This window comes from Achromobacter sp. Marseille-Q0513 (genome assembly GCF_018195695.1).
Classification (GTDB): domain Bacteria; phylum Pseudomonadota; class Gammaproteobacteria; order Burkholderiales; family Burkholderiaceae_B; genus Achromobacter.
Genome location: NZ_JAGTJY010000023.1, coordinates 1 through 53125, shown reverse-complemented (window position 1 = coordinate 53125; position 53125 = coordinate 1). Strand labels below are relative to the sequence as shown.

Below are 53125 nucleotides of genomic sequence, written 5' to 3'. Positions count from 1 at the left end.
GAATTCGTGCTGGCGGGCCCCTCCGCATGGTTCGACGGTGAACCTGGTCAGGTCGGGAACGAAGCAGCCATAGTCGTTTAGGGTCAGTGCCGGAGTCAGGCTCGCCAACCGGTTTTCGCAAAGGGGACGGGGTTATTTTCCACGGGGGATTCCCCGGAAGATGATTCCGTCCCCTTTGCATTTCGCGGGGGTAGGCAACGGCTCTTGCAAAGGCTCTACAATCCAGCCATGACTTATCTGGTACTGGCCCGCAAGTGGCGGCCGCGATCGTTCGATACCCTCGTGGGACAGGATCACGTGGTGCGCGCGCTCACGCACGCGCTGGACACCCAGCGACTGCATCACGCCTGGCTGTTCACCGGCACCCGCGGCGTGGGCAAGACCACGCTGTCGCGCATCCTGGCCAAGTCGCTCAACTGCGAAACCGGCATCACCTCCAAGCCCTGCGGCGTCTGTCGCGCCTGCACCGAGATCGATTCCGGCCGTTTCGTCGACTACCTCGAACTGGACGCGGCCTCGAACCGCGGCGTCGAGGAAATGACCCAGCTGCTCGAGCAGGCCGTCTACGCGCCGGGCGCGGGCCGCTTCAAGGTCTACATGATCGACGAAGTCCACATGCTGACCGGGCATGCGTTCAACGCCATGCTCAAGACGCTGGAAGAGCCGCCGCCGCACGTCAAATTCATCCTCGCGACCACCGATCCGCAGAAGATCCCGGTGACCGTGCTGTCGCGCTGCCTCCAGTTCAACCTGAAGCAGATGCCGGCCGACTCCATCGTCGGCCATCTGCAGGCCGTGCTGGGCCAGGAACAGGTCGGCTTCGAGATTCCCGCGCTGCGCCTGATCGGCCAGGCGGCCTCCGGCTCCATGCGCGATGCCCTGTCGCTGACCGACCAGGCCATCGCCTACAGCGCCGGCAACCTGACCGAAGAAGCCGTGCGCGGCATGCTGGGCACGATCGACCAGCGTCATCTGGTGCGGTTGCTGGACGCGCTGGCCACGGGCGACGCCAAGGGCGTGCTGGCCGTGGCCGACGAGCTGGCCATCCGCGGCCTGTCCTATGCCGGCGCGCTGGCGGACCTGGCGGTGCTGCTCTCGCGCGTGGCGATCGAGCAGCGCGTGACCGGCGTCACGCCGGCGGAAGACCCGCTGGCCGCCGATATCTCGCGGCTGGCGCAGGCCCTGCATCCGGACGCCGTCCAGCTGTTCTATTCCGTCGCCGTGCACAGCCGCGGCGAGCTGACGCTGGCGCCCGACGAATACGCCGGCTTCATCATGGCCTGCCTGCGCATGCTGGCGCTGAACGGCGAGGCCGGCCCGCAGACCGCGCTGGAAGCGCCGGCCGCGCCGGCGCGCCAGACGGCCGAACCCGCCGTGGCAGCCGCCGCGCCGGTTTCTACGCCGGCGCCTGTGGCTGCGCCGCGCCCGCAAGCGGCACAGGTCGAAGCGCCGGCTGCGCCGGCCCCTGCTCCTGTCGCCGCGCCTGAATCCGTTGCGCCCGCGCAGCCGACGCAGGCCGCCGCGCCGCAAGCGGCCGCGTCCCAGGCCGTTGCCCCGCAATCCGGCATGCCTGCCGCGCCAGCCACGGAGGAACCCGCGAGCGTGGCGTCCGTGGCTCAGGCCGCGCCGGCCGAGCCTTCCGCCGCGCCGGAAGGCGTGCCGCCTTGGGAAGAGTTGCCCGATGCCGCGCCTGCCGCCGTACAAGCCAAGCCCGGCGCCGCCGCGCTGGCCGTGACGCCGGTGGTCTCCGCCGTCACGGCGCCCGCGCCGGCGCAGGATGAACCCGACGGTCCGCCGTCATGGGTCGACGAGGAAATTCCCTACGAAGCCGAAGGCGGCTTCGTGCCGGAAAGCGGCTTCACGTCCGATCCGGATGATGAATTCGAAACGCTGGCCAGCGCGCCTTCGTCGGCCGCGCCGGCCGCCGCCGCGCCGGTCCGCCGCGAAGCGCCGCCCGCGCGCAAGCGCCAGTCCCGCGCCCGCATCGCCGACATGACGCAGGCTTCCTGGCCCGAGCTGGCCGCGCGCCTGCCGGTCACCGGCCTGGCGGCCGAGCTGGCGCGCCAGAGCGAATGGGCAGGCGTGCACGGCGATGCCATCGTGTTGCGCGTGGCCGTGAAGACGCTGGCCGAAAGCGAAAGCCGCGTGCGCCTGCAGACCGTGCTGTGCGAACACTTCGGCCAGGGCATCCGGCTGGACGTGGACGTGGGCGCGGTCGGTGACGCCACCGCGCATGCCGTGGCCCAGGCCGAGCGCGCCGCGCGCCAGCAGGCCGCCGAGGACGCGGTCGCTGTCGATCCCTTCGTGCAGGCCCTGGTATCCGATTTCGGCGGCCAGGTGGTGGCCGGTTCGGTCCGCCACGTGGACGCCCCCGCCGCCCGCTAACGCGGCGGCACATTCCCGATCACACCCCTTAGTTCAAGGAACATCGCCATGATGAAAGGACAACTGGCCGGCCTGATGCGCCAGGCGCAGCAGATGCAGGAAAACATGAAGAAGGCGCAGGACGCGCTGGCCGAGATCCAGGTCGAGGGCGCCTCGGGCGGCGGCCTGGTCAAGGTCACCATGACCTGCCGCCACGACGTCAAGCGCGTCGCCATCGACCCGTCGCTGCTGGGCGACGACAAGGACATGCTGGAAGATCTGGTGGCCGCGGCGTTCAACGACGCGCTGCGCAAGGCCGAGGCGACCTCGCAGGAAAAGATGGCGTCGGTGACCGCCGGCATGCCCATGCCCCCGGGCATGAAGTTCCCCTTCTGATGTCGCGCGCCCGCGCCACGGACAACTGACTAGCCTGGTTGAGGCCGCCGCGTCATGGATCCCCAACTGCCTGAACCCGAACCACTGGTCTCGCTGATCGAGGCCCTGCGGCGCCTGCCTGGCGTGGGCGTGCGTTCGGCCCGGCGCATGGCCTACCACCTGATGCAGCACGATCTGCAGGGTGCGGACATGCTGGGCCGGGCGCTGGCCGGCGCGGTGCAGAACCTGCGTCACTGCGCGCGTTGCAACAGCTTCACCGAAGACGAGATCTGCTCCACCTGCGCCAATCCCAAGCGCGATCCCTCGCTGCTGTGCATCGTCGAGACGCCAGCGGACCAGAACATGATCGAGTCCAGCCACGGCTACCGTGGCCTGTACTACGTGCTGATGGGCCGGGTCGCGCCGCTGGAGGGCATCGGCCCGCGCGAGCTGGATTTCGACCGCGTCATCCGTCGCGCCACCGACGGCGTGGTGCAGGAAGTCATCCTGGCCACCAACTTCACCGCCGAGGGCGAGACCACCGCCCACTTCCTGGGCGAGGCCCTGTCCGAGCGCGGGCTGAAGGTCACGCGACTGGCGCGCGGCGTGCCGGCGGGCAGCGAGCTTGAATACGTGGACGCCGGCACCATCGCCTGGGCACTGATGGAGCGCAAGAGCACCTAGACCTATCGCGTCGCCCAGGCGACGCGGCGCACGGCCGCGGCAATGTACCGTGGCTGGCGTCATCCACCAGAGGAAGACAAACCATGTCGGCTTTGACAGGGCTGAAAGTCCTGGAACTTGGCACGCTCATCGCGGGCCCATTCGCGGCGCGCATCTTCGGCGAATTCGGCGCCGACGTCATCAAGGTGGAAACCCCGCACGGCCCGGACGGCTCGGGCGGCGGCGATCCCATACGCAGCTGGCGTCATCTGCACCAGGGCAACTCGCTGTGGTGGTCGGTGCAGGCGCGCAACAAGCGCTCCATCGCGCTCAACCTCAAGGATCCGCGCGCCCGCGACATCGCGCGCCAACTGGCGCTGGAGGCCGACGTGGTGGTCGAGAACTACCGCCCCGGCGTGCTGGAGAAGTGGGGCCTGGGCTACGAGCAGCTGCGCGCGTTGAATCCCGCGACCATCATGGTACGGCTGTCCGGTTACGGGCAGACCGGGCCGATGAAGGACCAGCCGGGTTTCGGCGCCATCGGCGAATCCATGGGCGGCCTGCGCTACGTGTCGGGCCATCCGGACCGGCCGCCCTTGCGGGTCGGCATTTCCATTGGCGATTCGATCGCCGCGCTGCATGGCGTGATCGGCGCGATGATGGCGCTGCGCCACCGCGACGCCACCGGCGGCCGCTGGAACGGCCAGGCCGGCGAGGCCTGCCGGGCGGGGCAGGGCCAGATGGTGGACGTGGCGCTGTACGAGGCCGTGTTCAACATGATGGAGAGCCTGGTGCCCGAGTACGACGTGGCCGGCGTGGTGCGCGAGCGCACCGGCGGCGCGCTGCCGGGCATCGTGCCCTCCAACACCTACACCACCCGCGACGGCCAGAACGTGGTCATCGCCGGCAACGGCGACGCCATCTTCCGCCGCCTGATGCAGGCCATCGGCCGCGAGGACCTGGCCGCCGATCCCGACCTGGCGCGCAACGACGGCCGCGCCCGCCGCGTCGAGGAGATCGACGGCGCCATCCAGCAATGGTGCGGCGGACGCGACATCGACGAGGCGCTGGGCACGCTCAAACGGGCCGATGTGCCCGTGGGCAAGATCTACAGCGTGGCCGACATGTTCGCCGATCCGCAGTTCCTGGCGCGCGGCATGATCGAGCAGCACCGCTTCACCGATGGCTCGCCGGTCAAGCTGCCGGCGGTGGTGCCGAAGCTGTCCGAAACCCCTGGCGGCACGCGCTGGATCGGGCCGGAATTAGGGGAACATACCGAGGAAGTCCTGAAATCGCTGGGGTATGATTCAGCGGCTATCGACGAGCTGGCGAAGACCGGCGCCATCGGTAGGCCCGAGAACCAGGAGACAAGCAATGACAGTCACTCGTCGTGATCTGCTCAAGATGGCCGGCGCCGCCGGCGTCATGGGCATGGCCCCCGCCATCGTGCGCGCGCAGAAGCTGGAAAAGACCAAGGTTCAGATCGCCGTCGGCGGCAAGCCGCTGATCTACTACCTGCCGCTATCCATCGCCGAAGCGCGGGGCTATTTCAAGGACGAAGGGCTGGACGTGAGCATCGCCGACTTCGCCGGCGGCTCCAAGGCCCTGCAGGCCGTGGTGGGCGGCAGCGCCGACGTGGTGTCGGGCGCCTTCGAGCACACGCTGGCCATGCAGTCCAAGGGCCAGTTCTACCGCGCTTTCGCGCTGCAGGGCCGCGCGCCCATGATCGGCGTGGGCGTGTCGAAGAAGGCCATGCCCGGCTACAAGGGCCCGGCGGACCTCAAGGGCAAGAAGATCGGCGTGACCGCGCCGGGCTCGTCCACCAACATGGTGGTCAACTTCTTCCTGGCCAAGCACGGCCTGAAGGCATCCGACGTGTCCATCATCGGCGTGGGCGCCGGCGCGGGCGCGGTGACCGCGCTGCGCAGCGGCCAGATCGACGCCATCTCGAATACCGACCCGGTGGTGTCCATGCTGGAGATGCCGGGCGAGATCCAGATCATCGTCGACACCCGCACGCTCAAGGACACGCAGGCGATCTTCGGCGGCAATATGCCGGCCGGCTGCCTGTACGCGCCGCAGGCCTTCATCGACGCCAATCCCAACACTACCCAGGCATTGGCCAACGCGCTGGTGCGCGCAGACAAGTGGATCCAGAAGGCCGGCCCCGATGAGATCGCCAAGGTCGTGCCCGAAAGCTATCTGCTGGGCGACCCGGCCGTGTACAAGACCGCCATCTCCAAGAGCCTGGAAGGCCTGTCGCCCGACGGGCTGATCCCGGAGGACGGCGCGGCCACCGCGCTCAAGGCGCTGGCCGCCTACCAGGCCGATTTCGACGCCGCCAAGATCGACGCCTCGAAGGTCTGGACCAACGATTTCGCGCGCCGCGCCAACGAGAAGTACCCCAATGGCTGAAGCCGCGCTCGCGCTGGAAAACATCAGCTGCACCTTTGTTTCCCGCGACGACCGCTCGCAACGCTACACCGCGGTCAGCGACACCTCCCTGGCCATCGCGCCAGGGGAGTTCGTGTCCGTGGTCGGCCCCACCGGCTGCGGCAAGTCCACCTTGCTGAACGTCGGCGCCGGCCTGCTGGCGCCGTCGTCGGGGCAGGTCAAGGTCTTCGGCCAGCCGCTGTCGGGCATCAATGCCCGCGCCGGCTACATGTTCCAGGGCGAGGCGCTGCTGCCGTGGCGCAGCGCGCTGGACAACGTGATGGCCGGCCTGGATTTCGCCGGCGTGCCGCGCCAGGAAGGCGAGGCGCGTGGCCGCGAATGGATGCGCCGCGTCGGCCTGGGCGGTTTCGAGGACCGCTATCCGCACCAGATGTCCGGCGGCATGCGCAAGCGCGTGATGCTGGCGCAGACGCTGATCCGCGATCCCGACATCATCCTGATGGACGAGCCGTTCTCGGCGCTGGACATCCAGACGCGCCAGCTGATGGAAAACGAGGTGCTGGACCTGTGGATGGCCAAGCGCAAGGCCGTGCTCTTCATCACCCATGACCTGGACGAGGCCATCGCCATGAGCGACCGCGTGGTGGTGCTGTCGGCCGGGCCCGGCACGCATCCGATCGGCGAGTTCGTCATCGACCTGCCGCGTCCGCGCGACGTGGCCGAGGTGCGCACGCATCCGCGTTTCGTCGAACTGCACGCCGCGATCTGGGGCGTGCTGCGCGAAGAGGTCCTGAAAGGCTATGCCCAGCAAAGGAAATGATCCCCCCCCCCGAAGCGCCTGCGGCGCCTCCCCTCAGGGGGCGCCGCGGGCGGCCCGGCAAAGCCGGCTCCGCGGCGGCCCCGCTTTGACGGCAGCCTGGCTTTGATGGCGGCCGTTACTCTGGTCGTGAGGCGTGTCTGTGGCAAAAGGGGGCGCAATTGCAGAACGGAAGATTGACATGTCGAAGTCTCTGATCAAGCCGGGTTCGGCCAGCCTGCGTTTCTGGCAGTTGCTGCTGCTGGTCGTGATCCTGGGCGTCTGGCACCTGGCCTCGCGCGATCCCAAGGTTGCGTTCTTCTTCGGCGAGCCGCTGAAGGTGTGGGGTCGCATCTGGGCGTGGTTCGTCACCAACGCCGACATCTACACGCACCTGTGGGTGACGCTGACCGAGACCGTGCTGGCGTTCTTCATCGGCACGGCGGCGGGCCTGGGGGCAGGGCTGTGGCTGGGGCTGTCGCCGCTGGCCAGCGCGATCCTGGATCCGTACATCAAGGCGGCCAACTCGATGCCGCGCGTGATCCTGGCGCCCATCTTCGGCATGTGGTTCGGCCTGGGCATCTGGTCCAAGGTGGCGCTGGCCGTGACCCTGGTGTTCTTCATCGTGTTCTTCAACGTCTACCAGGGTGTGCGCGAGGTCAGCCCCACGCTGCTGGACAACGCGCGCATGCTGGGCGCGCGCCGCCGCCAGCTGCTGCGCCACGTTTACCTGCCGTCCGCCACCAGCTGGGTGTTCTCCAGCCTGCATACCTCCGTCGGCCTGGCCTTCGTGGGCGCGGTGGTGGGCGAGTATCTGGGTTCGGCCAGCGGCGTGGGCTACCTGATCCTGCAGGCCGAGGGCACTTTCGACGTGAACACCGTGTTCGCCGGCATCGTGGTGCTGACGGCGTTCGCGCTGGCGCTGGATTACATCGTCGGCCTGGGCGAGAAGCGCCTGATGAAGTGGCAGCCCAAGTCGGGCGAAACCGAAAAGATCTGAACGGAGCCTGACCATGGCGCGCATACCCTACGCAGACCTGTCCCATCCCGAGGCCCAGCCGCTGGTCGAGCGCATCGTCGCCGAGCGCGGCAGCGTGCTGCATCTGTACCAGATGTTGCTGCACAGCCCGGCGGTGGCCGGCGGCTGGCTCAACTACCTGACCTCGATCCGCCAGCTCAGCACCTTGCCGGGCGACCTGCGCGAGCTGGTCATCATGCGCGTGGCGGTGCTGAACGGCGCGCCCTACGAAGCTGACCAGCACGCGCCGATCGCGCTGAAGGAAGGCGTGACGCAGGCGCAGCTGGATGCGCTGGACGGTTGGCAGGACTCGACGTTGTTCGACGCCCGCGAGCGCGCCGTGCTGGCCTATACCGACGCCATGACGCGTCAGGTGCAGGTGCCCGACGCCGTGTTCCAGGCCGCGCGCCAGGCCATGGGCAGCGACAAGCTGCTGGTTGAGCTGACGGCCACGGTGGCTGCCTACAACATGGTGTCGCGCTTCCTGGAGGCCTTGCAGGTCCATACGCACGACCACCGCTGATGGCGGGCATGGCCGCGCGGGCAGGACGAAAAAAAGGCCGGGCCTGGCGCCCGGCCTTTCTCTTGCGCGGGGGAACCTAGCCGCGCTGCGCTTCGATCAGCGCGTCCAGCTTGACCGCGTCCGCGACGAACAGCCGGATGCCTTCGGACAGTTTTTCCGTGGCCATGGCGTCCTCGTTGAGCAGGCCGCGGAAACTGATCTCGTCCGAGGCGATGCGGGCGATGTGGCCCGCGCCATCGCCGGCGCGCAGCTGCGCGGGCGCGTCGCCTTCGGTGGCCGCCAGCTTGTTCAGCAGCTCGGGGCTGATGGTGAGCAGGTCGCAGCCCGACAGCGCCAGGATCTGGCCCACGTTGCGGAAGCTGGCGCCCATGATCTCGGTGGCGATGCCGAACTGCTTGTAATAGCGGTAGATGCGGGTCACCGACAGCACGCCGGGATCGTTCGGGCCGGCGTTGGCGGCCTCGTCCCAGCCGGCGCCAGCGGCCTTCTTGTGCCAGTCGTAGATGCGGCCCACGAAGGGCGAGATCAGCTGCACGCCGGCGTCGGCGCAGGCGACAGCCTGCGGCAGCGAGAACAGCAGCGTCAGGTTGCAGCGGATGCCTTCGGCCTGCAGCGCGCGGGCCGCCTGGATGCCTTCCCAGGTGGAGGCGATCTTGATCAGCACGCGCTCGCGCGCGATGCCGGCCGCTTCATACAGCGCGATCAGGCTGCGGGCGCGCTCGACGGTGGCGCGGGTGTCGAAGGACAGGCGCGCGTCGACCTCGGTCGACACGCGGCCCGGCACGATGTTCAGGATGGCCTGGCCGAAGGCCACCAGCAGGCGGTCCATCAGCTCGGCGGTCGAGGCGCCGCGATGGTCGCGCGCGGTCCGTTCCAGCAGGGGGCGGTAGGCGTCCTGCTGCACGGCCTTGAGTATCAGGGACGGGTTGGTGGTGGCGTCGGTGGGGCGCAAGGCCTTCATTGCTTCGAAGTCCCCGGTGTCGGCGACCACGGTGGTGTGAAGGCGCAATGCGTCGAGTTGGCTGGACATGGGCGGTGCGGCTCGCTGCTAGGGGATTGCGGCCGCCGGCTGCCCTTGCCGGGCGCGGCGACCTGGAACAGGCCCTAGCGTATCACCGTCGTGATGGTCCGGGCTGGCGCGAGGCAGGGCGGCGATTGGCCCACGGGCGGGCCGGAATCACCCGTTTCGGCCTTATTTGGCGCGGTTTCCCGGGAATTAGGGCCGCTCAAGGTATAATCCGAAGGTTTAATTATAGATTCTGAAACCGGGGTTTACTGTGCTGCCGCAACTCTTTCCCGAGGGGCTCAACCGCTTCCCTCCTGCAATTCTGGCTCTGGCGGACGGTACCATTTTTCGAGGCGTATCGATCGGTGCGCCTGGCCATACGGTCGCCGAGGTGGTGTTCAACACCGCCATGACCGGGTACCAGGAAATTCTCACCGATCCCAGCTATAGCGGCCAGATCGTCACGCTGACCTATCCGCACATCGGCAACACCGGCGTCAACGCCGAGGACGTCGAGGCGAACCGCGTCTACGCCTCCGGCCTGGTGGTCCGCGACTGTCCGGCCCGCGTGTCGAATTTCCGTTCCACGCAATCGCTGCCCGAGTACCTTGCCGAGCAGGGCATCGTCGCCATTTCCGGCATCGACACCCGCAAGCTTACGCGCATCCTGCGCGAGAAGGGCGCCCAGGGCGCCTGCATCTTCGTCGGCGCCGACGCCGAGCGCGCCGTCGAGCTGGCGCGCGGCTTCCCCGGCATGGCCGGCCAGGACCTGGCCCGCGTCGTGTCCATCAAGGACCGCGCCGACTGGACCCAGGGCACCTGGGAACTGGGCGAAGGCTACACCTCGCCCGACCAGTCGCGCTTCCACGTCGTGGCCTACGACTTCGGCGTCAAGAGCAACATCCTGCGCCTGCTGGCCGATCGCGGCTGCCGCATCACGCTCGTGCCGGCCCAGACCACGGCCGACGAAGTCCTCAAGCTCAATCCCGACGGCGTGTTCCTGTCCAACGGCCCCGGCGACCCCGAGCCCTGCGACTACGCCATCGAAGCCACCCGCAAGTTCCTGGACCAGAAGCTGCCGGTGTTCGGCATCTGCCTGGGTCACCAGATCATGGGCCTGGCGGTGGGCGGCAAGACCGTCAAGATGAAGACCGGCCACCACGGCGCCAACCATCCGGTGCAGGACCTGGCGTCCAAGCGCGTGTTCATCACCAGCCAGAACCACGGTTTCGCGGTGGACGCGGCCAGCCTGCCCGCCAACGCGCGCACCACGCACGTCTCGCTGTTCGACGGCACGCTGCAGGGCTTCGAGCTCACCGACCGTCCGGCCTTCTGCTTCCAGGGCCACCCCGAGGCCAGCCCCGGCCCGCACGACATTGTCGTGCTGTTCGACAAGTTCATCAGCCTGATGGCCGGCCAAAAGTAAAGATCGCATCATGCCCAAGCGTACAGACATAAAAAGCATCCTCATCATCGGCGCCGGCCCCATCATCATCGGGCAGGCCTGCGAGTTCGACTATTCGGGCGCCCAGGCGTGCAAGGCGCTCAAGGCCGAGGGCTACCGCACCATCCTGGTGAACAGCAACCCGGCCACCATCATGACGGACCCGGAAACGGCCGACGTCACCTACATCGAGCCCATCACCTGGCAAGCGGTCGAGAAGATCATCGAGCGCGAGAAGCCCGATGCGCTGCTGCCCACCATGGGCGGCCAGACCGCGCTGAACTGCGCGCTGGACCTGGCCCACCACGGCGTGCTGAAGAAGCACAACGTCGAGCTGATCGGCGCCAACGAGCACGCTATCGAGAAGGCCGAGGACCGCCAGAAGTTCAAGCAGGCCATGACCGACATCGGCCTGGAATCGGCCAAGTCGGGCGTCGCCCACAGCATGGACGAGGCCTGGGAAGTGCAGCGCCGCATCGCCGCGGAAGTCGGCACCTCGGGCTTCCCCGCCGTGATCCGCCCCAGCTTCACCATGGGCGGCTCGGGCGGCGGCATCGCCTACAACGCCGAGGAATTCGAAACCATCTGCCGTCGCGGCCTGGAAGCCTCGCCCACCAACGAGCTGCTGATCGAGGAATCGCTGCTGGGCTGGAAGGAATTCGAGATGGAAGTGGTCCGCGACAAGGCGGACAACTGCATCATCGTCTGCTCCATCGAGAACCTGGATCCGATGGGCGTGCACACCGGCGACTCCATCACGGTGGCGCCGGCGCAGACGCTGACGGACAAGGAATACCAGATCATGCGCAACGCGTCGATCGCCGTGCTGCGCGAGATCGGCGTGGACACGGGCGGCTCAAACGTGCAGTTCGCGGTCAACCCGAAGAACGGCCGCATGATCGTCATCGAGATGAACCCGCGCGTGTCGCGTTCGTCGGCGCTGGCCTCCAAGGCCACCGGCTTCCCCATCGCCAAGGTCGCCGCGCGCCTGGCCGTGGGCTACACGCTCGATGAGCTGAAGAACGAAATCACTGGCGGCGCCACGCCCGCCTCGTTCGAGCCCTCGATCGACTACGTGGTCACCAAGGTGCCGCGTTTCGCGTTCGAGAAATTCCCCACCGCCGACGCGCGCCTGACCACCCAGATGAAGTCGGTCGGCGAAGTCATGGCCATCGGCCGCACCTTCCAGGAATCGTTCCAGAAGGCGCTGCGCGGGCTGGAAGTCGGCGTGGACGGCCTGAACCAGAAGACCACCGACCGCGAGAAGCTGCAGGTCGAGCTGGGCGAGCCCGGCCCCGAGCGCATCTGGTACGTGGGCGACGCCTTCGCCCAGGGCTTCACGCTGGACGAAGTGCACAACATCACGCACATCGACCCGTGGTTCCTGTCGCAGATCAAGGAAATCGTCGACATCGAGCTGGCGCTCGAGCAGAAGACGCTGTCCGACCTGGACTACGCCACCCTGTGGGAACTGAAGCGCCGCGGTTTCTCCGACCGCCGCCTGGCCTTCCTGCTGGATTCGTCCGAGTCCGAGGTGCGCAAGCTGCGCCACCAGCTCAACGTGCGTCCCGTGTACAAGCGCGTGGACACCTGCGCCGCCGAATTCGCCACCCGCACGGCCTACATGTACTCGACCTACGAGGAAGAGTGCGAAGCCGCGCCCACCGACCGCAAGAAGATCGTGGTGCTGGGCGGCGGTCCGAACCGCATCGGCCAGGGCATCGAGTTCGACTACTGCTGCGTGCATGCCGCGCTGGCGCTGCGCGACGACGGGTTCGAGACCATCATGGTCAACTGCAACCCGGAAACCGTGTCCACCGACTACGACACCTCCGACCGCCTGTACTTCGAGCCGCTGACGCTGGAAGACGTGCTGGAGATCGTGCACAAGGAAAACCCGGTCGGCATGATCGTCCAGTATGGCGGCCAGACCCCGCTGAAGCTGGCGCGCGCGCTGGAAGCCAACGGCGTGCCCATCATCGGCACCAGCCCCGAGTCCATCGACGTGGCCGAGGACCGCGAGCGCTTCCAGAAGCTGCTGCACAAGCTCGGCCTGCGCCAGCCGCCCAACCGCACGGCCCGCACCGAGAACGAAGCGCTGGCCCACGCCGCCGAAATCGGCTACCCGCTGGTGGTGCGCCCGAGCTACGTGCTGGGCGGCCGCGCGATGGAAATCGTGCACGAGCAGCAGGACCTGGAGCGCTACATGCGCGAAGCGGTCAAGGTCAGCAACGATTCTCCGGTGCTGCTGGACCGCTTCCTGAACAACGCCACCGAAGTCGACGTGGACTGCCTGTCCGATGGTGAGACCGTCTTCATCGGCGGCGTCATGGAACACATCGAGCAGGCCGGCGTGCACTCGGGCGACTCCGCCTGCAGCCTGCCGCCGTATTCGCTGTCGGCCGACGTGATCGCCGAGATCAAGCGCCAGACCGCGATGATGGCCAAGGCCCTGAACGTCAACGGCCTGATGAACGTGCAGTTCGCCATCCAGGGCGGCGACGTCTACGTGCTGGAAGTGAACCCGCGCGCCTCGCGCACGGTGCCCTACGTGTCCAAGGCCACCGGCCTGCAGCTGGCCAAGATCGCCGCGCGCGCCATGGCCGGCCGCAAGCTGGCCGACCAGGGCGTCACCAAGGAAGTCGTGCCGCCTTACTTCTCGGTCAAGGAAGCCGTGTTCCCGTTCGTCAAGTTCCCGGGCGTGGACACCATCCTGGGACCGGAAATGAAGTCGACCGGCGAAGTCATGGGCGTGGGCAACAGCTTCGGCGAAGCCTTCGTCAAGTCGCAGCTGGCCGCCGGCGTGCGCCTGCCGGAATCCGGCACGGTGTTCATCAGCGTGAAGAACCAGGACAAGCCCCGCGCCGTGGAAGTGGCGCGCGGCCTGCACGCCCTGGGCTTCAAGCTGGTCGCCACGCGCGGCACGGCCGCCGAGATCGAGGCCGCCGGCATTCCGGTGCAGCTGGTGAACAAGGTCACCGAAGGCCGTCCGCACATCGTCGACATGGTGAAGAACGGCGAGATCTCGCTGGTCATCAACACCGTTGAAGAGCGTCGCAACGCCATCGCCGACTCGCGCACCATCCGCACGCAGTCGCTGGCCGCGCGCGTGACGTTCTTCACGACCATCGCCGGCGCCCGCGCCGCCGTTGAGGGCATGCAGTACCTGCGCCAAGGCCTGGGCCTGCAGGTGTACCCGTTGCAGGAACTTCACGCGTCCCTGGCGGACAAATAAGGCTCTCGGGCGTGCGCGGCACGCCCGAAGTCATTCTGGAGGTGTAGGGATGAAGTGGTTCATTCTTGCGTTATTCATTGTTTGCGCCACGGTCGTGCATTTCCGTGGCCGGGTCAGGCACAAGTTCTCGCGCCAGGCGCTGGATCATTCCACGTTCACCGCGCCGCTGAACTGCTTCATGTACGCGTTTTCCAGCGTGCCGAATCAGCCGTACCTGGACCTGAAGGACTTTCCCGAGCTGAAGGTGCTGCTGGACCGTTGCGACGAGATCCGCGAAGAGGCCGTGCGCCTGTTCGGCGATGGTCATATCAAGGCGTCCGACAAATACAACGACGCCGGCTTCAATTCGTTCTTCAAGAGCGGCTGGAAGCGCTTCTACCTGAAGTGGTATGACGCCGACCATCCCTCGGCCAGCGCGCTGTGCCCGGTCACGACCGAGCTGCTCAAGGGCATCCCGAACATCAAGGCCGCCATGTTCGCCTCGCTGCCCCCGGGCAGCCGGCTGCCGCGCCACCGCGACCCCTACGCGGGCTCGCTGCGTTTCCACATGGGCCTGATCACGCCCAACAGCCCCGACTGCTACATCAACGTCGACGGCGAGACCTACTACTGGCGCGACGGCGAGGCCGTGGTCTTCGACGAGACCTTCATCCACTACGCCGAGAACAAGACCGATCAGAACCGGATCATCCTGTTCGCCGACGTCGAGCGTCCGATGCGCTTCCGCTGGGCCCAGGCCGTCAACCGCGTGGTGGGCGGCTTCCTGCTGCGCGCGGCGGCCGCGCCCAACCAGGAAGGCGACAAGACCGGCGGCATCAACCGCATCTTCGGCGCCGTGTACGCGGTGCGCCGGGTCGGCAAGGCCCTGAAGAAGCGCAGCCAGCCGCTGTACTACCTGACCAAGTGGCTGCTGGTGGGCGGCATCCTGGCCTGGATCTTCCTGTAGGACGGCCTGCGCGCAGCGTCCGTCCAGGCAGGTTCCGGGCGGGTTTGCTGTAGCATGAAGGCGGTGCTTTCCGGTGACGGGGCGCCGCCTTTTTTCTGCCCGCCGCCCGCCGGTCCCCATACCTTCCGATCTCTCCATCCGTCATGAACCGAGTCTTCATCACTGGCGCCAGCAGCGGCCTGGGCCGCGCGTTGGCGCAGCGCTACGCCGAGACCGGCGCGACCCTGGGCCTGCTGGGCCGTCGCGAGGCGGCCTTGCGGGAACTGGCCGCCAGCCTGCCCGGACAGCACCGCTGCTATGCGGTGGACGTGCGCGACCGTCAGGCCCTGCATGCGGCCGCCACGGATTTCATCGCCTTCTGCCAGGGACGGGTGGACGTGGTGATCGCCAGCGCCGGCATCAGCGCGGGCACCTTGACCGAGCATGGCGAGGACTATGACGTGTTCAAGGCCATCGTCGACACCAACCTGCTGGCCACCGTGGCGACCTTCGAGCCTTTCGTCGGCGCGATGCGCAACGCCGGCGGCGGGCGGCTGGTGGGGATTTCCAGCGTGGCCGGCGTGCGCGGGCTGCCGGGCGCGGGCGCCTACAGCGCGTCCAAGTCGGCGGTGACGACCTATTGCGAAAGCCTGAGGCTGGAACTGGCGGGAGACGGGATCCGGGTTGTGACCATTGCGCCGGGCTACATCAAGACCGCGATGACGGCGCACAACCCCTATTCGATGCCATTCCTGATGGAGGCCGGGGATTTCGCCCGGCGCGCCCATGCCGCCATCGAGCGCGGCGTGTCGTACCGGGTGATCCCGTGGCAGATGGGCGTGGCGGCGCGGCTGATGCGCCTGTTGCCCAATGCGGTCTATGACAGGCTGGCGCGCAACGCGCCGCGCAAGCCGCGCAAGGCGGGCTGATTCCGCCCGCCGGGGGTGTTTAGCGCACCACGTCGTTGCGCGTCTCGCCGCTCACGTGGCTGACGTCGCCCCAATCCAGTACCTGCCATTCGCGACCGCTCACGCCGACGCGGTTGATGCTGACGTTCAGCATCGACGCGTCGCGCGGGGCGTTGAGCGGCACGCCGCTAGCGTGGCGCCAGACGATGTCCAGCACGCCGCCGTGCGTGAACAGCATGATGCGCTCGCCGCCGTGGCGTCCGGCAATGTCGTCCACCGTGGAAATCACGCGCGACTGGAACTGGCCCAGCGTCTCGCCGCCATCCAGCGGGCGCAGCGGATCGCGGCTCTTCCAGGAGGCCGCCGCCGCCGGGGCCAGCGTGTCGATGTGTTCCAGGTCCAGCCCTTCCAGCACGCCGAAGCCGCGTTCGCGGATGCCGGGCTCGGTGCGGATGCGCAGGTCCAGCTGTTCGGCCACGGGCTGGGCGGTATCGCGGGCGCGCTGCAGGTCGCTGCTGTAGAGGGCGTCGAAGCGCGTCTGGACGGCCTCGTCGCGCATGCGCGCGGCCAGTTGCGCGGCCTGCTGCCGGCCGGCCTCGTTCAGCGGAATGTCTTGCCAGCCTTGCAGGCGGCGCTGGCGGTTCCCGTCGGGTTCGCCGTGGCGGGTGAACCAGATTTCAGTCATGCGGGGTACGTAGCGGTAGGGGAAGGGATCCCGGGAGCTTAACGCGACGCGCGGCGTCGCGCTAACCGGGGCTGCCGCTCGCGCACCCGTTGACCAAGCTCTGCGCCGGGCGCATGCGTCGCTCGGCGGTCTTCATCTGCTCGGCCTAGCCGGCCGCCTTGGCCGCCTTGGCCTTCGCAACCAGGACCTTCTGGATCTGGCCCATGATCTGCGTGGCCTGCGAGTTCAGGGACTGCAGCTGTTGCGACTTCTGTTCCGGCGACATGCTGCTGGCCTCGATCTTGCGGATCTGCTCCATGACCTTGCTCAGCTGGCGCAGCAACTGCTTGATCTGGCGGGTGTAGATGTCGTCGTCTTCCTTGGGCTCGAGGTCCGCGGCCTCTTCGGCCTTCTTGTTCGAGGCGGACAGGCCGCTTTGCTCGCCGTTCAGGCGCAGTTTGCCGTCCGCCGAGATGCTGACCGGATCCGAGCCGTCTGCGCTCTTTTCCTCCCTGTTCGCCCGGATTTTCTGGTTCCAGAGGTCGAACATGGCGTTATTCGAGGTGCTGCCGATAGGGTTGATGGCCATGATAGTCCCGCGTTGTTGGTGATTTTCTGGGGTAGGTCCTGACAAGTACGGCATTCTGGCGCTGAAATTAAGGCCCACCCCCGAGGCGCTTGCGCGCCTCCCCCTCAAGGGGGCACGCCTACGGACCGGCGGAGCCGGATCCGTGGCGTCCCGCTGGGTGCTCGCGTTACATGTCTTATGGCGGGACTTAAATATTGCAGGGGGTTCCTGCGGGCCTTTACACTGGCGCCCGCCCGCCGCTTGCCTCAACGGAGCGGGCGCAAGGCTAGCGGGCGCCGTCCGGGCCCATCGACCCGACAACATCCTGGGGAATCCATGTCCAAATCGTACTTTCCGCGCTGGCGCCTGGCGGACGACGCCGAGCCCGGCGTCATCATCGCGCCCGACGAAAGGCTGTCCTGGCCCAAGAACGTGGCCATGGGCGCGCAGCACGTGGTCGCCATGTTCGGCTCCACGGTGCTGGCGCCGCTGCTGATGGGGTTCGATCCGAACGTCGCCATCCTGATGTCGGGCATTGGCACGCTGATCTTCTTCCTGTTCGTGGGCGGCCGGGTGCCGAGCTACCTGGGATCCAGCTTCGCCTTCATCGGCGGCGTCATCGCCGTCACCGGCTACGCGGGCGGCGGCGCCAACGCCAATATTGGCGTGGCGCTGGGCGCCATCATCGCCTGCGGCCTGGCCTATACCCTGATCGGCCTGATCGTCTGGGCCGTCAATGCGCGCGCCGGCGGCGGGGCGGGCTGGATCGACACGCTGATGCCGCCTGTCGTGACCGGGGCCGTGGTGGCCGTGATCGGCCTGAACCTGGCGCCCATCGCGGCCAAGGGCGCGATGGGGCAGTCGGGCTTCGACACCGCCATGGCCATCGTCACCGTCCTGTGCGTGGGCGGCATCGCCGTGTATACGCGCGGCATGGTGCAGCGACTGCTGATCCTGGTGGGCCTGATCCTGGCCTGCGTGGTGTACGTGATCTGCGCCAATGTCCTGGGCCTGGGCAAGCCGGTCGACTTTGCGGGCGTGGCGGCGGCGGCCTGGTTCGGCCTGCCTCATTTCGCGGCGCCGGTGTTCAAGGCCGAGGCCATGGGCCTGATCGTGCCGGTCGCCATCATCCTGGTCGCCGAGAACCTGGGCCACGTCAAGGCGGTCAGCGCCATGACGGGCCAGGACCTGGACCGCTACCTGGGCCGCGCCTTCGTCGGCGACGGCGTGGCCACCATGGTGTCGGGCGCGGTGGGCGGCACCGGCGTCACCACCTATGCCGAGAACATCGGCGTGATGGCCGTGACCCGCATCTATTCCACCCTGGTCTTCGTGGTGGCGGCACTGATCGCCATCGTGCTGGGTTTCTCGCCCAAGTTCGGCGCCCTGATCCAGACCATCCCGGCGCCCGTGCTGGGCGGCATGTCGGTCGTGGTGTTCGGCCTGATCGCCGTGGCCGGCGCCCGCATCTGGGTGGTGAACCAGGTCGATTTCAGCGACAACCGCAACCTGATCGTGGCCGCGGTCACGCTGGTGCTGGGCGCGGGTGATTTCACCGTCAAGCTGGGTAATTTCACGCTGGGCGGCATCGGCACCGCCACCTTCGGCGCCATCATCCTTTACGCCTTGCTGCGCCGCAGGAAATAAGGCCCGCCGGGCCGGGCATGCGTCGCCCGGCCCGATCAGGCCCGCCCGGCTCAGGAGCGCGACAGGCGCGTTGCCCGGGCGCCATGGGCCAGCACGGCGGCCGGTTCGGCCTCGATCACCTGGCCCGACTGGGTCTTGAACACCGCCGTGGCCTCCGCCAGCTTGCGGGCCTGTTCCTCCATGGCCGAGGCGGCGGCCGAGGCCTCTTCCACCAGCGCGGCGTTCTGCTGCGTCACCTCGTCCATCTGCGATACCGCCAGGGTGATCTGGTCGATGCCGCCGGCCTGTTCGGCCGAGGCCGCCGAGATTTCGCCCATGATGTCGGCCACGCGCTGCACCGAGGTCACGATTTCCTGCATGGTCTGGCCGGCGGCCGTGACGTGCGCCGAGCCCGACGTCACGGTGTCCACCGAGGTTTCGATCAAGGTCTTGATTTCCTTGGCCGCCTGCGCCGCGCGCTGGGCCAGCGTGCGGACCTCGCCGGCGACGACCGCGAAACCCTTGCCCTGTTCGCCGGCGCGCGCGGCTTCCACGGCTGCGTTCAGGGCCAGGATATTGGTCTGGAAGGCGATGCCGTCGATGACCGAGACGATGTCGGCGATGCGTTTCGAGCTGTCCGAAATGCCCTGCATGGTCTGGACCACCTGGCCCACGGTCTGCCCGCCGCGCTGCGCCACTTCCATGCTGACGGCCGCGAGCTGGTTGGCCTGGGCGGCGTTCTCGGCGTTCTGCTTGACCGTGGCTGCCAACTGCTCCATGGTGGCGGCGGTCTGCTCCAGCGCGGCGGCCTGTTCTTCCGTGCGGCTGGACAGGTTGGCGTTGCCGGCGGCGATCTCGGCGGAGCCGATGTTGATCTCGTCCACGCCCTGGCGCACCGTGGAAACGGTGCGGGTCAGGCCTTCCTGCATGCGCTTGAGCGCTGCGAACAGGGCGCCGATTTCATTGTTGGAGCGGGTTTCCACCCGGCTGGTCAGGTCGCCGCCCGCGATGCGGTCGAAGTGCATGCCGGCTTCCCGCAGCGGCAGCAGCACGCCGCGACGGATGAAGGCCCAGCACAGTGCGGCCAGCAGCAGGGCCGTGGAGAGCAGGGCGACGGCCGAAATCCGGGCCGAGGCGTAGGTCCGCTGCGAGCTGTCGAGCACCGCATCGCTGCGTTCTGCCACCCGGCTCAGGAAGGCCTGCATGTCCTTCGTGAAACCTTCATCGATCTGACGCAGCTTGCCTTGCCCCGCCTGGTAGCGGGGAGCGGCGTTTTCCTTCAGCGCGGCATACTGCGCATCCAGGGCGGCGCTGTATTCGGTGAAGCGGGCCTGCAGCGTTTGCGCCAGCTGCTGCCCGCGCTCGCTCTTGGGCACGGCCATATACCGGGCGTAGCGTTCGCGCGCCATTTGCAATTGGCTGTTGGCGGCCTGGAGGAATGTCGCCGCTTGATCCGCGGAACCGGATTGCAGCTCGGATATGCCTGCATCCAGGGCCAGGCGGGTGCGCAGCAAGGCGCCGTTTGCTTCATATAACGGATCGACCTGATGCACGGCGACATTATTCAGGTCTTCTATTTCAACGACGCTGCGCTGGGCATTAATCCAGCCCAGGCCGCAAGCGAGCGCCAGGGCAATAACGAAGCAGGACAGCACCAGCAGCATTCCGGTACGGACTTTCAGTTTTTCCAGCATGAGAGAGCTCCTCGGTCTTGAACGCGACCCATCGCGCTCCGGGAAAGTCCCCCGCCCGGACAGCGCCATGGGAGGCGGATGTCGCGCCGAATGACTGCGATGCATCCGCCAGACTGCAACACGCACAATCGATCGTTCTCGCGGTGAGTTTTTGGGAGAAACTCCGCGACCCCCTTTTAGTAATAAAGAGAAGCGCCGGTTGAAATACCGGTTGTTTTTAATTGTTCATTAATAAGGCAACTTTCCGGTTATACCTTCTTTGGCCATTTTGACTACGATTTTTTACACACGCGCGGCTATCAAAAACCGTGTCGATATTGGGCAGTATCTTTTATGCAACGAACGATTTATGCGCAATAAACAGCGGGTGAAGACGCTGGGACTGCGCGGCCGCTCGAAAGCGGCGCGCAGGCGGGCGCCATCATCCTGAAATAACAGCCGGCGCCGAGCGCCGCATTGGGAGCGGGTGGGCGCAGGTGGAGCGGAAAACTCGCGCAAAGCCTGGAAAGATCTTGGCGGCCATCAGCATGGCGCAGCCCGCATCTGGCGGTTTCTTGCGTGGAAACGACGTTTTCTCGCGGGTTACGGCGGCGAAATGCGCGGAAAACGACGGTTTTCCCGGCGGCTTGCAATTCGTCCGAACTTTGACCACAATATGACCTTGATTGCCCCGGTTCCGACCCGAGCCGGGGTTTTGTTTTGGTCGCAGCCCGCCGCCTCGCCGGCCGGCCGATCAGAGCGGGCAAAGGGGAAACCGATCGGGTTCAGCCTTGCGCCTTCCCTGATCCCGCCGTCCCGCAACAGTCGCCACGCAGCAACGGCGGCGCGAGAGACAGGCCTACGGCCTTCACACCGAGAACGCTCCGTCGGGGGCGTTTTCTACTTTTGTTTGGGAAACGACATGTCTGCCATTCCTTTGACCGTGCGCGGGGCCGAGCGCTTGCAAGAAGAGCTCCAGCGGCTGAAAACCGTGGAACGTCCTGCCGTTATCAACGCCATCGCTGAAGCGCGTGCGCAAGGCGATCTGTCGGAAAATGCCGAATACGACGCCGCGCGCGAGCGTCAGGGCTTTATCGAGGGCCGCATTGCCGAGCTTGAAGGCACGCTGTCCAACGCCCACCTGATCGACCCGTCCTCGCTGGACGCGGAAGGCCGGGCGGTATTTGGCGCCACCGTCGATATCGAAGACCTGGATTCGGGCGACCGCCTGACCTACCAGATCGTCGGCGACGTGGAAGCCGACATCAAGTCGAATCTGATCTCCGTGTCGAGCCCCGTGGCCCGCGCGCTGATCGGCAAGAGCGAAGGCGACGTCGTCGAGGTCCTGGCCCCGGCCGGCGTGCGCGAGTATGAAGTCCTGGGCGTGCGTTACATCTGACGCAGCTGCCCATTTAGCTGTAGACCATCAAAACACCATAGGTTGAACTTCACGTTCATCGGCAATCCGCGATAACATGCGGACCGCTTATGGTGGATCGGGCGCGTAATGCGCCCGTTTTTGTTGCCGCGGGTTCCGCATCGGGCCAGATCCTGGTGATGGATGGCGCGGCGCCCCAGGGTCACTTCGTCGCGGGCCGGTCCCGAGACGAAAAAAAGCCCCCTTGCGGGGGCAGTCCTGGCGCGAACAGGCGCTGCGCCGGATGATTTTGCTTGTTCGGGACTCAGCGCTTGGACGACGAACGCCGGCTGGTGCCGCTGCGGGCTCCGGCGCGCAGGCTGAGCGCACTGCCGGCGCGGCGCGGAATCGCATGGGCGCTGCCAGAGGCCTTGCGATTGCTCGGGCGCATGGGCTTGCCGTTCTTGTTGAGCTCGCTGGCCGGGACGCGCGCCGGCTTGGCCGGGGCTTCGTCCGGGTCGGTCCGGCGCGACGGGCGCTTGGACAGCGTCTTGCCTTCGGCGGCGAGCTTCTTGGGCGTATGCGGCTCGGAGGCGCGGCGCTTGGCGGGGCGCTCGGGCTCCAGGGCTGCCAGCGCGGCGGGCTTGACGTTGCCCGGCAGCTGGCGGAACAGGATCAGCGTCTTGCCCAGGTGATGTACCGGGGCGCAGGACAGCTTGTCGCAGATTTCCGACAGCATGGCCTCGCGCGCCTCGCGATCGTCACCGCCGGCGCGGACCTTGATCAGGCCATGGGAAGTCAGGGCCCGGTCGATTTCCTTGAGCACGGCCTCGGTCAGGCCGTTGTCGCCGATCAGGACGACGGGGCGCAGGGGGTGAGCGGCGGACCGAAGGTCGCTGCGCTCGCGAGAGGTAAGTTCTAATATAGGCATGCGTGGAATTGTACGGTAATGGCCAAAAATAAATTCTCCAAAGACTGGATTCACCAGCACATCAACGATCCCTATGTGAAGCTGGCGCAACAGAAGGGCTATCGGGCCCGGGCGGCGTTCAAGCTCATAGAGATCCTGGACACCGAAAAGCTGATGCGCCGCGGCGACCTGGTGGTCGACCTGGGCTCGGCGCCCGGCAGCTGGTCCCAGGTTGCGCGCGAGCGCCTGGCGGGGCCGGGCGGGATCGTGGACGGGCGCATCATCGCCCTGGACATCCTGCCCATGGAACCCGTGGCGGGGGTGGAATTCATCCAGGGCGACTTCCGCGACGACGAAGTCCTGAAACAATTGGAGGAAATGGTGGGATCCCGCGCCGTGGATCTTGTTATTTCCGACATGGCCCCCAACTTGTCCGGGGTAGGCATCGCGGACGCCGCGCGCATCCAGCATGTCTGCGAGCTGGCGATGGAGTTTTCCTGCGCCCACCTCAAGCCCAACGGGGTGCTGATCGTCAAGGCTTTCCACGGCAGCGGCTTTTCGCAGATCGTGCAGTCCTTCAAGCAGCGCTTCAAGCGGGTGGTCGAGCGCAAGCCGAAGGCATCCCGGGACAAGTCCTCGGAAACCTTTCTGGTCGCCCGTGATCTGAAGTAGCCCTGCCGGAGCCTGGCGCTCCGGCGCCACAAAACCACGGCCAGCCCCTGGACTGGCCAGCGAGACAGCGACCGGAAAAACCTCGAATCAGACGTAACGCCACGGCTCCCAGGCCTCCCAGGACGCAACGCAGTCCGACAGGGTAGAATGGGCTATTGACATACTTGTGACTGTGCCATACGCGGGTGCGCAGTCGCCGGTCGGAATCGAAAGCAGGAGATCGACCTTGAACAACTCATTTTCGAAAGTCGCTGTCTGGATGGTGATAGCCCTTGTGCTGTTCACCGTCTTCAAGCAGTTTGACGGACGCGCCCAGACCCAGGACGGCGTGACCTACACGCAGTTCATGGACGACGCCAAGGCGGGACGCATCCGCAAGGTGGACGTGCAGGGCGGTCCTGGCGGCGACGTGCTGTACGTCACCCCGGACGCCGGCCGCGCCTACACGCTGACCTCGCCCGGCGACCTCTGGATGGTCTCCGACCTGCTGAAGTACGGCGTGCAGGTGTCGGGCAAGCCGCGCGAAGAGCAGTCGCTGCTGATGAGCATCTTCGTGTCCTGGTTCCCCATGCTGCTCCTGATCGGCGTCTGGGTGTTCTTCATGCGCCAGATGCAGGGCGGCGGTCGCGGCGGCGCGTTCAGCTTCGGCAAGTCGCGCGCCCGCATGCTCGACGAGAACACCAACCAGATCACCTTCGTGGACGTGGCCGGCTGCGATGAAGCCAAGGAAGACGTCCAGGAACTGGTCGACTTCCTGCGCGACCCGAGCAAGTTCCAGAAGCTGGGCGGTCGCATTCCGCGCGGCGTGCTGATGGTCGGCTCGCCCGGCACCGGCAAGACGCTGCTGGCCAAGGCCATCGCCGGCGAAGCCAAGGTGCCTTTCTTCAGCATCTCGGGTTCCGACTTCGTTGAAATGTTCGTCGGCGTGGGCGCGGCCCGCGTGCGCGACATGTTCGAGAACGCCAAGAAGCACGCGCCCTGCATCATCTTCATCGACGAAATCGATGCGGTCGGCCGCCAGCGTGGCGCCGGCCTGGGCGGCGGCAACGACGAACGCGAACAGACCCTGAACCAGATGCTGGTCGAGATGGACGGCTTCGAGTCGGGCCAGGGCGTCATCGTGATCGCCGCGACCAACCGTCCCGACGTGCTCGACCCGGCGCTGCTGCGTCCGGGCCGCTTCGACCGCCAGGTCGTGGTGCCGCTGCCCGATATCCGCGGCCGCGAGCAGATCCTGAAGGTCCACATGCGCAAGGTTCCGCTGTCGCCGAACGTGGACGCGACCGTCCTGGCGCGCGGCACCCCGGGCTTCTCCGGCGCCGACCTGGCCAACCTGGTCAACGAAGCCGCCCTGTTCGCCGCCCGACGCAATGGCCGCACGGTCGACATGTCCGACTTCGAAAAGGCCAAGGACAAGATCATCATGGGCGCGGAACGCCGCTCCATCGTGATGCCCGAAGAGGAACGCAAGAACACCGCGTACCACGAGTCCGGCCACGCGATCGTCGCTCGCCTGCTGCCCAAGACCGACCCGGTCCACAAGGTCACCATCATCCCGCGCGGCCGCGCGCTGGGCGTGACCATGCAGCTGCCTGAGACCGACCGCTACAGCATGGACAAGGGCCGCCTGCTGTCCACCATCGCCGTGCTGTTCGGCGGCCGCATCGCCGAAGAAATCTTCATGGACCAGATGACGACGGGCGCCTCGAACGACTTCGAACGCGCCACCGCCATCGCCCGCGACATCGTCACGCGCTACGGCATGACCGACGAGCTGGGCCCCATGGTCTATGCCGAGAACGAAGGCGAAGTGTTCCTGGGCCGCAGCGTCACCAAGACCACGCACATGTCCGAAGCCACCATGCAGAAGGTGGACACCGAGATCCGCCGCATCATCGACGAGCAATACAGCGTCGCGCGCAAGATCCTGGAAGACAACCGCGACAAGGTCGAAGTGATGACCTCGGCGCTGCTCGAATGGGAAACCATCGACGCCGACCAGATCAACGACATCATCGAGGGCCGCCCGCCGCGTCCCCCGAAGACGCCGCAAGGCCCGTCCGACACCTCCGACACGCCGCCCACCGGGCTGGCCGCCGGCGGCAACACGGCAGCCGCCGTCTGAGGTTTGCCATACTGAGTCATGGCGAATAACTTTCTTTGCGGGCGCTTCGAGTTCGATCTCGAGCGCCCGCTTGTCATGGGTATCGTCAATGTCACGCCGGATTCCTTTTCCGATGGCGGCCGGCATGACGACACCGACTCCGCAGTGGCGCACGCGCGCAGCCTGATCGCCGAAGGCGCGCACATTCTGGACCTGGGCGGGGAATCCACCCGCCCCGGCGCCGAGCCCGTCTCGGCCGCCGACGAGCAGGCACGCCTGCTGCCGGTGATCGAGGCGCTGCGCGATTGCGGCGTGCCCCTGTCGATCGATACCTTCAAGCCCGAAGTCATGCGCGCCGTGCTGGATGCCGGCGCCGACATGATCAACGACATCTACGGCTTCAGGCAGCCCGGCGCCGTCGAGGCGGTGGCGCAGTCGCGCTGCGGGCTGTGCGTGATGCACATGAAGGGCGAGCCGCGCACCATGCAGGCCAGCCCGCCCGAGTACACCGACCTGATCGGTGAGATCGGCCTGTTCCTGGGATCGCGCGCGCAGAAGCTGCGCGCCGCCTGGGTGGACCCCCGCCGCATCGTGCTGGATCCGGGCTTCGGCTTCGGCAAGACGGCGGACCAGAACTTCCAATTGCTGCGCCGGCTGTCCAGCCTGCGCAGCTCCGGCTATCCGCTGCTGATCGGCCTGTCGCGCAAGAACATGATCGGGCAGGCCACCGGCCGGCCCGTCGACGACAGGCTGCCCGGCAGCATCGCCGCCGCCCTGGCCTGCGTGGCGCGTGGCGCGTCCATCGTGCGGGTGCACGATGTGGCCGCCACGGTCGACGCGCTGAAGGTCTGGCAGGCGGCCGAACAAGGAGCAATTTGTTCATGATTCGACGCAAGTATTTTGGTACCGACGGGGTTCGCGGCGAAGTCGGCGGCCCGGTGATCAACGCCGAATTCGCGCTGCGCCTGGGCTACGCCGCCGGGCGCGTGCTGGCCCGTGAGCACGCGGTGCGCGGCGGCAGCCGCCCGCAGGTCGTCATCGGCAAGGACACCCGCATCTCGGGCTACATGCTGGAATCCGCGCTGGAAGCCGGCCTGTCGGCGGCGGGCATCGACGTGCTGCTGGCCGGCCCCATCCCGACGCCGGCCGTGGCCTACCTGACCCGCGCGCTGCGCCTCGTGGCGGGCATCGTCATCAGCGCCTCGCACAATCCCTACCAGGACAACGGCATCAAGTTCTTCTCGGCGCAGGGCATGAAGCTGGCCGACGATATCGAGGCCGATATCGAGGCCGCGCTGGACGAGCCGCTGGGCTGTGTCGGGTCCGAGGGGCTGGGCCGCGCCCGCCGCATGTCGGACGCGCAGGGCCGCTACATCGAATTCTGCAAGAGCACCTTCCCCAACGACCTGGACCTGAACGGCATGTCCATCGTGGTCGACGCCGCCCACGGCGCCGCCTACAACATCGCGCCGCACGTGTTCCGCGAGCTGGGCGCCGAGGTGCACGCCATCGGCGTGCATCCGGATGGCTTCAACATCAACAAGGGCGTGGGCGCGCTGCATCCCGAGCTGCTGGCGCGCGAGGTACAGGCCCGTGGCGCCCAGGTCGGCATCGCGCTGGACGGCGACGCCGACCGCCTGCAGATGGTCGACGGCGACGGCCGCATCTATAACGGCGACGAACTGCTGTACGCCATCGTGCGCGAGCGCATGCAGCGCGGCAAGGTCGACGGCGTGGTCGGCACGCTGATGACGAACTTCGGTTTCGAGCGCGAGATGCAGCGCCTGGGCGTGGGCTTCGAGCGCGCCAACGTGGGCGACCGCTACGTGCTGGAGCAGATGCAGAACCGCGGCTGGCTCTATGGCGGCGAAAGCTCCGGCCACCTGCTGTGCCTGGACTGCCATACAACGGGCGACGGCATCATCGCCGCCCTGCAGGTGCTGACCGCGCTGCGCCGCAACCAGGCCACCATGTCCGAATGGCTGGGCGAGCTGCGCATGTATCCGCAGAAGATGATCAACGTGCCGCTGGCGCCGGGTCAGGACTGGAAGACCCATGCCGGCCTGTCGGCCGCGCGCCAGGCGGTCGAGGCCGAGCTTGCGGGCCGTGGCCGGATCCTGATCCGCGCCTCGGGCACCGAACCCAAGCTGCGCCTGATGGTGGAAGCCGAAGACGAGGCGCTGGCCGTGTCCAGCGCCGAGAAGCTCGCGGCCAGCCTGGGGTGATTCCGCTCCGGCGACCGGGCAGGGGCCATCCGCCGTATGACGGCGGGTGCCCCTGCTTTGTTGTTTCCGCGTATTGATTTGTAAAGTTTTGTTGAGCTTTGCGGAAATACGGTCTATCTGCTCCGAACTAAACTTCATAGTCACGTAACATATTGGTCAAGTCTTTGACATACAGGGCGTCCAAACTGACCGGACTCTCTAGGAGCTTCGCGCAATGCTGGAACTAGCACGCATCAACCCAAGCCGTAATGCCGCCGAACCGTGGACGGGCCCCGCCCCCAAGGTGCTGGTGGTCGGCCTGGCGCGCACGGCAGAAGAAATCGAGCAGATCCAACGTCTGCGCTACGACGTCTTCACAGAGGATATGGGCGCGGTCTTTCCCGATGCCCAGGACGGTGTCGAGCATGATCGCTTCGACCCGTTTTGCGAACATCTGATGGTTCGCGAACTCGACACCGGCCGTGTGGTGGGTACATACCGCATCCTGACCCCGGAAAAAGCCCGGGAGGCCGGCGGCTACTACTCCGAATCCGAATTCGATCTCTCGGGCCTGGGTCCGATCCGCGACGAGCTGGTGGAAGTCGGCCGCTCGTGCACGCACGCAGACTACCGCAACGGCACCGTCATCATGCTGCTGTGGTCCGGCCTGGCCGAGTACCTGCGCCGCGGCGGCTACCAGTACGTGCTGGGCTGCGCCAGCGTGAGCCTGCGCGACGACGGCGTCACCGCCGCCGAAGTGTGGCGCACCATCTCCAAGCAGCTGCCGCAGGGCGATGAGCCGTATGTCGAGCCGCTGCACCGCTACCCGGTGGAAAAGCTCAACAGCACGCTGCCGGCCCGCGTGCCGCCGCTGATCAAGGGCTACCTCAAGCTGGGCGCGCGCGTCTGCGGCCAGCCTGCCTGGGATCCGGATTTCAACGCCGCCGACTTCCCGGTGCTGCTGAAGATGGACGGCATGGACGAGCGCTATCGCCGCCATTTCGGCCTCGATCAACCCGCCCCGACCGGGCAGCGCTGATCATGCGCCGCCTGTTCCGTCGTATGAAGATCAAACTGATACGGCGGGCCACGCGGCCTTTGCGTCAGGAATTGCGGCGTCTGGAAAGGCAGACCGACCTGTCGCCTTTCTGATCCGGCATCAAAAAAAACCAGCGGGACGCGCTAGCGTTCCGCTGGTTTTTTCATCGTCGGGCCGCCGCTGTCAGAACTCCAGCACCTCGAACGAAAAGCCCACCTTGGACCATTCGGCTTCCTCGGCGCGCAGCGTGAAATCGCTGAGCGGGTGCTGGGCCAGCCATTCCTTGTTCACGCGCACGACGATGGAGTCGCCGCGCACCGACGCGGTCAGCGGCAGCGGCTCGATCTCGCCGCGGCGGCGGAACAGCAGCACGGCCAGGCGCAGGCTGAGGATGGCGGTCCATTGGGCGTGGTTGCGCACCAGCGGCTCCAGCTTGCTCAGCTTGCCCTGGTGGCCCAGCGCCAGCAGCGCCAGCAGCTGCTGGTCGGCGCGCGAGAAGCCCGGCATGTCGGCGTTTTCCAGCACGTAGGCCGTGTGCTTGTGGTACGCGTTGTGCGCGATCGACAGGCCCACTTCGTGCAGGTCGGCGGCCCAGCCCAGCGCGGTGCGCAGCTCGGCGCGCTCGGCGCCTTCGGGCATCATGGCATCGAACAGCGAGAGCGCGGCGTGATGCACGCGGCGGGCCTGGTTCGCGTCCACGTGATAGCGCTTCATGAACTGGCGCACGGATTCGTCGCGCTTGTCGTGCTCGACGTCGCGGCCCAGCAGGTCATACAGCACGCCCAGTCGCAGCGCGCCGTCTCCGGTGTGCATGACCTCGATGCCCAGCTCGTCGAACAGCGCGCTCATGATGGCCAGCCCGCCGGGCAGCACGTCGGCGCGCTCGACCTTGATGCCGGGCAGCTCCGACGGCACGACGCGTCCGGCGCGGACGATGCGGTCCTTCAGCTTGGACAGGCCGGCGCGCGTGATGCCGCGGTCGGACATGCCGCCTTCGGTCAGGATGGCGAACAGCGCCTTGGCCGTGCCGGACGAGCCGTAGGCTTCCTTCCAGCCGGTCTTGCGGTACTGCTTGGCGATCACTTCGATCTCGCGGCGGGCGGCCAGCTCGGCCTGCTTCATCTGGTGCGCGTCGATCACGCCGTCCGAGAAGAACTGGCGGCTGTAGCTGACGCAGCCCATGTACAGCGAGGACATCAGCGTGGGCTCATGGCCCTTGCCGATGATGACCTCGGTCGAGCCGCCGCCGATGTCGATGACCAGGCGCTTGTTGGGCGAGGGGGGCAGGGTATGGACCACGCCCGAGAAGATCAGGCGGGCCTCTTCGCGACCGGCGATGACTTCGATGGGGAAGCCCAGCGCGGCTTCGGCGCGGGGCAGGAAATCGCGGGTGTTGCGGGCAACGCGGAAGGTGTTCGTGGCCACCGCGCGCACGCGGTTGGGGTGGAAGCTGCGCAGGCGTTCGCCGAAGCGTTCCAGCACCGCGATGGCGCGTTCGATGGCCTCGTCGCCAAGGCGCTTTTCGGTGTCCAGACCGGCGGCCAGCCGGACGGTTTCCTTGAGACGATCGATCTGGTAGATCTGGGGCGTACCGTCTTGCTGGACGATGCGTCCGATGGAGAGGCGGAAGCTGTTGGACCCGAGGTCCACGGCGGCCAGAAGTTGATCCATGCGGCTCGTGATGATGGCTGTAAGAGTGGCCCGATTATAGATACCTCATGTGACAGTCCCCCCGGATTCGGGTTTTCTCTTATGGAACAGGGGCTTGGCGCGCGCGAGGCGGCGTCCATGCGTCCCGGTTTTGTCGTACCCTACGTTTGCAGCATGTGTCACGGAAACGTCACGATTTTGAAGTAAAACCTCACGCTCTCTTCATGTATGGAATCTGGTATGACCACACGCCCGCCCGCAGAGCCCTGGCTGCTGAATCGAGAGTTGTCGCTGCTCAAATTCAACGAACGCGTGCTGGCGATGGCGGAAAGTCCCAAGACCCCCCTGCTGGAGCGCCTGCGCTACGTGTGCATCCTCAGCTCCAACCTGGACGAGTTCTTCGAGATCCGGATTTCCAGCCTCAAGGAGCAGCAGCGCCAGTCGCCCAACCTGGTCGGTCCGGACGGCATGACGCCGGACCAGGCCTTCGACAACGTGCAGCGCGCCGTCCATGATCTGGTGACGCGGCAGTACGCGCTGCTCAACGACGAGATCCTGCCGGCCATGCAGGCCGAGGGTATCGCCCTGCACCATGCCTCCGAATGGAACCCGCAGCAGCAGGAATGGGCGCACGAGGTCTTCATTCGCGACGTGATGCCGCTCCTGACGCCCATCGGGCTGGATCCGGCGCACCCGTTTCCGCGCGTCTACAACAAGAGCCTGAACTTCATCGTCTCGCTCTCCGGCGCCGACGCCTTCGGCCGCCAGGCGTCGATCGCCGTGGTGCAGGCGCCGCGCGCGCTGCCGCGCCTGATCAAGATGCCGCCTGAACTGTCCGGCCATCCGGAAGGCTACATCCTGCTGACCTCGCTGCTGCGCGCCTTCGTGGGCGAGCTGTTCCCGGGCCTGGAGATGCTGGGCTGCTACCAGTGGCGCGTCACGCGCAACAGCGACCTGTTCGTGGACGAGGAAGAAGTCACCAACCTGCGCCATGCCTTGCAGGGCGAGCTGTCGCAGCGTAATTTCGGCGCCGCCGTGCGGCTCGAGATCGACAAGATGACGCCGCCCGAGCTGGAGACCTTCCTGCAGCGCGAGTTCTCGCTCAAGCCCGAGGACACCTACCGCGTGCCCGGGCCGGTGAACCTGTCGCGCCTGATGCAGCTGTGCAATTCCAGCACCCGTCCCGAATTGCTGTTCCCCGACTACCGCGCACCGGTCCAGGCGCCGTTCGACCGCGTCGGCGACAAGCCGGCCGAGCTGTTCGAGGCGGTGGCCGAGCAGGACCGGCTGCTGCACCATCCGTACCAGTCGTTCCAGCCCGTCATCGATTTCCTGACCGCCGCCGCGCTGGATCCGGACGTGATGGCGATCAAGCAGACCATCTACCGCACCGGCGAAGACTCCGAGCTGATGAAGATCCTGCTCGCCGCCGCCCGCGCCGGCAAGGAAGTGACGGTGGTGGTGGAGCTGATGGCGCGCTTCGACGAGCAGACCAACATCAATTGGGCCTCCAAGCTCGAGGAAGTGGGCGCGCACGTGGTCTACGGCGTGGTGGCGCACAAGACGCACGCCAAGATGGCCGTGGTGCTGCGCCGCGAAAAGGGCCGGCTGCGCCGCTACGCCCACCTGGGCACCGGCAACTACCACCCGCGCACCGCGCGCCTGTACACCGACTTCGGCCTGCTGACTGCCGATCCCAAGCTGTGCGAGGACATGGACAAGGTCTTCGCCCAGCTGACCGGCCTGGGCGCGCGCCGCGCGCTCAAGTCGCTGATGCAGTCGCCCTTCACCATGCACGAAGGCATGGTCGAGCTGATCCGCGCCGAAGCGCGCGCGGCCCAGGCTGGCAAGCGCGCCCGCATCATGGCCAAGATGAACTCGCTGCTGGAAGAGCAGATCATCGAAGAGCTGTACAAGGCCAGCCAGGCCGGCGTCAAGATCGACCTGATCGTGCGCGGCGTATGCGCGCTGCGGGCGGGCGTGCCGGGCCTGTCCGAGAACATCCGGGTGCGCTCCATCGTCGGGCGCTTCCTGGAGCATTCGCGGGTGTTCTATTTCTACGCCGACGGCGACGAGACCGTCTACCTGTCGTCGGCAGACTGGATGGACCGCAATTTCTTCCGCCGCGTCGAGATCGCCTTCCCGATCTACGACAAGACGCTCAAGAAGCGCGTCATCGACGAGGCCTTCACCTACGCGCTGCGCGACAACCAGCTGTCCTGGCAGCAACTGCCCGACGGCGATTACGTCCGGGTGAAAAGCCGCGCACAGCCCTTCAACGTGCATCAGTACCTGATGCAGAAGCTGGGCGCGTAGCGCCCCGACAAAGGGGTGGGGACGATCTGTCCCCATCCTTCCCCCGGCTCCCTTTCACCGTCCGCCCCGCGCCCCTCCGCAGCCCGACAATGCCGTTCGAGGCAGAGCCCCCCCAAGCCAGGCCGCGCGGATCCGGCTCCGCCGGTCCGCCACCGGCGCCCCCCTGGGGGGGAAGCGCGCAGCGCTTCGGGGGGGGACCTAATGTGACTGTCACTAGCCTGTAATGTTGGGCTTCTAACATGCGAGGGTCGCTGAAAGACAGGCAGCAGAAAGCCTGCCAGATCCTCTAACGAGCACAGAAGGAACCAAGATGTTCAACCGTGTCTTCAAGCAAGTTTCCCTGGGCGTCGCGCTGAGCGCCGCCGTGTTCGCAGTGCAAGCCGCCGACGTGACCGGCGCCGGCGCTTCGTTCCCGTACCCGATCTACGCCAAGTGGGCGTCGGACTACAAGGCTGCCACCAACAACGCCGTGAACTACCAGTCGATCGGCTCGGGCGGCGGCCAGCAGCAGATCATCGCCAAGACCGTCGATTTCGGCGCTTCGGACGATCCCATGAAGGCTGCCGACCTGGAAAAGAACGGTCTGCTGCAATTCCCGGCCGTCATCGGCGGCACGGTCGCCGTGGTGAACATCGACGGCGTCGAGCCGGGCAAGCTGAAGCTGTCGGGCAAGGTCCTGGGCGACATCTTCCTGGGCAAGATCAAGAAGTGGGACGACAACGCCATCAAGGCGCTGAACCCCGACGTCAAGCTGCCCTCGGCCGACATCATCGTGGTGCACCGTTCGGACGGTTCGGGCACGACGTTCGGCTGGACCAACTACCTGTCGAAGGTTTCGCCTGAGTGGAAGGAACAGGTCGGCGAAGGCAAGGCCGTCAAGTGGCCCACCGGCCAGGGCGGCAAGGGCAACGAAGGCGTCGCCGCCTACGTCGGCCAGCTGAAGAACTCGATCGGCTACGTCGAATACGCCTACGCCAAGCAGAACAAGCTGGCCTGGACCCAACTGCAGAACAAGGCTGGCAAGTTCGTCCAGCCCGAGCAGAAGGCCTTCGCCGCCGCGGCCGCCAACGCCGACTGGAAGAGCGCGCCCGGCATGGGCGTGGTGCTGACCGACGAGCCGGGCGCCGATTCCTGGCCCGTGACCGCCGCCACCTTCATCCTGGTCCACAAGTCGCAGGACAAGCCGGTGCAAGGCAAGGCCGTGCTGGACTTCTTCGACTGGGCCTTCAAGAACGGCGCCAAGTCGGCCGAAGGCATGGACTACGTGCCGCTGCCCGACGCCGTGACCAAGGAAATCCGCGCCGCCTGGGGCGAAGTGAAGTCCGCCGACGGCAAGGCCGTCTGGAAGTAAGCCGCAGCAAGGCGGGCGCTTGCGCCCGCCTGCCTTGTCCCGGTCCCGCTCGCGGGGGCCGAGGGCAGGGCGGCCCCGGCTAGACAACCTCCGTTTTCCCATCTGGCCCTAAGGAAAGTCCATCCATGAGCGCGGTAATGGATAATAGTGTGCCGCTTTCGCCCAATGGGGCGGATGATTCCGTGACTACCGGCACGCCTTCGCCTATGAAGCAAAACAATAATGCGCTGATGGATGCGCTGTTCAAGAACCTGACCCGCCTGTTCGCCTTCCTGGTGTTCATCCTGCTGGCGGCGATCCTGGTGTCCCTGGTCTACGGCAGCCGCGAATCGCTGGCCAAGTACGGCCTGTCGTTCCTCTGGCTGAACGACTGGGATCCGGTCAAGCAGAGCTACGGCGCCGTGGTGCCGATCATCGGCACGCTGCTGACCTCGGCCATCGCGCTGATCATCGCGGTGCCGGTGTCCTTCGGCATCGCCATCTTCCTGACCGAGCTGTCGCCGGCCTGGCTGCGTCGCCCGCTGGGCACCGCGGTCGAGATGCTGGCCGCGATTCCCTCGATCATCTACGGCATGTGGGGCCTGTTCGTCTTCGTGCCGGTGTTCCAGCAATACGTGCAGCCCTTCCTGATCGCCACGCTGGGCAACGTGCCCATCATCGGCGGCATGTTCGCCGGGCCGCCGTTCGGCATCGGCATCTTCACCGCGGGCCTGATCCTGTCGATCATGATCATCCCCTTCATCGCGGCGGTGATGCGCGACGTGTTCGAGCTGGTGCCGACCATGTTGAAGGAATCGGCCTACGGCCTGGGCAGCACGACCTGGGAAGTGATGTGGCGCGTGGTGCTGCCCTTCACCAAGTCGGGCGTCATCGGCGGCATCATGCTGGGACTGGGCCGCGCGCTGGGCGAGACCATGGCCGTGACCTTCGTGATCGGCAACGCCTTCAAGTGGTCCGGCTCGCTGTTCTCGCCGGGCAACTCCATCGCCTCGGCGCTGGCCAACGAATTCAATGAAGCGGGCGGCATCCAGAAGGCCGCGCTGCTGGAACTGGGCCTGATCCTGTTCCTGATCACCACCGTCGTGCTGGCCCTGTCCAAGATGCTGCTGGTCCGCCTGTCGGCGGGCGAGGGCAAGAAGAGCTGAGCCCCCGCGCGAACGACAAGGAAAAGATCATGGCTGTCTCCGTACTCAATATGCAGAACGGCATCTACCGCCGGCGCCGCGTGGTCAACCGCATCATGCTGACCGTCTCGCTGTCGACGCTGCTGTTCGGTTTGTTCTGGCTGTTCTGGATCATTCTGACGCTGCTGATGAAGGGCGCGCCCGCGCTGTCGTACACGCTCTTCACCGAAATCACGCCGCCGCCGGGCCAGACCGGCGGCCTGCTCAACGCGGTCATCGGCAGCGTGCTGATGGCCGGCGTGGGCACGCTGATCGGCACGCCAGTCGGCATTCTGGCCGGCACCTACCTGTCGGAATACGGCCAGCGCGGCTGGCTGGCGCCCGCCACGCGCTTCCTGAACGACGTGCTGCTGTCGGCGCCGTCCATCATCATCGGCCTGTTCATCTACGCCGTTTACGTGGCGCAGGTGGGGCACTACTCGGGCTGGGCAGGCGCCATCGCGCTGTCCATCCTGGTGATCCCGGTGGTGGTCCGCACCACCGACAACATGCTGCTGCTGGTGCCCAACAGCCTGCGCGAAGCCGCCGCGGCGCTGGGTTGCCCCAAGTGGCGCATGATCACCATGGTGTGCTATCGCGCCGCCAAGACCGGCATCATCACCGGCGTGCTGCTGGCCATCGCCCGCATCTCGGGCGAGACCGCGCCGCTGCTGTTCACGGCCCTGTCCAACCAGTTCATGTCGCTGAACATGAACGGCCCCATGGCCAACCTGCCGGTCGTGATCTACCAATACGCCGCCAGCCCCTTCAAGGACTGGAACAACCTGGCCTGGGCCGGGGCCACGCTGATCACGCTGCTGGTGCTGGGCATCAACATCCTTGCCCGCAACATGTTCCGCAAATAAGGACCGCTCGCCGGCTCGCGCAGTGCGCGGGCCGAAGCCTAGGGAAACCAAATGGAAAACACCGCCACCGCCGTCAAGAACAAGATCGAGGTCAAGAACCTGAACTTCTACTACGGCAAGTTCCATGCGATCCGCAATGTGAACATGTCGATCCAGGAGAAGAAGGTCACCGCCTTCATCGGCCCGTCGGGCTGCGGCAAGTCCACGCTGCTGCGCACCTTCAACCGCATGTTCGAGCTGTACCCCGGCCAGCGCGCCGAGGGCGAGATCATCCTGGACGGCGAGAACCTGCTCACCGCCAAGACCGACATCTCGCTGATCCGCGCCAAGGTCGGCATGGTGTTCCAGAAGCCCACGCCGTTCCCCATGAGCATCTACGACAACATCGCCTTCGGCGTGCGCCTGTTCGAGCGCCTGTCCAAGGGCGAGATGGACGAGCGCGTGGAATGGGCGCTGAGCAAGGCCGCGCTGTGGAACGAAGTGAAGGACAAGCTGCACCAGAGCGGCAACAGCCTGTCCGGCGGCCAGCAGCAGCGCCTGTGCATCGCGCGCGGCGTGGCCATCAAGCCCGAAGTCCTGCTGCTGGACGAGCCGTGCTCGGCGCTGGACCCGATCTCCACCGCCAAGATCGAAGAGCTGATCGCCGAGCTGAAGAACGACTACACGGTCGTGATCGTGACGCACAACATGCAGCAGGCCGCGCGCTGCTCGGACTACACCGCCTACATGTACCTGGGCGAGCTGATGGAATTCGGCCAGACCGACCAGATCTTCGTGAAGCCGGCGCGCAAGGAAACGGAAGACTACATCACCGGCCGCTTCGGCTGATGCGGGATGCCGCCACCAGGCGGCTCCGGGTTGTCCTTCACGGGGCGATCAGGTCAAAAAAAAGCGCTTCGATGTCAATCGAAGCGCTTTTTTCTTGGCTGGCGGAAGGCGGATGCGCCCGTGTGAGCCATGGTGCCCGGGCACATGTGGAACGATGGCGCGCGCCCTCGCGGGCCGCGCGCCGGTCCCGGGTCGATCCGCCTCAACGCGACGCCGTCGCCGGCGTGCGCGTACTGTTCTCGGCCTGCGCCTGGACGGCGGCCCGGCGCGGCGGGATCAGGATGACGAATACCGCCGCCAGCAGCGCCGCGCAGGAAAACGCGATGAAGTTCCAGGCCAGGGGCAGTTGCAGGGTGGCCAGGTAGCCGCCCACGATGGGGCCGCACATGGCGCCGATGCGGGCGAAGGACAAGGCCCAGCCGGTGGCCGCGCCGCGCGCGTGCGCCGGGAAGTAACCCGTCAGGTAGCCGGTCAGGATCAGCGACGACGAGATGCTGCCGATGCCGGCCAGCGCCACCCACAGGTAGTTCACCACCAGCGGGTTGTTGTAGGTCAGGCAGTAGATGCCGCCGGCGCCCAGCACGAAGAACAGCGCCACGATCTTGCGTGGCTCGGTCTTGTCCGCGAACTGCCCCAGCAGCAGGCCGCCGATGGCGGACGCCAGGCTGAAGACCAGCAGGAAGGACAGGCTGGAGCCCAGGTCGTAGCCGTTCTTGCGCATGATCTGCGGCAGCCAGGTGTTCAGGCCGTAGACCAGCATCATGCCCAGGAACAGCGCGCCCCAGAAGCACAGCGTGGCGCGCAGGTGGCGCGGTGCGAACACGGCTGCCAGCACGTCGCGCGTGGAGGTCTTCTCGCCCTGCACGTCACGCGGACGGAAGGCGTCCAGCGAGGTGATGCCCAGGTGCGCGGCCTGCGCCCGCGCGCCGGCCTCGTCGCCCTTGGCCAGCAGGTATTCCAGCGACTCGGGCAGGAGGCGCGCCAGCACCGGCACCAGCAGCAGCGGCAGCGCGCCGACCGCGATTACCGAGCGCCAGCCCCAGTGCGACAGCAGCCACATGGCCACGGCCGCCGAGCACAGGATACCCAGCGAATAGCCGGAATACATCACGCCGTAGTTGAAACCGCGACGCGCGGGCGGGGAGTATTCCACCGTCAGCGCCGCCGCCACCGGGATCACGCCGCCCAGGCCCAGCCCGCCGATGAAGCGGAACGTGGCGAACCAGTTCGGCGTCGGCGCCCAGGCCGCGCCGATCATGGTCAGCGAGAACAGCGTGACGCAGGCCAGCAGCATGCGCCGGCGGCCCAGCAGGTCGCTCAGCGTGCCCACGGCGAACGAGCCCACGAACATGCCGGCCAGCGCATAGCTGCCCAGCATGCCCTGCTGCATCGGAGTCAGGTTCCAGCTCTTGTCCACGGCCAGGGCCGGCAGCACCGCGCCCATGACGCCGACGTCATAGCCCTCGAACAGGATGGCTAGCCAGCAGACGAACAGCACGGTATAGGTGGCCCGCGCGGGCGTGGCCCAGGCGGATGGGGTGGGCGAGTCTGACATGGGGTTCCCGATGGATAGGTATTGTGGTGCTGGAAGCGAAAATTAATTTAGGCTTGAAATATTTGAGTGTCAATCAGGGATTGCGCAGGATTCGCGGCTGCCCGCCGCCCGGGTTCCCTGCTTCGCTTCCCGCGAGGCCCGGCGCCAATTGGGGCATACTGCGCAACGCCGTCGGTATTACAACGGTTGCAAGTTGAGCGCGGAATCCGCAGCAGGGTTTCCGCAAGCGCATCTCCCGCCGCGCGGCGACACCCACGACAGATACGCGCGCATCACAAGGCGCGACATAACGAAGGAAGAGACAGGCATGACCATGCAATCCAGGATCCAGGCCGCGTGCGGCGCGCTGGCGAAAAAACTGCTGCCCGCCGCATTCGTCGCCGCCGCGCTGGCCGGCCCGCTGCCGGCCGCGCATGCCGACGAGTTCCCATCCAAGCCCATCAAGCTGATCGTGCCTTTCGCGGCCGGCGGCGGCAACGACGGCATTGCGCGGTTGCTCGGGCAGCTGCTGTCCGATGGCCTGAAGCAGCCGGTGGTGGTGGAGAACCGCCCCGGCGCCGGCGGCAAACTGGGCGTGGAGCAGGGCCTGCGGGCCGAGCCGGACGGCTATACGCTGACGCTGATTTCCAACAGCTACTCCGTCAATCCCAGCCTGTACAGCCTGCCGTTCGACCCCGTGGGCGACATGACGCCGATCGGCATGATCGCGCGCGCGCCGTTCTTCGTGTCGGTGCATCCGAGCGTGCCGGTGGACAACCTGGCCGGCCTGGTCGACTTGGCCAAAAAGAAGCCGGGCCAGCTGGCCTATGCCTCGTCGGGCACCGGCGGCATCTCGCATCTGGCGATGGAGGCCTTCCTGAAGGCGGCCGGCATCTCGATGACGCACGTGCCGTACAAGGGCTCGGCGCCGGCGCTGACCGATACCGTGTCGGGACAGGTCCAGGCCATGCTGACCACGGCGGGCTCGACGCTGCCCTATCGCAAGGACGGGCGCCTGAAGGTGCTGGCGGTGACCTTGCCCGAGCGCGTGTCGTCCGCGCCGGACGTGCCGACCGTGCGCGAGGCCGGCGTGCCTTTCGACGTGACGGTCTGGTACGGCATCATCGCGCCCAAGGGCGTGCCGCCGGCCATCCAGGCCAGGCTCAACGCGGCCATCAATGCCGCCGTGGTGCAGCCGGACATGGCCGAACGGCTCAAGACCACCGGCGAGGAAGCGGCGCCCAGCAGCCCGGCGGCGTTCCAGGAACAGATCGTCAAGGAGATCGCCCTGTGGCGCGACGTGGTGCGCGACGCGGGCGTCAAGGTGGACTGAACGCGCCGGCGGGCGTCAGGCGGCGACGCCGTGGCGCTCGGCGATGCGCAGCAGCAGGGCGTCCAGTTCCTGGATGATCGGCCGATGGTCGTCGACCCGGCGCACCAGGGCCGACGGCATCGCCGGCAGATCGATCTCCACGAAGGCGATCTCGGGCGTGGCGTAGTAGCTGGCCGCGCGCTTGGTCAGCATCAGCAGGCCCTCGCGCGTGTTGACCGCGGCGATGCCCTCGCGGATCGTGCGTATCACCGGTCCGTCGCCGATCGGGCGTCCCTTGGGAGTGTGGCGGGGAAAGTGATAGTCCTGCCATTCCTGGTTCACCGAGCCGGGCACCATGCGCACCAGGCGCTCGTCGCCCAGCACTTCCGGATCCAGCAGCGTGGACGCGGTGAACGGATGGTCGTGCGGCACGCACAGCATGCGCTGGTCGCGCAGCACGATCGGACCGTGGCACAGCCCGTCCGCGCCCAGCGGCAGCCGGCAGAACGCCACGTCGACCGAGCCATCGGCCACGGCGGCGTAGTGGGTGACATAGGTCAGCTCCACGAACTCCAGCTCGACGCTGGGGTGGGCCGCCTTGAATTCGGACACCAACGGCCGATACAGCTCATAGAAACCGCCGCCCAGGAAGCCGATGCGCAGATGGCGCGGCTTGCCCGAAGCCTGGCGCTTGCAATCGTCGATGGCGCTCTTGAGCAGGATGACGGCGGGGCCGGCGCCCCGTCGCAGCGTTTCGCCCAGCGGCGTCAGGGCCACCCGGCGGCTGCTGCGTTCGAACAGCGGGCCGCCCAGCGTCCGTTCCAGCGCCTTGATGGCTTCCGATACCGAAGACTGGCTCATGTGCAGTGCCTCGGCCGCCCGGCCGAAGTGCAGGGTTTCGGCGACGGCTAGGAAGCAATCGAATTGGCGCAGATCCATGGCGGCGCTCCTTTCCGGCGTGGGCGGATTCAGTGATTCAATCAATCGGAAATTACGATTGATTGGATGAATAATACCGCTTGTTCCCCTCTGGCGGCATGGGCAGAATTCGGCCCTTGAATCTGCATTTATCGCAATCTCAATAACGCCAAGGAGAGGGGAATGACCGAATCGCGCACGGCGCGGCCGGATCCGGAAAAATCGGAAGAGCCGATTGAATTCGTGGTGGAAGGAGACCGCGTGCGCGGCACGCTCTACCTGCCGGCGCAAGCCCGCGGCCCCGTGGGGGCCGTGGCGCTGGCGCACGGCTGGTCGATGGTGGCGGGCGGCGATCTGGAGGACTACGCGGCCGCCATCGTCGAGCAGGGCCTGGCGGCGCTGACCTTCGACTTCCGCAACCTGGGCCGCAGCGAGGGCCAGCCGCGCCAGGAAATCGATCCGCAGCGGCAGATCCAGGATTTTCGCGCCGCCATTTCCTACCTGCGCCGCCGCCCCGAGGTGGACCGTGAGCGCATCGGCATCTGGGGCAGCAGCTACAGCGGCGGCCATGCCCTGACCGTGGCCGCGATCGACAAGCGGGTCAAGTGCGTGGTGAGCCAGGTGCCCACCACCAGCGGCTTCCTGGCGGCGCAGCGCCGCGTGCGCTATGACAAGGCGCAGGCCCTGCAGGCGGCGTTCGAGGCCGACCGCGAAGCGCGCGATGCCGGACAGCCGCCCGCCACGCTGCGCATGGTCGATGCCGATCCCGAGGCGCCGGTGGCGTATCCGGGGCCCGACTCCCATGCGTACATGACCGGCGAAGCGCAGCGTTGCCCCGCCTGGGTCAACGAGGTCACGCTGCGGTCGCTGGAGCTGGCCCGCGCCTATGAGCCCGCCGCGTACATCCGCCGCATCGCGCCCACGCCCCTGTTGATGATCGTCGCGACCGGCGACGGCCTGACGCCCGCCGATCTGCAGCAGGAAGCCTTCAACACGGCCCACCAGCCCAAGCAGCTTCTGCTGCTGCCGGGCGGCCATTACTCCGTCTACACGGAACACTTCGAACGCACCCGCCGCGCGGCCGCCGACTGGTTCGCCCAGCACCTGCGCTGACCCCTCAAGGACAAGACAATGACGACAATAACAATGGAGACACAAGACCGCCGGCGCCGCCTGGCTTCGCTGCGCGCGGCGGCCGTGGGCAACGCCCTGGAGTGGTTCGACTGGACGCTGTACGGCACGTTCTCGGCCTATCTGGCCATGAACCTGTTCGACCCGTCCGATCCCACTTCGGCGCTGCTGGCCACGCTGGCGGTGTTCGCCGGCGGCTTCCTGGCGCGGCCGGTCGGCGGCTGGCTGTTCGGCCGCATCGGCGACCGCTATGGACGCAAGTTCACGCTGGTGCTGACGATGTGCCTGCTGGCCCTGACCAGCCTGGCCATCGCGGTGCTGCCGACCTACGGACAGGCGGGGGTGTGGGCGTCGGTCCTGCTGTTCCTGTGCCGGCTGATGCAGGGCCTGGCGCATGGCGGCGAGTCCGGCGTGGCCTATACCTACGTCGCTGAAATCGCGCCGGCCAAGCGGCGCGGCCTGTGGTCCAGCTCCGTCTTCGTGAGCGTGACCGTCGGCGTGATGGCGGCGACCGGCCTGGCCGCCCTGCTGACGTCCTGGCTGGGCAAGGACGCGATGCAGGCCTGGGGCTGGCGCGTCGGTTTCGCGGTGGGCGCGCTGCTGGGCGTCTATGCGCTGTTCCTGCGGCGCAGCGCCAGCGAAAGCGATGTGTTCGAGCATCGCGCGGAAGCGGCGGGCGGCGTGAAGGTATCGCGACGCCAGGCCTTGCTGATCGTGCGCAACATCATCATGATCGCCGCGGCCTCCAACGCCACCTACTACACCTGGGTGACCTTCGCGCCGGCCACCGCCATCGCGACCAAGGGCATGGATCCGTCGGGCGCCTATACCGCCAGCCTGATTGCGCAGCTGATCTGCCTGCTGTGGCTGCCGGTGTGCGGCTGGCTGGCCGACCGTTACGGCCGCAAGCCGATGGTGATGGCGTTCGGGCTGGGCGTCGCGCTGGCGGTGTTCCCGGTATCGCATCTGGTCACGAATCAGCCTTGGACCCTGTTCGTGGCGCAGCTGATCGGCCTGCTGGTCTGGGCGCTGCTGGCGGCCATCTTTCCGGCGGTGGTGGCCGAACAGGTGCCGACCGGCGCGCGCGCCATGGGCGTGGGCTTCATCTCGTCGCTGTCGGTCGCCATCTTCGGCGGCACGGCGCCGTACATCAACACCTGGCTGGGCGCGCAGGGATTGGGCTGGGTCTACACGGCCTACGTGGGCGCGCTGGGACTGATGGCCTTCGCGGGCGGCTTCCTGATCAAGGAAACCGCCGGCGTGGACCTGAACGCCATTCGCCTGCCGGGCGAGCCCGCGCGCGACGCGGTCGCCAAGCGTCCGGCCTTCAACTGAATTCCAACCTCTACATCGATCTATGAGCAACGTAAATTATCTGGACCTGGCAGGCAAAGTCGCGGTGGTTACCGGCGCGGGCGGTGGCATCGGGCGCGCGGTAGTCGCGGCGCTGAGCAAGCAGGGCGCGCGCGTGGTCGCCACCGATCGCGATAGCGCGGCCATGGCGGGCGTGGATGCGGATTGCCGCGAACTGGACGTGACCCGCCCCGCCGCGATCCGGGCGCTGGCGGACGCGGTCGCGGTCGAATATGGCGCGCTGGATATCTGGGTCAACAACGCGGGCTATATGGAGCGCATGCCCGCGCTGGATCTGGACGAGGCCGCCTGGCAACGCACGCAGGACATCAATCTGAAGGGCACGTTCTTCGGCGCGCAGGCGGCCGCGCGGCACATGGTGGCGCAGCGCAGCGGCGCCATCATCAACCTGTCCAGCTATGCCGGCGTGAAGCCGCGTCCGAACTGCGCGGACTATGCCAGCGCCAAGGCGGGCGTGGCGCATCTGACGCAATGCCTTGCGCTGGAATGGAGCCCGCTGGGCCTGCGCGTGAACGCCATCGCGCCGGGCTTCATCGAAACGCCCATGAGCAGCTGGATGCATGCCGACGCGGCGACCCATGCCGAGTACATCGGCCGCCTGCCCGCGCGGCGGCTGGGCCAGCCCGCCGAGATCGCGGACGCCGTGCTCTACCTGGCTTCGCAGGCCTCCGCCTATGTGACCGGCCATGTGCTGCTGGTCGATGGCGGCGTGTCCAAGACCTGAGGGGCGCGCCATGACGACGCAATCCTATTGGAGCGGCAAGGCCGCCGTGGTGACCGGCGCGGCGCGGGGGCAGGGCGCGGCCGCGGCCCTGCGCCTGCTGCGGGCGGGGGCCATCGTCCATGCGCTCGATGTGCTGCCGGAAGACGACGCGACGTGGCACGCGCTGCGCGCCGAGGCGGGCGCGGACGCCGGGCGTCTGCGGGCACGGGTGGCGGACGTGGCCAGCGAAGCCGACTGGCGGGCGCTGGCCGTTGAAATCGAGCGCGAGGGCGCGCCGCTGTACGGCCTGGTCAACAACGCGGGCGTGACCCTGCGCAAGACCGTGACGGAGACCTCGCATGCCGAATGGCGGCGTTTGCTGGACATCAATCTGGACGGACCGTTCCTGGCGATACACGCGCTTGCCGGCTTGATGCCGGCCGGCGCGTCCATCGTCAATACCTCGTCCACCGCCGGCCTGACCGGCTACTTCAGCGCGGCCTATACGGCCAGCAAGTGGGGCTTGCGCGGGCTGACGCGCGCCGCCGCGCTGGAACTGGCGGGACGGGGCATACGCGTGAACACCGTGTGCCCGGGCCTGGTGGAAACGCCGATGATCATGCAACCCAATGCCGTGCACGATGCCGGCCGGGCCCGGCTCTTCTATGAAGGCAACCGCGACGCCACGCCGTTGTCGCGCGGCGCCGATCCCGACGAGATCGCGGCGGCCGTCATGTTCCTATTGGGACCGGATGCCTCGTTCATCACGGGCGCGGATCTGCCGGTCGATGGCGGCATGACGGGGGGCGGCGTGTACTGGCGGATTGGCAAGGCCACCGGCAATCTGTAGCCGCCTGACCTGGCGCTGGATGGCGGCGCGGGGCCGCCATCCGAATGCCGCTATCCGAACGTCCCGAAGTCGCTGTCCCGGGGCGCTCGCGCGGACACTATTCTCCCTGGGCCTGGTGAGCGACTTCGGCCGCGTACTCGGGGCCGCGACGCATGCGCAGGTAGTTCGCGTAGGCCTCGCGGTATTCCGCGCTGTAAATGTCCGGGCCGCTTTCGCCTTGTTCCAGCTTGTCCAGTCCGGCCCGCTTCCAGAGCGCCAGGTCGGCCTCGACTTCCGCCCGTGACTCCGGCCGGGCGATCGCGTTGTCGTAGCCCTGGCTGGGCGCGCTCGCGCCCGCAGGAGCCGCATGGGCCTGGACGCCCACGAGAGCAATGGTGATCGACGCAATGGCGGTGGCAAGATTCATCTTCATGGCAGGATCCTCAATCATGGGCCAGGAGCGGGAGGCAGTACGGCTTCCGTAAGGCTCCTGACATCGAGGCTTCACTGTGCGCCGATTGCCGCAGCGGATAAATGCCTGTTCAGGGAAAGAGCTTTCAATAAGACGGGGCAATGCGCCGCGCGCGCCGCCGTGCCGCCAGCCGCGCGCAGGCCGGGGCTTGCCCGGCGGACGCCGGAACGGGCGCAGTATCTGGTATAGTTCCCACCCTTCGGGGCGTAGCGCAGCCTGGTAGCGCATCTGCTTTGGGAGCAGAGGGTCGCGAGTTCGAATCCCGCCGCCCCGACCAATAAATTCAAGGGCTTACAGATCTCGGTCTGTAAGCCCATTTTATTTTCTTCATTTTTACCCCACTTTTTACGCCACCGAGGGTGATAGGGCTGTTCAGGAAGAAAAAACCGACATGCGCGACTACGAAGTACAGAAAGGTCACCCCTATAGCCTGAACGACCTGATGCTGTTGACCGTTCAGCACCTGTACGATGTGTACGTGGTTGCGGTCAAGCATATTCCCGGCGACGAGTTTATTGAAGATGTCTTGAAGCCCCTGCCGCGCCTGGATCGCCGGGAAACAGATCAGCCCCTGGAAATCCTGTTGCAGTGCGCGACGGATCAAGAAAAGGCGAAGGACTACGATGCCAGCGCCCGGTCTCCGGTCAGCCCCATCCTGCTGTCGGCCACCTATTACTTTCGTGCCATGCATGCCCGCGACACGAGCCATCCTGACGCGGCTTGGTCATATCTGGTCGAGGCGTGGTATTGGTGCGGAGTTGCGATGGCTGGGAAGGGGCTGCAAGTGGCATTACAGCAGGCTGCTGATGGCGTGAAGCGTGATATGGCTGCCTCTGGCGCAAAGAAGCGCTCCGAGAGATTCCAGCCTCTCCGTGACTTGGCCTGTGACTTGGCCAGGAACAGCGCACCGCCTAGCGGGTGCAGTTCCAGAAATCATGCCGTGCAGGTCGTTAACCCCAAAGTGTTGGAACTGGCCGATTCCGCAGGCATCAAGGTCAGTCTCAAACAGATAGAAAGGACGATTGACGATTGGTTGAAGGCCCTGCCAGACGCAGCACAGCTTTTCTCCAAACGGAAGTAGCTCAGCTTGCTACCACCTCACGGCGAAAAAGTCCTCGGTTTGCCAGCAAACCATCCCCTGTTTGCTGGCTGGTCGCGTAGTTAGAAAAAAACGCTTGGGACACACTGACTTCACTCTGGACTTGACCGGAGACATAGAGTCAAAGATGTCTAATCAGTTGCAAGAAGCGTGCAAGCGCAAACAAGAAGCCCATGCGCGTCAGCAATATGGCCGCAGTGCGCTTATCAAACTTCTAAATTCAAAAGACCGTACCCCGGAGCAGGTATACGGCCACGATCCAGCGCAATACGTCACGTTGTTGCGCTGCATGTATGGGTTCTCTGCTGGCGACAGTAGTATGGTGAGGACGGTGGTTCTCACCACGTACATATCGTCGCTTTCGTATCCGTCCGCAGGCGTGATCATGTGGCTCCGTGCGAGGATTTGGGTAAGGATTTATCTGCATCACACGTGGATGGGGAGCTTTCCATAACGGCAATAGTTATGTCAGCTCCTATAGGAGAAGGTGGGGGGGCAGTCGGCCATGTTCACCGTGACGATAAAGAAAAGCGTTATGCCTTGCGCAGGTTAATTGGTCTATATTTGGCTAAAGTAAGCCAAGCGCTTATTGACTGTGCCGAGGAAGATGAGTTGTTTGGGAGGCGCAGATTTGGCTCCTAGGCTTATGGGGGCGGGAGACTGCAATTGATGCTGTGTGGTCCAGCTCCACTGGTATAATTCCGAGGTTCTACGATAAAAATTCACTGCTGCAAATTCGGAAATAATGGCTCAACGTGGAAAGATTCCGGTTATAGATCTATTCGCCGGACCGGGAGGGCTCTGCGAAGGGTTTTCGTCTGTTGTCGATGCGTCGGGTGTCGCAGGGTTTGCCGTTAATGTCTCCATCGAAAAGGATGCCGTAGCTCATCGAACACTACTGCTTCGAGCAATCTTTCGTAAGTTCGCTAAGGATCAAGTCCCAGATTGCTACTACGACTATGTCCGAGGGAAGATTTCTCGTGAGCAGTTCCTATGCCACCCGGATATCAAGGTCGCAGCAGCGGACGCTGCTCGAGAGGCCCGTTGCGCTGAACTGGGCGTCACTCCGACTGAGACCGTCGATGGATGGATACGGGAGGCGCTGGACGGTTGTACGGATTGGGTGCTCATCGGAGGCCCTCCGTGCCAAGCCTACTCGCTCGCAGGCCGGTCGCGACTTCGTAGCAAGGATGTGAAGAAATTCGAAGCTGATGCCAAACACTTCCTGTACAAGGAATATTTACGGATTATTCAGCAGTTCTCCCCTGCCATCTTCGTGATGGAGAATGTTAAGGGAATGCTCAATTCCACCAACTCCGGAAAGCGAATTTTTGAACAAATTCTTTCCGATCTGAAAGGGCCTCGGACTGACCTGAAATATGAAATTCGATCGTTCGTTGTCCAAAAATCTGTCAATGAACTTGAGCCTAACGACTATGTGATTGAAGCGGATGACTATGGCATTCCGCAAAGTCGGCATCGCGTGATCCTTTTTGGCATCCGTTCGGACGTAGCAGAAGCGACTTCGGCACTGAAAGAACGGCCCGCGTCTTTTCTGCTTCGTAAGGTATCCAAGAAGGTTGGGGTGAGCGCTGCGTTAGCTGGTCTGCCACCTTTGCGCAGTCGTTTGTCGAAAGAGCCCGACTCGCGTGACACATGGGTCGCCGCAGTTCGTAAGTCACCCCAAGCGCTCAAAGGTTGGAGGGATCCGTCGCGTGTCGCTATCGAAACTGCTATGGACAAGTTCATCAAAAGGGCTGAGAAGCTGACGACCTATGGTGCGTGTTTTGTGGAAGCAGAGGTTTCACCAGGCGGCTTCATGCCTCAGAGTTTGCAGGATTGGTATCTGGACCCGAGGCTTGGTGGCGTCTTGCATCACGAGACCCGTAGCCACATGCGATCGGATTTGCATCGATACATGTTCGCAGCATGCTTTGCTGCAACAGAGAAATATGCCCCGAACCTCCATGATTTTCCGCCGAAATTGCTACCCGATCATCTGAACGTGGACGATGAAACTATTCCATTCAAGGATCGTTTTCGCGTCCAAATGGGAAAATTTCCATCATCTACAGTGGTGGCCCATATCAAGAAAGATGGGCACTACTACATCCACCCCGATCCCGGGCAGTGTCGTAGCCTGACGGCACGAGAGGCGGCCCGCTTGCAGACTTTCCCAGATAACTACTTCTTCGAAGGAAGTCGAACTGAACAATATGGCCAAATCGGCAATGCGGTCCCTCCGCTGTTGGCTAAGCAAATCGGCGAGATAGTTTTCGATTTAATGATTTGTTGCCGCAGGTGAAGACGGGTGCGCGATGGTTCTTAGCTTTTGACGAGGGTTCGAGGCTACAAATTCCTCTAGGCAGAGGAACAGGAGGCTTCCGGCGAACCATTGCACTTATACTTTTCCGGGCACCCGCCCGTCTAAAGGATGAATTTACGCGCGTTGCTGACGCAGAGAACTGATCTAATCGGCAAACTGTTGTCGCATTGTTGCCCGCTTGTTATTTAGGTTTACCTGTCAAGATGAGATTGCCTCGGCCTGTCTGATGGCTACTTATATTTCTTTGTGGCTTTGCCAATTACTCATTTTTCTGGCCTGAGAATCACGGTCGTCTAAGGCAGGCTGCCAAAAATTATTTCAGTCGTGATGATGAGGCCTAGGACCGCTCATAGGCCTCAAAGTGGCAGCTGAGTTGCCTTGAGGTGGCGCTTTATATTTTCTAAAAAATGCTCCATATCCCGAAGCTCATGCTCCCAAAATCGTAGAACGCCCCACCCCGCGCCATGCATTAAATGAGTCGCTCGCCGGTCCCTTGCAACATTTGCCTGCAGCTTTGGTTCCCAGAATGATCTGTTGCTCTCCGGTATTTTCGAATGTATCGGGCAGCAATGCCAGAAGCAACCGTCGACGAAGATCGCAAGTCGCGTTTTGCGAAAGATGAAGTCGGGTCGAACCCTGACTATCTGAGTGTTACCAGCAGCGGTGGAGCCCGGTGGCACTTGTATACGGAAGGTAAAGGTTACGTGGCGCCGCCACCCTGTAATGTGAGCAGACCGAAAGCCTTGGGCCACGGCCAGCTCTGTAGACCTGTTTCCGGTGCCACGAATCTTCGCCATCACAGCCGAGCGCTTGGCGCGGTCGAAGACGTCGGCCATGAGTCATCGCTCGATGAAATCGCTCAAGAGCAGCATTGCCGCACTTGGCGCTGCTGCCACAAGCCAAGGTGCCGCGGCATCAAGATGCAGTTCGTAGTTGACCGTAGTCACGCCTGGCGGCACACCGTCAACAATGGCGGCAGGCACCAGTCGGGGAAAGCCCGGCTGAACCCTATACAGTCCTTCTGAACGAACCCGGAGTCTCAATTTTGCGTATTCCATGCTGTGCTGATCATCATATCCAGATGCATAGAGCATGGAGTCGAGCATGGATAGAGCGGTGAAATCCTGGAGCCGTTGTTCGCGCAACTCCGCCACAAGTTGTGGCAGTGATTCGACACCACTCGACTCGTCTCGAACTGCCAAGCAGAACAACAGCAGTGCGCCGCCAGATGGTTCGAGGAGTTGTTCCAATCCGTGAATTGAATAGGCAGCGTCCTGTCTACCCGTTGTCTTTACCTCGATGCCAAGGCCCGGTGTCTCAAAGTCATTTCTTGCTCCACCGGGACCACGCCAAAGGCCCGTCGCGCGCGCGGGGCCAACACACGGGGTCAGCCAACGTGAAAGAAACCATAGTTCTCCGAATAAGCCAATCTGTTGTTCCCTCGAGAGGACGCCTTGGTCAACGCCAGACCAGAACCTCCGCCACTTAGCCAAGATGTTCTGCACAAGTCGAACGCGGCCAATGCTTGCTCCAGCATTTAATGCCTGTACAAGCTCTCGAACAACCACATCGAGAGCCGCATGTCCCTGCGCTTCCAGACATGCAACTTCGACAAAAAAGGAACGCTCGCCCTCGCCGATATTCATATCGACGGTTTGAACTGCAATGCCCTTACTTGTTCGCTCAGCCAATTCATGCGGCTCGCCCTGTGGCACGCCCACTAAAACGTATCGTTGGCACTCTGCATCCACGGCGATGAACACGTCATCGCGAACATCCGGAGCAGCCAAGCGTGCCGTGAGCCGTTCACCTGTTGGCGCCTGTTCCTCCAGGAGATCCCAGCGAAGTGCGAGCGTGCTCTGACTTACAAGACTGGTCGCCATCTTGAAGTGCCCTCAAGGTAAGCCTCTGACGGTCCTGCCTTCGTTGTCCTCGGAAATGAAAGCGCCAAGCCAATTAGGTCGCGGGCAGTTGGGCTGTCAGGGTTGTCATAGATAGGCTCCCGCGCTTTGCCAAGAGGAGTGTCGTCACGCCCTGAGTACTTGCTTATGGGATACAAGAGCAAGAGACCGCATTTGGACGAGCGGGACAGTCGCGCAGCGCGATTGCGGTCTTTCTCGTCCCCATCGCTGAGCTTCTTTTCCATAGAGGCAACTTCGTCAGCTGTAAGCCCGAGCGCTTCATCACCTGAGCTCGTGATGACCCCGAGCGAATTGGTCCCCTTGAGCCGAGTGCGCCCAATATTCCAGACAGGGGCAGTGCCGTCTGGCAACCAAGTTGCCGCTCCTAATTTGTCGTTCGCCTTGTCACGCCCGCGAACTGCGATGGTCCAGTTCACTAGGTCGCCCTCGGTGTTCTGCCGTTCAATCCAGGCGGCGATGAGTTCCGGTGAGAGACTGCTCAGCTCAAAGTCGACGGCAAAGGACCTCAGAAAATTGACTACTGCAGCCGCAGACACCTCGATCCACATTGGCCCGAACCCCGTTGAACGCTGAGCGCTACCAAGGCCGGCAAGAAATTCACGTGTAGCCTGTCGATTTCGTTCGCACAGTACTGCCAAGCGGTCTTCGACCTGTAGGGGGAACTTGACAGTCTGCTCCAGGTGCTCAGAGTAAGACTGAGTGATGACGCTTGAGGTCGTGTTGCGGCGCTTGAGTGCGCTCGTCACCTGCATCGTTGGATGCTGCAATATCCGCATTCCAACATCGCGCGGCGTCAGCCCAGGGCTCTGTTCGTAAACCTGCATATCTTGGCGGAGTCGATGCTCTACTAAAGCCAAGTGCGAGAACCAGTCCGCAAGTAATCCTGTCGTATAGATGCGGGTGAGGTCCTCGTATCCGCCTCGGTATCCGTACCACCGCGCCATCTGGAGGAGCGTGTCATACTGGGGCGAACGGCGGGCAAAGTAGCTGACCAACAGTCCTTCAAGCGTGAGACCCCGCGATAGGCGATTGCCACCCACTGCAATTGCCTTGAGGGACGGCTCTCGTTCATAGTCCAGGACCTCGCCCATGTCACTGTTGATTTCCCGAACCACGACAGCCTCGAGAAATGGCCCGATAAACGGCTCCAGCTCTTCGAAGGTATGCTGTGATCGTCCAGGAATCCCTGAAGTAGTAGGCACAAAATCATTCGTCCAAAGGCCAGCTAGACGGGTGCGAATGCCGCTTTTGCGGCTGTAGCGCCATTCATCTCGAAGTTCTCTGAACCGCTCCTCCATCAGCAACTTGGTCGGTCGCTGGTCTGCTATGCGTTGGCTCGTGTGAACGAGCATGGTGCAGGGGGCGTCTGGCTTTCCTCGCAACGCACGTGCCGCTCCGCCGAGAATGAATGCATGCAATGCTTGGTCGACGCTCGGCGCTAGCTCGTTGTCCTGGACGAAGGACGCGACCTCTTCCGGCGAGACTATTCGCAGGACGTCGAGGCCATCTATTGTTGTTTCGTCAATGGGGTCAAAACGTCCAAAAAACTCGTCCGTTCCAAAGTAGCCACGGGGTTTAGGCAGGTCGATAAAGAAATCTTTTGGATAAAGGTCGGCTCCGGCTGTGCCGTCGTACGTATCGTGGGGGATGAGGATGTTTGAAAAGGGTGTTGCGGTGTAGGCCACATACGCTCTCCGGGCGAACATGCCTATTAGTACTCGAATGAGGCCGTTAATTACCGCCGGCTGCTCGTAGTCAGGGTCGTCAGTGTTGAATTCTTCCTGTGTCTGATAGCTGCCCCGTGAGTCAACGCTTGCTTGGTCTGCCTCGTCGTCAATGAACAAAGCAGGCAAGGTGGAGCGGACGTCCTCTGGTGCGGATTGGAACCAGCTCTGCAAGCGTCGAAGTACCGGCCCATTCTTCTTGACCACCAAAAGGACAGGCTGCGACCCTTGAAGTGCGGCATGGTTTGCTCGACCAGCATGGAAGTCCCCCTGGAGGTCATCAGTCGTGAACTGATGCCACTGCTTGCCAACCGGTGGCATTCGCACCGCGTCAGGAGGATTGGCCGGGTTGCCTGTAAGCTCACGGTTGAGGCGAATCTGTGTCTGCCGCCGCAGCCCGTTGTCGATGCCCGAAAAGACGACCACCAACCTGTAGCCAGCGTCGGCCGCCTTGGCAATGAGGGCGGTGAAGTTCGCGGTCTTGCCGCTTTGCACGTAACCGAGAACAAGTCCACGGACGTCGAACTCGCTTGTTGAGGGGGGCCTTAATTCCCGCAATATGCGGTCCGACGCGTCGTCCAACGACGTGACAGTATCCTTTGGCCACCCTTTGATGCCAAGGAGATACGACCGTAGCTTTGGCCAATAGTGCCACTCGCTACGGTCTATCCCCGCGAGCCAATCTGTAGACTCTTCGGCCATTGATATGACACGGGCCCGCTCGAAGGTTCTGTTCGACTCTTCCTCCAGACGGTCCTCCACCCATTGCCTGAGGTGTGGCGGAATAAGCGCGTTGGACAGCACATCTGCCTTGGAATGCCCCACGTCTAGTAGAAACCTGGCAGTCTTGAGCGCTTGTTCCTCTTGCGGATGGTGCTGTGACATCGATTACCCCGTGAAGGTTTGTTTGGCGCGCGCTACTACCCTTTGAACGACAGGCCATTCATCCGGCCGGGCAACCCGCTCAAGAAGGGATTCAATGTGCTCTAGGTCGACGGAAGAGCCGTTCGTGCCTCCGCCGCTCTCGCTGGCTGAGGGGCGCGGTGTTGCAACAGGATTTGGAGAGGGTGACGCTCTAACATTGTTAGATGAGCCTCCGGGGGGCAGCCCTCCCTCCGAGGTAGTGCCAGCGCCAGGGG

General features: G+C 65.2%; 43 protein-coding genes, 1 tRNA gene and 1 other RNA gene. 33 read left to right on the top strand and 12 right to left on the bottom strand.

What is annotated here, in order from left to right; all coding sequences use genetic code 11:
- The first annotated feature begins 11 nt into the window (after nt 1–11).
- The 9 genes from ffs (at nt 12) to KDH83_RS07670 (ending at nt 8133) form a co-directional block, all read left to right on the top strand.
- An RNA gene (gene ffs, locus KDH83_RS07710) (signal recognition particle sRNA small type) lies at nt 12–109 on the top strand.
- 119 nt (nt 110–228) lie between these two features.
- The gene (locus KDH83_RS07705) at nt 229–2385 is read left to right on the top strand and encodes a DNA polymerase III subunit gamma/tau (protein ID WP_212314122.1); all 2157 of its coding nucleotides are present in this window, start codon (nt 229–231) and stop codon (nt 2383–2385) included.
- Between the two features lie 48 nt (nt 2386–2433).
- The gene (locus tag KDH83_RS07700; RefSeq protein WP_103275754.1) at nt 2434–2760 is read left to right on the top strand and encodes a YbaB/EbfC family nucleoid-associated protein; all 327 of its coding nucleotides are present in this window, start codon (nt 2434–2436) and stop codon (nt 2758–2760) included.
- A gap of 54 nt (nt 2761–2814) precedes the next feature.
- Entirely contained in the window at nt 2815–3423 is a 609-nt protein-coding gene (gene recR / locus KDH83_RS07695; protein ID WP_103275753.1) for a recombination mediator RecR, read from the top strand.
- A gap of 83 nt (nt 3424–3506) precedes the next feature.
- Entirely contained in the window at nt 3507–4796 is a 1290-nt protein-coding gene (locus tag KDH83_RS07690; protein ID WP_103275752.1) for a CoA transferase, read from the top strand.
- A complete protein-coding gene (locus tag KDH83_RS07685) occupies nt 4777–5817 on the top strand; it encodes an ABC transporter substrate-binding protein (RefSeq protein ID WP_212314121.1) in 1041 nt (346 codons plus the stop codon). The genes KDH83_RS07690 and KDH83_RS07685 overlap by 20 nt, the downstream gene beginning before the upstream one ends.
- Nucleotides 5810–6616 carry an ABC transporter ATP-binding protein gene (locus tag KDH83_RS07680; RefSeq protein ID WP_212314115.1) on the top strand — a complete coding sequence of 269 codons (807 nt, stop codon included), beginning with the start codon at nt 5810–5812 and terminating at the stop codon, nt 6614–6616. Before KDH83_RS07685 ends, KDH83_RS07680 begins: the two co-directional genes overlap by 8 nt.
- 178 nt (nt 6617–6794) lie before the next feature.
- Entirely contained in the window at nt 6795–7592 is a 798-nt protein-coding gene (locus KDH83_RS07675) for an ABC transporter permease (protein ID WP_212314114.1), read from the top strand.
- Nucleotides 7593–7605: 13 nt separating this feature from the next.
- Nucleotides 7606–8133 (top strand): carboxymuconolactone decarboxylase family protein, encoded by a 528-nt coding sequence (locus tag KDH83_RS07670; protein WP_212314113.1) that lies wholly within the window; start codon nt 7606–7608, stop codon nt 8131–8133.
- Between the two features lie 76 nt (nt 8134–8209).
- On the opposite strand, the gene tal is transcribed toward KDH83_RS07670, so the two are convergent.
- The gene (gene tal, locus KDH83_RS07665; RefSeq protein ID WP_212314112.1) at nt 8210–9163 is read right to left on the bottom strand and encodes a transaldolase; all 954 of its coding nucleotides are present in this window, start codon (nt 9161–9163) and stop codon (nt 8210–8212) included.
- Between the two features lie 304 nt (nt 9164–9467).
- Here tal and carA point away from each other — a divergent pair, with 304 nt between their 5' ends.
- The 4 genes from carA to KDH83_RS07645 all read left to right on the top strand — a co-directional run bounded on the left by carA (nt 9468) and on the right by KDH83_RS07645 (nt 15672).
- Nucleotides 9468–10565, top strand: coding sequence for a glutamine-hydrolyzing carbamoyl-phosphate synthase small subunit (carA, locus tag KDH83_RS07660; RefSeq protein WP_249204924.1), 1098 nt, complete (start codon nt 9468–9470; stop codon nt 10563–10565).
- A 10-nt stretch (nt 10566–10575) separates the two neighbouring features.
- Nucleotides 10576–13818 (top strand): carbamoyl-phosphate synthase large subunit, encoded by a 3243-nt coding sequence (gene carB, locus KDH83_RS07655; RefSeq protein ID WP_212314105.1) that lies wholly within the window; start codon nt 10576–10578, stop codon nt 13816–13818.
- A 49-nt stretch (nt 13819–13867) separates the two neighbouring features.
- A complete protein-coding gene (lpxO, locus tag KDH83_RS07650; protein ID WP_212314102.1) occupies nt 13868–14764 on the top strand; it encodes a lipid A hydroxylase LpxO in 897 nt (298 codons plus the stop codon).
- A 143-nt stretch (nt 14765–14907) separates the two neighbouring features.
- The gene (locus tag KDH83_RS07645) at nt 14908–15672 is read left to right on the top strand and encodes an SDR family oxidoreductase (protein ID WP_212314094.1); all 765 of its coding nucleotides are present in this window, start codon (nt 14908–14910) and stop codon (nt 15670–15672) included.
- Between the two features lie 19 nt (nt 15673–15691).
- On the opposite strand, the gene KDH83_RS07640 is transcribed toward KDH83_RS07645, so the two are convergent.
- Together KDH83_RS07640 and KDH83_RS07635 are read right to left on the bottom strand one after the other, a co-directional pair.
- Entirely contained in the window at nt 15692–16336 is a 645-nt protein-coding gene (locus KDH83_RS07640) for a histidine phosphatase family protein (RefSeq protein WP_212314092.1), read from the bottom strand.
- Nucleotides 16337–16481: 145 nt separating this feature from the next.
- Nucleotides 16482–16904 (bottom strand): hypothetical protein, encoded by a 423-nt coding sequence (locus KDH83_RS07635; protein ID WP_212314089.1) that lies wholly within the window; start codon nt 16902–16904, stop codon nt 16482–16484.
- Nucleotides 16905–17219: 315 nt separating this feature from the next.
- On the opposite strand from KDH83_RS07635, the gene KDH83_RS07630 reads away from it, so the two are divergent.
- Nucleotides 17220–18530, top strand: coding sequence for a solute carrier family 23 protein (locus tag KDH83_RS07630; RefSeq protein WP_212314087.1), 1311 nt, complete (start codon nt 17220–17222; stop codon nt 18528–18530).
- Nucleotides 18531–18580: 50 nt separating this feature from the next.
- Here KDH83_RS07630 and KDH83_RS07625 read toward each other — a convergent pair whose 3' ends face one another.
- Nucleotides 18581–20203 (bottom strand): methyl-accepting chemotaxis protein, encoded by a 1623-nt coding sequence (locus KDH83_RS07625; RefSeq protein ID WP_212314085.1) that lies wholly within the window; start codon nt 20201–20203, stop codon nt 18581–18583.
- A 901-nt stretch (nt 20204–21104) separates the two neighbouring features.
- Here KDH83_RS07625 and greA point away from each other — a divergent pair.
- Nucleotides 21105–21581 carry a transcription elongation factor GreA gene (gene greA / locus KDH83_RS07620; protein ID WP_103275738.1) on the top strand — a complete coding sequence of 159 codons (477 nt, stop codon included), beginning with the start codon at nt 21105–21107 and terminating at the stop codon, nt 21579–21581.
- A 283-nt stretch (nt 21582–21864) separates the two neighbouring features.
- Here greA and KDH83_RS07615 read toward each other — a convergent pair whose 3' ends face one another.
- Nucleotides 21865–22470 (bottom strand): YhbY family RNA-binding protein, encoded by a 606-nt coding sequence (locus tag KDH83_RS07615; RefSeq protein WP_212314083.1) that lies wholly within the window; start codon nt 22468–22470, stop codon nt 21865–21867.
- An 18-nt stretch (nt 22471–22488) separates the two neighbouring features.
- Between KDH83_RS07615 and KDH83_RS07610 the strand changes: the two genes are divergently transcribed.
- From KDH83_RS07610 to KDH83_RS07590, 5 genes are all read left to right on the top strand, one after another.
- A complete protein-coding gene (locus KDH83_RS07610; protein WP_212314081.1) occupies nt 22489–23121 on the top strand; it encodes an RlmE family RNA methyltransferase in 633 nt (210 codons plus the stop codon).
- 226 nt (nt 23122–23347) lie between these two features.
- On the top strand, nt 23348–25246 hold the full coding sequence (ftsH, locus tag KDH83_RS07605) for an ATP-dependent zinc metalloprotease FtsH (RefSeq protein ID WP_103275735.1): 1899 nt from the start codon (nt 23348–23350) through the stop codon (nt 25244–25246).
- 18 nt (nt 25247–25264) lie between these two features.
- Nucleotides 25265–26110 (top strand): dihydropteroate synthase, encoded by an 846-nt coding sequence (gene folP / locus KDH83_RS07600; RefSeq protein ID WP_212314079.1) that lies wholly within the window; start codon nt 25265–25267, stop codon nt 26108–26110.
- Nucleotides 26107–27450 carry a phosphoglucosamine mutase gene (gene glmM, locus KDH83_RS07595; protein WP_212314077.1) on the top strand — a complete coding sequence of 448 codons (1344 nt, stop codon included), beginning with the start codon at nt 26107–26109 and terminating at the stop codon, nt 27448–27450. The genes folP and glmM overlap by 4 nt, the downstream gene beginning before the upstream one ends.
- A 214-nt stretch (nt 27451–27664) precedes the next feature.
- Complete coding sequence (locus KDH83_RS07590; protein ID WP_212314069.1) at nt 27665–28468, top strand: GNAT family N-acyltransferase; 804 nt, start codon at nt 27665–27667, stop codon at nt 28466–28468.
- A 183-nt stretch (nt 28469–28651) separates the two neighbouring features.
- Here KDH83_RS07590 and ppx read toward each other — a convergent pair whose 3' ends face one another.
- Nucleotides 28652–30139 carry an exopolyphosphatase gene (gene ppx / locus KDH83_RS07585; protein ID WP_212314067.1) on the bottom strand — a complete coding sequence of 496 codons (1488 nt, stop codon included), beginning with the start codon at nt 30137–30139 and terminating at the stop codon, nt 28652–28654.
- Nucleotides 30140–30358: 219 nt separating this feature from the next.
- Between ppx and ppk1 the strand changes: the two genes are divergently transcribed.
- The 5 genes from ppk1 to pstB all read left to right on the top strand — a co-directional run bounded on the left by ppk1 (nt 30359) and on the right by pstB (nt 36642).
- Complete coding sequence (gene ppk1 / locus KDH83_RS07580) at nt 30359–32434, top strand: polyphosphate kinase 1 (protein ID WP_212314065.1); 2076 nt, start codon at nt 30359–30361, stop codon at nt 32432–32434.
- A gap of 310 nt (nt 32435–32744) precedes the next feature.
- Entirely contained in the window at nt 32745–33785 is a 1041-nt protein-coding gene (pstS, locus tag KDH83_RS07575) for a phosphate ABC transporter substrate-binding protein PstS (RefSeq protein WP_212314062.1), read from the top strand.
- Between the two features lie 125 nt (nt 33786–33910).
- The gene (gene pstC / locus KDH83_RS07570; RefSeq protein WP_103275728.1) at nt 33911–34930 is read left to right on the top strand and encodes a phosphate ABC transporter permease subunit PstC; all 1020 of its coding nucleotides are present in this window, start codon (nt 33911–33913) and stop codon (nt 34928–34930) included.
- A gap of 29 nt (nt 34931–34959) precedes the next feature.
- Nucleotides 34960–35814, top strand: coding sequence for a phosphate ABC transporter permease PstA (pstA, locus tag KDH83_RS07565; RefSeq protein ID WP_212314059.1), 855 nt, complete (start codon nt 34960–34962; stop codon nt 35812–35814).
- A gap of 51 nt (nt 35815–35865) precedes the next feature.
- On the top strand, nt 35866–36642 hold the full coding sequence (gene pstB, locus KDH83_RS07560; RefSeq protein WP_103275726.1) for a phosphate ABC transporter ATP-binding protein PstB: 777 nt from the start codon (nt 35866–35868) through the stop codon (nt 36640–36642).
- 202 nt (nt 36643–36844) lie between these two features.
- Here pstB and KDH83_RS07555 read toward each other — a convergent pair whose 3' ends face one another.
- Nucleotides 36845–38197 carry an aromatic acid/H+ symport family MFS transporter gene (locus KDH83_RS07555; protein WP_212314058.1) on the bottom strand — a complete coding sequence of 451 codons (1353 nt, stop codon included), beginning with the start codon at nt 38195–38197 and terminating at the stop codon, nt 36845–36847.
- A gap of 307 nt (nt 38198–38504) precedes the next feature.
- Between KDH83_RS07555 and KDH83_RS07550 the strand changes: the two genes are divergently transcribed.
- Entirely contained in the window at nt 38505–39509 is a 1005-nt protein-coding gene (locus tag KDH83_RS07550) for a tripartite tricarboxylate transporter substrate binding protein (protein WP_212314056.1), read from the top strand.
- A gap of 15 nt (nt 39510–39524) precedes the next feature.
- Here the strand turns inward: KDH83_RS07550 and KDH83_RS07545 are convergent, their stop codons facing one another.
- Nucleotides 39525–40427 carry a LysR family transcriptional regulator gene (locus tag KDH83_RS07545; RefSeq protein ID WP_212314054.1) on the bottom strand — a complete coding sequence of 301 codons (903 nt, stop codon included), beginning with the start codon at nt 40425–40427 and terminating at the stop codon, nt 39525–39527.
- Between the two features lie 162 nt (nt 40428–40589).
- On the opposite strand from KDH83_RS07545, the gene KDH83_RS07540 reads away from it, so the two are divergent.
- From KDH83_RS07540 to KDH83_RS07525, 4 genes are read left to right on the top strand one after another with little or no spacing between them, the layout of a single operon-like run.
- Nucleotides 40590–41519, top strand: a complete 930-nt coding sequence (locus KDH83_RS07540; protein WP_212314052.1) for an alpha/beta hydrolase — start codon at nt 40590–40592, stop codon at nt 41517–41519.
- 18 nt (nt 41520–41537) lie between these two features.
- Nucleotides 41538–42872, top strand: a complete 1335-nt coding sequence (locus KDH83_RS07535) for an MFS transporter (protein ID WP_212314049.1) — start codon at nt 41538–41540, stop codon at nt 42870–42872.
- A 22-nt stretch (nt 42873–42894) separates the two neighbouring features.
- Entirely contained in the window at nt 42895–43635 is a 741-nt protein-coding gene (locus KDH83_RS07530) for a glucose 1-dehydrogenase (RefSeq protein WP_212314047.1), read from the top strand.
- Between the two features lie 10 nt (nt 43636–43645).
- Entirely contained in the window at nt 43646–44464 is an 819-nt protein-coding gene (locus KDH83_RS07525) for an SDR family oxidoreductase (RefSeq protein WP_212314045.1), read from the top strand.
- A 97-nt stretch (nt 44465–44561) separates the two neighbouring features.
- Here KDH83_RS07525 and KDH83_RS07520 read toward each other — a convergent pair whose 3' ends face one another.
- Nucleotides 44562–44876, bottom strand: a complete 315-nt coding sequence (locus KDH83_RS07520; RefSeq protein WP_212314044.1) for a DUF4148 domain-containing protein — start codon at nt 44874–44876, stop codon at nt 44562–44564.
- 239 nt (nt 44877–45115) lie between these two features.
- Between KDH83_RS07520 and KDH83_RS07515 the strand changes: the two genes are divergently transcribed.
- The 3 genes from KDH83_RS07515 (at nt 45116) to KDH83_RS07505 (ending at nt 48319) form a co-directional block, all read left to right on the top strand.
- A tRNA-Pro gene (locus KDH83_RS07515) sits at nt 45116–45192 on the top strand.
- A gap of 114 nt (nt 45193–45306) precedes the next feature.
- Nucleotides 45307–45996 (top strand): hypothetical protein, encoded by a 690-nt coding sequence (locus KDH83_RS07510; RefSeq protein WP_212314042.1) that lies wholly within the window; start codon nt 45307–45309, stop codon nt 45994–45996.
- Nucleotides 45997–46759: 763 nt separating this feature from the next.
- A complete protein-coding gene (locus KDH83_RS07505; RefSeq protein ID WP_212314040.1) occupies nt 46760–48319 on the top strand; it encodes a DNA cytosine methyltransferase in 1560 nt (519 codons plus the stop codon).
- Between the two features lie 377 nt (nt 48320–48696).
- On the opposite strand, the gene KDH83_RS07500 is transcribed toward KDH83_RS07505, so the two are convergent.
- The 3 genes from KDH83_RS07500 to KDH83_RS07490 are packed head-to-tail and all read right to left on the bottom strand — an operon-like array spanning nt 48697 to nt 52871.
- Entirely contained in the window at nt 48697–49137 is a 441-nt protein-coding gene (locus KDH83_RS07500) for a DUF559 domain-containing protein (protein WP_212314123.1), read from the bottom strand.
- Nucleotides 49138–49179: 42 nt separating this feature from the next.
- A complete protein-coding gene (locus KDH83_RS07495; RefSeq protein WP_212314038.1) occupies nt 49180–50223 on the bottom strand; it encodes a PD-(D/E)XK motif protein in 1044 nt (347 codons plus the stop codon).
- On the bottom strand, nt 50205–52871 hold the full coding sequence (locus KDH83_RS07490) for a Z1 domain-containing protein (RefSeq protein ID WP_212314036.1): 2667 nt from the start codon (nt 52869–52871) through the stop codon (nt 50205–50207). The genes KDH83_RS07495 and KDH83_RS07490 overlap by 19 nt, the downstream gene beginning before the upstream one ends.
- Nucleotides 52872–53125: the final 254 nt, after the last annotated feature.

Coding starts and splice junctions, on each gene's coding strand:
- KDH83_RS07705 (WP_212314122.1), top strand. CDS start 229: ATGACTTATCTGGTACTGGCCCGCAAGTGGCGGCCGCGATCGTTCGAT.
- KDH83_RS07700 (WP_103275754.1), top strand. CDS start 2,434: ATGATGAAAGGACAACTGGCCGGCCTGATGCGCCAGGCGCAGCAGATG.
- recR (WP_103275753.1), top strand. CDS start 2,815: ATGGATCCCCAACTGCCTGAACCCGAACCACTGGTCTCGCTGATCGAG.
- KDH83_RS07690 (WP_103275752.1), top strand. CDS start 3,507: ATGTCGGCTTTGACAGGGCTGAAAGTCCTGGAACTTGGCACGCTCATC.
- KDH83_RS07685 (WP_212314121.1), top strand. CDS start 4,777: ATGACAGTCACTCGTCGTGATCTGCTCAAGATGGCCGGCGCCGCCGGC.
- KDH83_RS07680 (WP_212314115.1), top strand. CDS start 5,810: ATGGCTGAAGCCGCGCTCGCGCTGGAAAACATCAGCTGCACCTTTGTT.
- KDH83_RS07675 (WP_212314114.1), top strand. CDS start 6,795: ATGTCGAAGTCTCTGATCAAGCCGGGTTCGGCCAGCCTGCGTTTCTGG.
- KDH83_RS07670 (WP_212314113.1), top strand. CDS start 7,606: ATGGCGCGCATACCCTACGCAGACCTGTCCCATCCCGAGGCCCAGCCG.
- tal (WP_212314112.1), bottom strand. CDS start 9,163: ATGTCCAGCCAACTCGACGCATTGCGCCTTCACACCACCGTGGTCGCC.
- carB (WP_212314105.1), top strand. CDS start 10,576: ATGCCCAAGCGTACAGACATAAAAAGCATCCTCATCATCGGCGCCGGC.
- lpxO (WP_212314102.1), top strand. CDS start 13,868: ATGAAGTGGTTCATTCTTGCGTTATTCATTGTTTGCGCCACGGTCGTG.
- KDH83_RS07645 (WP_212314094.1), top strand. CDS start 14,908: ATGAACCGAGTCTTCATCACTGGCGCCAGCAGCGGCCTGGGCCGCGCG.
- KDH83_RS07640 (WP_212314092.1), bottom strand. CDS start 16,336: ATGACTGAAATCTGGTTCACCCGCCACGGCGAACCCGACGGGAACCGC.
- KDH83_RS07635 (WP_212314089.1), bottom strand. CDS start 16,904: ATGGCCATCAACCCTATCGGCAGCACCTCGAATAACGCCATGTTCGAC.
- KDH83_RS07630 (WP_212314087.1), top strand. CDS start 17,220: ATGTCCAAATCGTACTTTCCGCGCTGGCGCCTGGCGGACGACGCCGAG.
- KDH83_RS07625 (WP_212314085.1), bottom strand. CDS start 20,203: ATGCTGGAAAAACTGAAAGTCCGTACCGGAATGCTGCTGGTGCTGTCC.
- greA (WP_103275738.1), top strand. CDS start 21,105: ATGTCTGCCATTCCTTTGACCGTGCGCGGGGCCGAGCGCTTGCAAGAA.
- KDH83_RS07615 (WP_212314083.1), bottom strand. CDS start 22,470: ATGCCTATATTAGAACTTACCTCTCGCGAGCGCAGCGACCTTCGGTCC.
- KDH83_RS07610 (WP_212314081.1), top strand. CDS start 22,489: ATGGCCAAAAATAAATTCTCCAAAGACTGGATTCACCAGCACATCAAC.
- folP (WP_212314079.1), top strand. CDS start 25,265: ATGGCGAATAACTTTCTTTGCGGGCGCTTCGAGTTCGATCTCGAGCGC.
- glmM (WP_212314077.1), top strand. CDS start 26,107: ATGATTCGACGCAAGTATTTTGGTACCGACGGGGTTCGCGGCGAAGTC.
- KDH83_RS07590 (WP_212314069.1), top strand. CDS start 27,665: ATGCTGGAACTAGCACGCATCAACCCAAGCCGTAATGCCGCCGAACCG.
- ppx (WP_212314067.1), bottom strand. CDS start 30,139: ATGGATCAACTTCTGGCCGCCGTGGACCTCGGGTCCAACAGCTTCCGC.
- ppk1 (WP_212314065.1), top strand. CDS start 30,359: ATGACCACACGCCCGCCCGCAGAGCCCTGGCTGCTGAATCGAGAGTTG.
- pstS (WP_212314062.1), top strand. CDS start 32,745: ATGTTCAACCGTGTCTTCAAGCAAGTTTCCCTGGGCGTCGCGCTGAGC.
- pstC (WP_103275728.1), top strand. CDS start 33,911: ATGAGCGCGGTAATGGATAATAGTGTGCCGCTTTCGCCCAATGGGGCG.
- pstA (WP_212314059.1), top strand. CDS start 34,960: ATGGCTGTCTCCGTACTCAATATGCAGAACGGCATCTACCGCCGGCGC.
- pstB (WP_103275726.1), top strand. CDS start 35,866: ATGGAAAACACCGCCACCGCCGTCAAGAACAAGATCGAGGTCAAGAAC.
- KDH83_RS07555 (WP_212314058.1), bottom strand. CDS start 38,197: ATGTCAGACTCGCCCACCCCATCCGCCTGGGCCACGCCCGCGCGGGCC.
- KDH83_RS07550 (WP_212314056.1), top strand. CDS start 38,505: ATGACCATGCAATCCAGGATCCAGGCCGCGTGCGGCGCGCTGGCGAAA.
- KDH83_RS07545 (WP_212314054.1), bottom strand. CDS start 40,427: ATGGATCTGCGCCAATTCGATTGCTTCCTAGCCGTCGCCGAAACCCTG.
- KDH83_RS07540 (WP_212314052.1), top strand. CDS start 40,590: ATGACCGAATCGCGCACGGCGCGGCCGGATCCGGAAAAATCGGAAGAG.
- KDH83_RS07535 (WP_212314049.1), top strand. CDS start 41,538: ATGACGACAATAACAATGGAGACACAAGACCGCCGGCGCCGCCTGGCT.
- KDH83_RS07530 (WP_212314047.1), top strand. CDS start 42,895: ATGAGCAACGTAAATTATCTGGACCTGGCAGGCAAAGTCGCGGTGGTT.
- KDH83_RS07525 (WP_212314045.1), top strand. CDS start 43,646: ATGACGACGCAATCCTATTGGAGCGGCAAGGCCGCCGTGGTGACCGGC.
- KDH83_RS07520 (WP_212314044.1), bottom strand. CDS start 44,876: ATGAAGATGAATCTTGCCACCGCCATTGCGTCGATCACCATTGCTCTC.
- KDH83_RS07510 (WP_212314042.1), top strand. CDS start 45,307: ATGCGCGACTACGAAGTACAGAAAGGTCACCCCTATAGCCTGAACGAC.
- KDH83_RS07505 (WP_212314040.1), top strand. CDS start 46,760: ATGGCTCAACGTGGAAAGATTCCGGTTATAGATCTATTCGCCGGACCG.
- KDH83_RS07500 (WP_212314123.1), bottom strand. CDS start 49,137: ATGGCGAAGATTCGTGGCACCGGAAACAGGTCTACAGAGCTGGCCGTG.
- KDH83_RS07495 (WP_212314038.1), bottom strand. CDS start 50,223: ATGGCGACCAGTCTTGTAAGTCAGAGCACGCTCGCACTTCGCTGGGAT.
- KDH83_RS07490 (WP_212314036.1), bottom strand. CDS start 52,871: ATGTCACAGCACCATCCGCAAGAGGAACAAGCGCTCAAGACTGCCAGG.